Here is a 57,671-nt window from a genome sequence, read left to right as displayed (position 1 = left end):
CGGGGGAAGTGATTCATTCAAGAGCCTTACCAGCAGCTGATTCCTATTACGTAGTTTCTGATCAGGACTTTGAGGAGCTGCCAGCTCCGTCAAGGGAAGAGCATTATCATGCATGGCAGGAAAGAAAACATATTAGCCCCTTCCAGAAAGTTAGCAGCAGTACTTCCTCCTCTTTTGCAGCACTCGCTTTAATATGTGTTGAATCTGTTAAAATCACTTCTCTTTTTCTGATTTGATCTCTTTCATAAAACGAAACCTCTCCTATATACCTATTCCATACAAATTAGGTAGTGATTTAATACTAAAATAATCCAAAAAGGAAAACAAACAACATGTTTATCAACAAAAAATAAGAATAACGATAGTTAAGCAAAGAGGCAATGAAAAGGGGAATTTCCTATCGAGAGAAATGTGGATCGGAAAACCTAGTTAATATCCTATTAAAGAACTTAGGAACGGTCCATTAAGTAATGTTTATTCAAAAACTTCTTTGTCTAAAATAGTTTATTGGATGTTCCATTCTCTTTCCTTCTTAGAATCATTTCTAACAAAACTCGAGGTGGCAAATAGAATGATTCAAATCACTAAAATTCAATTATTTATGCTCGTTATGTTATTTGAAGTGGGAAGCACAACCCTCTTTGCACTAGGAATCGGTGCGAAACAGGATGCTTGGCTGGTGGTTTTACTAGCATTCTTGATCAGCACAGGTCTAATTTGGGCCTATACACAATTCCCAAGAATTTGTCCTGAACAAGATTTTTCCGAAATACTTAATGAAGCAGTAGGAAGAAAATTAGCCATTCCATTGTTGTTCATATATGGGGCCTATTTTTTCGACAGCGCCAGTTACAATTTTTTTGAATTTGGGTCACTGATTAAAATGTCTGCACTGCCGATGACACCTATTCTGGTTATCCTTTACTTTTTTATGCTCGTATCGATTTACATTCTATCGTTAGGTTTTGAAGTTTTAGCAAGAACCGGAGAAATTTTATTGCCAGTTTTTATTATTTTTATGATTACGATTTTTGTTTTTACCATGTTTTCAGGTCAATTTGATATCAATGAGATACTGCCTATTTTAGGCAATGGAATCAAACCGCTTTTAGGGAAAACCTTATTTGACGTTGTGTTTTTCCCTTTTGGTGAGCTTGTCGTTTTTATCATGTTTTGGCATTTTGTAAATAAGCAGGAAGGCATTCGAAAAATTACTTTTATAGCAGTGGCGCTTTCAACATTTTTAATTATCTTTTCACTCATTATCATGCTTTCTATTTTGGGGCCAGATCTTACAGCCAATACGGAAATTCCATTATTACAAACGATCCTATCTATTAATATCGCTAACTTTTTCACGAATTTAGACTTATTAGCCGTTTTAATCATGTTTATCGGCGGCTTTTACAAAATGAGTTTGCATTTTTACGGCGTTGTCCTTGCTATTATCTGGATATTTAAAATTAAAAATATCAGATGGGTGATTCTTGCTATAGGATTGATGTTCCCGATTTGGAATAACCTGAGATTTGAAAATATGGCTTATCACCGCTGGCTCGGATTTGAGGTTCACCCGTATGTAATGGCCATGGTCAACCTTATGACCATATTATTATTAATCGTTATTTTTCTAAAGAAAAAAGTGATGATCTTAAAAAAGAGGAGAAAGAGTGATGCTAATTCTACAAGTAATCAGGAAAGCTGATCTACTAAGTAACATCATATTATTCGGAAGTTCCATATTTATTTTAGTCTTTCTCCTGTTGATTGCTGTCCATTTGTTCACATTAATGTTTAAGCGTTAATTCTTGGCTTGGGATGGTCCCCGCATTAATCCGGTCGTTTTAATTTTAAAATGAACATTGACTGTATAGGGAACTTCAGCAAACCGATCATTCCAATCTTCTTTTATTGCATTCCATACTTTTGGTTCTTCTTTGTTTAAAGCCCTTCCAAATCCAAAAATATCAGCATGGAATTCTTTTTGCGCTTTTTCTATCGCTAATTTGATATCTTTTTCGATTTGCTTATTCATTTTTTCTTCCGTCTTCTGGGTATGTTCAAGTTTTTTTGTATTGTCTTCAAGTGGTTTCATCACTTCCTGTTCGGTGATAATCCCTACACCTTCCACATTTATGATAAAGGAGATTTCTTTTCCTTTCAGCTGTGGCTTAATGGTGGTGTCGGCTTTTTTCACTTCAACCGATTCATATCGGTTTTCATTTACAGGGGAGGGGATGGAGACCGCCCCCGATTGTACGTCACTTTTGCACCATCGATAGCCGATTGTTTGATGTTCATTTAAGTATCCAACTAATTTATCCTTATTAAAAACAGCTCCGCCGGACAATTTTACATGTTTTTTTGAAAATTTGTCTTTCTCAATTTTTAATACCCCAGCCACAGGTTCAATTCCGCTTCCCATCGACTCTTTATAAAAATTAAGCAGATTGATTTGGGCTGCTTTTAACTGAAATTTCGTATCCTCAATCATATCTCTTATTCGGAATGCAGGGATGGATTCGATTCCTCCTCTTTCTATACCCAAAATCTCATTTGCCTGTGTATTCTTTGCAATACACACGTACACATACCCCCGTACTTCTTTCCCGCGCTGAAAAAAGTCAAGTACGGGCAACAGTCCTTCTTTTGCCAAGGTTTCCCCGATCACAATCACTTTGGTATGGGCATAAAATCCTTTACGGTCGAATTCTAGATTGGAGTTCCGTATGGCTTCAAAAATGGTTTTTCCCGTTGTAACCACTTTTTCAACGGGCTTTTCGGAACTGGGCATTTGGGTACTGATTGCCCCTGGTCTTAGCATTTGGGTGGAAACAATAAATTCCCCGGAATCCGGATCTTTATCAATGGCAACTCCCATTACGATTCCCAGCTGCTTTAATTCAGTCCGGTCCCAGCAACCTGTCAATAGCAATAAGCAAAAACAACAGAAAACTGCCTTTTTCATGTCTCACCCTCGCTTTCATCCTTTTTGGGAATACGGGGTTTGTTTCCAAATCCGGATCTTTTCGAGTTCTCCCAAGTGATGGATTGCGGCCGAGAATGAAAAAGCCAAATCGGCAGGCGAATAATCGAATCCTTCCATTCACTCCAAATAATAGGCGCCTGAGGTGTTAAATAGGGGGTGCCAAAAGACCTTAGAGAGCATAAATGGCCCAGAAGTATCATAAAACCCATTAATATTCCATATAAACCGAATGAGCCTCCTAATATTAACAAAAGAATTCTCGATAAAATAACGGCATCATTAAATGCAGGTACCACAAACCCGGCAATCCCCGTAATGGCAATACCGATGACCATGGCCGAGCTTACCAAACCTGCTTGAACGGCGCCTTCTCCGATAACTAACGCACCAACAATGCTAATAGCAGAACCTACAGGCCTGGGCATCCTTACTCCTGCCTCTCTCAGTAGCTGAAAGGTGATTTCCATTAACAATGTTTCAATGAAAATAGGGAAGGGGACACGTTCTTCCCCAGCTGCCATTGTTGCCAGCAAGAGGGAAGGAACCATTTCTTGATGATAGGTGGTAAGGGCGACATAAAAGGGCGTGGCCGCAACCGAAATAAAAAGGGCTAATAACCTTAATAATCGAATGATGGAGGATAAATAAGGCCGGGAGTAATAATCCTCACCGACTTGTAACCCCTCGATAAATAGAAAGGGAACGGTCAAAACAAAGGGTGTCCCATCACACAGTATCGCCACTCTACCTTCGAGTAATTTAGAAGCAACTTTATCAGGTTTCTCGCTATTTCCCACAGAAGGGAAAATCGAAAAGGGGTTGTCCTCGATAAATTGTTCTACATATCCTGATTCCAATATGGAATCCACATTGATACGCTCCAGCCGGGTACGTACCTCTTCCACAACCTTTTCATTGGCGATCCCTTCGATGTAGCCGATACGAATACTTGTTTTGGTCTGTTTGCCAAGCTTAATATTTTCAAACTTTAACTGGTGGTTATTAATTTTTCTGCGAATTAATGCAGTATTGACCTTTAATACTTCATTAAAGCCTTCGCGAGATCCTCTCACACTTGATTCGGTAGCAGGCTCGCTTACATTCCTAGTTTCGAAACCTTGAGTACTCATGGCGAGAGCCGAATCAAATCCATCTATAAAAAGAACCGTCTTTCCGGTCAAGACACTGTCAATAACTTGATCTATCATTTTTAGCTCTTGAATATCTGCCGTGTGAAGAATCCTATTTCTTATCATGGTAAGTAAATTGCTTTCATTAAAGTGTTGAGGTGAAGAGTTGGGCTCCATTAACGGCTTTAATATATTTACATTGATATAATCTTCATTCACTATTCCATCTAAATAACAAATAAAAACCTTATATGGTTTTTGGTTCAGAAACTCAAAGTCTCTATAAAGGATATCATCCGTTTTCCCAAAAGCATCTTTTAATATAGAAAGGTTATCAGCTAATTTTTTATTAATATATTTTTCAGTTATTACCTGTTCATTGGGCTTAGAGGTAGGATTTTGGGGAAGGATTTTCTTTAAAGATTGAAATAAGCTTTGCATAGGTTTTCCTCTTTCAGTTTTTAATGAATTCGTTTTTGTTATTATTTGTAAACAAATAGAAATCATTCTTTTGTCATCTGCGAAAGAAGAAAATCTAATCTCATTTTTTATTCATTAAACATAAAAGTACCCGATAGGGCAGACCTTTTTTAGTGTCTACTCTATCGGGTACAGTTTAGGCAAAATGCCCTGTCTTATTTAGCCACTTTTGCTTTAGCACGAGCAGCATCGAGTTTCTTATTGATGTCTTCGACGTCTTTATCTGAAAGTGGGTAAAGAGCCATCACAATCATAGAAACGATCGCAAGCGCTGCTGGAATCCAGATAGCTGTCATGTTGATACCGGAAAGAGCACTAGCTGTTTGTTTCGCCGCATTTCCATCGAAGCCGAAAGCCGCAAGGAACCAGAGCGGAATGGCACCACCAAGAGTGAAGCCAATCTTGAAGAAGAGACCCATGATCGCATTGATGATAGCAGCGTTACGTTTGCCAGACTTCATTTCACCATAAGAGACAACTTCAGGAACGAGTGCCCACATAAAACCAGTTGCCGAAGTAAGACCCCATTGCTTGATGAAGGTTGAAACATAAGCAAGGAAGAGTGAATCATGCATGCCATCAAACGACCATACCCAAGTAAGGATTTCACCAACAACAAACATACCAAGGAAGAAATGGAAGAATCCCTTTTTACCAAAGACTTTTTTTAATTTTGGCCAGAAGACTGGGAAAGCGATACCAGGGATGGAGGCGATGAGACCTACAGCACCCATCCAGTCTGAGTGGTTGACCGTGTACTGATTAAAGAATCCATTCACTGTGTTCATGAAGAACATGAATGTGAAAGCAAGCATAAAGAAGAAACCAAGAATAACGAGTGGTTTGTTGTTCTTCAATTCAAGGAACAGGTCTAAAGCTTTCACTTCTGCAGATTGTTCAGCAGTTGCGACAACGCGTTCTTTTGTGAGACGGTAGCAGAAGAACAAAGCCAAAGCGCCAAGTATCATGTAAACCATGTAAACCCCAAACCAAGCGTGACTTGCCGATGCATCTGTATAAGTACCCATGTTGATCTTGAGACCAAAGAAACCTGTGTCTTTCATTGAGCGGTCTTTTGGTGCTACCATTTGGACAAACATTGGGAACAGTGTGTAAACCAAGAGGTTAGCAATATTAGCCAGCATCATACGAGTAGTTGTAATTTTAACTACGGATTCAGGGGCACGTGTGAGTGAAGCATTCAGCGAACCGTAAGGAATGTTGACTAAGGAATAAACCAAGTCGAGCAAGAAGTAAGTGATAAAGGCGATTGGCACTGAACCTCGAATCGCTGGAATTGGAACAAAGAGCATCGCTGCTAAGATAACAAGTGGTACACCTGCAATCAGAAGCCAAGGACGATATTTACCGTTCTTGAATGTATGTTTATCAACGAAGGTACCGACCATCGGATCCCAGAATACGTTAACAATTCGGACAAACAAGAAGATGAACCCAGCTGCAGCTGTACCAATGGCATTTACGGTAGTCAGATAGAGAGCCAAGAATCCTCCCACTGTACCAAATACGAGGTTTTGGGCAAAATCCCCAAGACCGTAACCGATCCGTTCAGAAAGGCTGAGCTTATGGTACTCGTTTTGTTGAATGTTTTGTGTGTTTTTGTTCATTTGTTTAACAGTAGATTCCATTAAAGCCATGTCATAAATCTCCTTTTCAGTTAAATTTCAAATCGATTTATCCGCTTACATTATTTGAATATAACGAGCCGCTCGATCTTAAAATTGACAAACAAGTTAGAAGGAATCGCTTTCAGCGATACTAAAAAATGATTAACTCATTAAGCAAACATCATAAAATAGGTAAATGTTTTATAAAGCGAATGATCGCATTAACTACCCAACTAGAAATCTTTCAGCGTAAAGAATTAAAAAATAACCAATTACTTGATTAGTTGGTTTTCATAAATGAACAAAGTAGATTTGTTGCTAAATCATCCTAAACAAAACTTAAAATCGTGTAAACGGTGAATTGTTGCGCTTATTTTGCTTTAAAGCCTTCATTCACCTCTTTAACTAGTAATTTTCCCTTTGAAACCGTCTACACTTTATCACAAAAAATAAACAAAACTACATGAAACTTAGTTTGTTTATCGGATGAACTAACCCGTGAATTAATACTAACACATATTTTTTAATTGAACAATATACAAATTTATATATTTTTACGATATAATTAAAAAAATTAAATAAAAGAATAGGTAGTTAGTTTAAAAGGATAAACAAATATTGAGATGAGGAGAATAAGTGGAATTAGCAGATCAAAACTATATTAAAATGCATAGTCAAAAAATGATTCTGAGTACAATGATAAAACACTACCCAATATCTAGGGTAAAACTATCGGAATTAACGAACCTAAACAAAGCAACGGTATCTTTGCAAACGAATTCATTAATCGAAAAACATCTCGTTTCGGAAATTGGGGCGGGGGCATCGAACGGAGGCCGAAAACCTATATTGCTAGTTTTTAATAAAAATGCTGGCTATGCGGTCGGAGTTGAACTTGCTGCCAATTATATTCAAACGATTTTAATTGATTTAGAGGGGAATATGCTTTTCTCTGACTACTTTGAATTTGTAACCCAGTCAATGGAAGCGCTTAAAATAATTTTGATAGAAAGAATTAGATTGGTGACAAATCATGCACCGGAATCTCCATATGGCATTATTGGTATCGGGGTTGCCGTACATGGATTTTGTAATGAGAATCAAACCGTAGTATATACTCCCAATTCAAATTGGGACAAAGTAGACATAAAAAATTTGCTCGAAGATCAATTTAACTTTCCTGTTTTTATTGATAATGAAGCAAATGCCGGAGCATTTGGAGAGAAACTGTATGGTTCCATCGGGCATTCCGATAACAGCATTTATATAAGCGTGGGAACTGGTATTGGTCTGGGGATCATTTTAAATAACAAGCTTTACCGCGGATCTGATGGATTTTTAGGAGAACTGGGACATATGACCATTGAATTCAATGGGAAAAAATGCGTCTGTGGAAACCAAGGATGTTGGGAACTGTATGCATCTGAAAGTGCATTTTTCAATAATCTTTCCAGAATAAAAAAGGGAAGGGAAATGACCCATGAAAAGGCCAATAAGATGATTCAAGAAAACGATGGAGATATATTGATTGAAATAGAAAAATTTGGTTATTGTTTAGGAATCGGCATAACAAATTTGATCAATACCTTTAACCCTGACTCGATTATCTTGAGAAGTAACTTGATTGAGGCTAATCCAATCATTTTAAAGTCAATAAAGAAGGCGGTTTCAAATCGGATAGCGAGGTATATACCGCTAAAAAATGAGATCTTAATCTCCCAACTCAACCGAAATGCTGCCGTCCTTGGAGCTGCTTCGTTTATGATAGAAAAATTCCTTGTGAATCCCAAGATTTATAATAAATGTTCCGTACCTCGTTAAACAGCAGTCTCTATAAAAAAGACCTTGTTGGCTAATAAGCCTTAAAATGTACCCGATAGAGTAGACACTAAAAAAAAGTCCTCTATCGGGTACTTTTTTGTATACTTAAGAAAAATGGGATTGGGGAAAGCAAGATGAGTAAGAAATTATTTACAGAGAAAGAGGTTAAGATTCTTTCTAATAACCCTTATGTTAAATCAGTTAGTTCAAAGGGAATTACCTATACAGAGGAATTTAGGAATTTTTTCATTGAAGAAAATGAAGGTGGAAAGCTACCTAGAGAGATTTTTGAACAAAGTGGATTCGATATTGATGTTTTAGGAATGGCTAGTGTTAGAGCTGCTGGTAAGAGATGGCGCGCCTCCTATAGAGAAAATGGATTAGCCGGTCTTCGTGATACCAGAGGTGAAAATTCAGGGAGAACTTGTGAAAGGGAGCTAACACTAGAGGAGAAAGTTGCGAGATTAGAAGCTCAAAACAACTTATTAAAGGCAGAAAATGAACTCTTAAAAAAGATACGATTTGCAGAAAGGGGGCTGAAACGGAAACTATAACCTTACCCACTGATCAAAAGTTTATCCTTATCCGTTCAGTTATACAGAAGTATAAGTTAAAGAATATGGTGAGCTATTTATGTGAAGTGGCTGGTGTTTCACAGTCTGGTTATTATAATTATTTCTCTGAAAGGTCGCAAAAAGTAAGAAAAGAAAAAGAAGCAAAAGATGAGATAGTGAAGGAAATCATCCTTAAAGCCTTTCATTTTAAACACCGTAAGAAAGGGGCACGTCAAATAAAAATGACTTTGGCAGGTCAATTTAATGTTAAATACAATTTAAAACGGATTCGAAGAATCATGAAGAAATACGGTATTATTTGCCCTATTAGAAAGGCAAATCCCTATAGACGGATGATGAAAGCCACACAAGAACATAGACTCGTACCCAACCTTTTAAATCGGGAATTCAAGCAGGGGATCCCTTATAAAGTTCTTCTAACAGATATCACTTACTTATTTTACGGTAAAGGTCAGAAAGCTTATTTATCAGCCATAAAAGACGGTTCTACAGGTGAACTATTAGCATATAATCTTTCAGAACGTATGACTATTGATTTAGCCACAGACACCCTGAAAAAACTAAAGAAGAATAAACACTTTAAAAAAGCGAAAGATGCATTGATCCACTCAGACCAGGGAGTACATTATACGCATCCGGAATTTCAAAAAGCTGTAAAAAAACTTAAACTACGCCAATCTATGTCAAGAAGAGGAAACTGTTGGGATAACGCACCTCAGGAATCATTCTTTGGTCATTTAAAAGATGAAGCTTCTATAAAAGAATGTAGAACCTTAGAGGAACTAAAAAGAGAAATTAAGCAATATATGACGTATTACAATCACTATAGATACCAATGGAATTTAAAAAAGATGACCCCTGTTCAATACAGAGAACATCTTCTTAAATCTGCCTAGGCTTTTTTTAAAATTGTCCTTTACAACGGGTACACATTACCTTTTCAAGGTCTTTTTTATGCATTTAATCGACTTTTCTATGCTCAGTTTGCGTAAGGATCGATTGTTTGAATCGTTCCGTCTTCATTGTATTTTAGTTCGGTAAATTTAACACAGCGTTTGTGGTCAACCCCGTCGGACAGGGAGCAGTCATGATAAAATAAATACCATTTATCCTCGAATTGAACAATCGAGTGATGGGTGGTCCAGCCGATGACAGGGGTCAGGATTTTCCCTTTGAAAACATAGGGGCCTAGAGGATTTTCGCTGATTCCATAAACAATGCAATGGGTCGTTCCTGTAGAGTAAGAAAGATAATATTTCCCATTGTATTTATGTACCCATGGGCCCTCAAAAAATCTTCTTTCCTCATCGCCGGCAAGAATTGGCTGGCCATCTTCGTCTACAATCGATATTTCTTGCGTTTTGTCCTTAAAACTAAGCATATCTTCGGTTAATTCTGCTACCCTTGGCCCTAACGCCGGTTCTGATGGACCAGGACCCTCCGCATCAGGAATATATGTGCCTGTTTGCCATTTTTCTAATTGTCCACCCCAAAGTCCGCCAAAATACACATATGCTCTGTTGTCGTCATCCACTAAAACGGCAGGATCAATACTGAAGCTTCCTTGAATGTAATTTTCTTCGGCTTTGAAAGGGCCGGTAGGATTTGAGCCAGTCGCAACACCAAGTCGAAAGATACCGTCTTTATCTCTCGCTGGGAAAAATAAATAATACTGGTTATTTTTAAAAGCAGCATCCGGTGCCCACATCTGTTTACTAGCCCAAGGAACATCTCGAATATGAAGTGCTTCGCCGTTATCTATACATGGTGAATTGAAATTATCGATCGATAAAATATGATAATCTTCCATCGCATATTGATCACCACTACCATCATCAATAGTTTTTCCACTATGTTCAATATCATGGGAAGGATAAATATAAAGTTTCCCTTCATAAACATGTGCAGAAGGATCCGCAGTATAAATATGTTCAACTAAAGGTTCATTTGGTTTTACGATTTTTTCCATGATCTATTCCCCTCTTAATTTCATATTTTAATTGGCCATAAAGATCATGCTGTGCAAACATCACAATCATCTATATTATCATTTCCTGGGATGAAGGTTGGCATGTATACCAAAATGCCGCAAAATTGATATTCTGATTAGCGCCACTGGTCAAATTGACAATCGACCGTTCTTTCGTATACATTGGTTAACAATGATTTGTTTGAAGTAACCGTACTCAAATTATGGGATTAATTAAAGCGTGGGCAGTGGACCTGTACGGATAGATTATCTTGGAATTGCTTGGATCACATACGATTATATTGGATCAAAGAAAAAAGGAGATTTTGACATGAATTATCGTGAATTAGGAACACAGGGATAAAGATTAGCGAGGTCAGCTTTGGAACATGGGCAATCGGGGGTCCATGGGGGAAGACAAGCGATGAAGAAAGTCAGAAATCATAGCAGTACTCGATCGAGCAGGGTGTGAATTTCTTTGATACAGCCGATGTCTATGGCGACGGACATAGCGGAGAGTTATTAGCCAAGGCGACTAAGGGTAAGGAAGATCAGATCTATATTGCAACAAAGTTTTGCCTTCAAGGAGACATCTCTGATTCGGGAAATTACAGCTATGAACAAGTAAGCTCTTATTGCGAAGATAGCTTGCACCGTTTAAATCGGGAAGCCATTGATTTATATCAGATCCATTGTCCAGCTACAGATATAGTAAAGGAAGGCAAAGTATTTGAAGTGCTTGACTGGCTGCAGCGCGAGGGAAAAGTTCGCCATTACGGGGTAAGTGTGGAATCAGTAGAAGAAGGTCTTATTTGTTAAACTATCCAAATGTGAAGAGTCTGCAAATTATTTTTAATATTTTTCGCCAGAAGCCATTAGAACAATTAAACCGAAGGTCTATCAAAAAGGCGTCGGCCTTCTTGTAAGATTACTGCTTGCCAGCGGACTGTTGACAGGAAAATTCACACCTGGTCATGTCTTTGAAGCGGATGACCATCGCCGCTTTAATGAACATGGAGGCATTTAATGTAGGAGAAACGTTTGCCGGATTAGGATTCCAAAAGGGTGTAGAATTAGCTGATCAGTTAAAGTGGATCGCAGAAGGTAGACCGTCTATGGCCAGTGCCGCCCTTCGCTGGATTCTCGACTGTAAAGAAATCACATGTATTATTCCTGGTTTTAAGAATGTAAATCAAGTTCAGCAAAATCTTGCCGTATTGGATACGAAATCGTTCTCCGAAGAAGAAATGCGAAAGCTTCAAAGTTTTTATGACGAAAAAGTAAAAGATTTTATTAGAGGACCTTATTAAAAATACTCTATTACCAAATGAACTGTCTGGCTTAAATCAGACAGTTTTTTGCTTCAATAAAGTTTAAATAAAATAAATTCGAATAAACAAGTCCAAACTATCAATAGTGATGAGAAACTCATTTTAGTTTAGTAGGAACAGTTAATGGCTTATTTTCAATCAATCAATAAAATTCAATATGAAGGTCCAGGTTCGAAAAATCCTTTAGCTTATAAATACTATAATCCGCAGGAAAACAATAACGGGAAAACGATGGAAGAACTGCTTCGTTTCTCGGTTGCTTATTGGCACACGTTTACGGCTGAAGGAGCTGATCCATTCGGGGTAGGAACGGCAATCAGACCATGGGCAAATTTAACGGGGATTGATTTAGCGAAGGCTCGTGCGGAAGCATCGTTTGAATTTTATGAGAAGCTTGATGTTCCGTTCTTTTGCTTCCATGATGTTGATATTGCGCCAGAGGGACATCCCCTTTTTCTTCGGCTTAAAGTCAGGAGGCACAGAATTTTAAAATTTGTCATAAAGACAAATTTCCTTTATTTTAGCCATAAATTTATATAGATAACTTATTCAGCCGCTTTTACTTCAGCACGAGAAGCATCGAGTTTCTTATTGATGTCTTCGACGTCTTTATCTGAAAGTGGGTAAAGAGCCATCACAATCATTGAAACAATCGCAAGCGCTGCTGGAATCCAGATAGCTGTTATATTGATACCGGAAAGAGCAATTGCTGTTGGTTTATCCGCATTTCCATTGAAGCCGTAGGCAGCGAGGAACCAGAGCGGAACCGCACCACCAAGAGTGAAGCCAATCTTGAAGAAGAGACCCATGATCGCGTTGATGATAGCAGCGTTACGCTTGCCAGACTTCATTTCACCATAAGAGACAATTTCAGGAACGAGTGCCCACATGAAACCAGTTGCTGAAGTGAGACCCCATTGTTTGATGAAGGTAGAAACATAAGCAAGCCATAGTGAATCGTGCATGCCTTCTAACGACCATACCCATGTAAGGATTTCACCAACAACAAACATACCAAGGAATAAATGGAAGAATCCCTTTTTACCAAAGATTTTTCTCAATCTTGGCCAGAAGACCGGAAAAGCAATACCAGGAATGGAGGCGATGAGACCTATGGCGCCCATCCAATCTGAGTGATGGACCGTGTATTGGTTAAAAAAGCCATTCACTGTGTTCATGAAGAACATGAAGGTAAAAGCAAGCATGAAAAAGATCCCCAAAATCACTAGTGGTTTATTGTTCCTCAATTCAATGAACAGGTCGAAAGTTCTCACCTTTGCCGATTGTTCAGCAGTAGCGACAACGTGTTCTTTTGTGAGACGGTAGCATAAGAACAAAGCCACAGCGCCGAGTACCATGTAAACCATGTAAACCCAAAACCAAGCGTTACCCGCAGTCGGATCCGTATACGTGCCCATTTTAATCTTAAGACCAAAGAAACCTGTATCTTTCATTGAGCGGTCTTTTGGTGCTGCCATTTGGACAAACATTGGGAACAATGTATAAACCAAGAGGTTAGCAATGTTAGCCAGCATCATACGAGTGGTTGTAATTTTAGCTATGGACTCAGGGTCTCGTGTGAGTGAAGCATTCAGCGAACCGTAAGGAATGTTGACGACGGAATAAACCAAGTCAAGCAGGAAGTAAGTAATAAAGGCTACCGTCACTGAACCACGAATGGCTGGAATTGGAGCAAAGAGCATCGCTGCAAGGATAACAAGCGGAATGCCTGCAATCACAAGCCAAGGTCGATATTTGCCGTTCTTGAATGTATGTCTATCGACGTAGGTACCAACCATCGGATCCCAGAATACGTTGACGATACGGACAAACAAGAAAATGAACCCGGCTGCTGCCGTACCAATGGCATTGACGGTCGTCAGATAGAGAGCCAGGAATCCTCCGACTGTACCAAATACGAGGTTTTGGGCAAAGTCCCCAAGACCGTAACCGATTCGTTCAGAAAGGTTGATCTTACGATACTCGTCTTGTTGAATGTTTTGTGTATTGTTGTTCATTTTTTGAACTGTTGATTCCCTTACATCCATGCCGTAGATCTCCCTTTCGGTGGAAATTTCAATCAATTCATTCACTTATATTATGGACATTTAACAAAAGTCTATTTGAAAAAAATGAGCCTCTCGATCTTTTATAGAAAAAAATTAGTGTTTACCGCTTTTTAAGTGAGGGTTAAAAAATTAGAAATCAATCAAAAAACGCTGAAGTGGTTGCGATTGCAAGCCTAAGTGGGAAAGAAACGAAACCGTGTGTGAATTTAACATTGCTAAGCCGTATAATAGCTATGAGGAGTTGTTGGCGGATCAGGAAATAGATGCAGTGTATATTCCTCTGCCCAATCATTTGCACAAAAAATGGGTGATTGAAGCTGCAAGATCAGGAAAGCATGTACTCTGTGAAAAACGGGTTGTTTAAATGTTGAGGAAGCGCAGGAGCTCATTGATATTCCGTGAAAAAAATGTTGAGTTTTGGAAGCGTTTATGTATCAGTTTCACCCGCAGCACCAACGTGTTCGCGATATTATCACTTCAGGGGAAATAGGAGATGTTAAATTGATGCGTTCATCATTCTCTTTTTACCTTGAAAGCAGAGATGAGAAAATTCGCGTGGACAAAATAAAAGGCGGTGGGAGCATTTATGATGTGGGTGCTACTGCATACACGCGATTCGAAATATATTGGGTACAGAGCCACTTAAAGTAGACATAGTGGGAGAAATGGATTCTAAATTTGAAGTGGACCTTTCAGCCACTGAAGTCTTAAAGCCTGAAAATGGCACAACCGCTATGTTTGATTGCAGTATGGATATGGAATCAAGAAAAATATACGAAATTGTTGGAACAAAAGGCGGAATCATCGTTCCAAGACCTTTCCGTCCAGACGCAAAAGGCGGTGAAGGATTTGTCATTATTCAAAAGGATTCAATCGAAACAATTGAGAGGTTTTATAGAGATATATAATCTTGAAGTAAGGCATTTCTCAAATGCAATCCTAGAGGATGGCCCAATACTATATAATGAAGAAAATAGTCTTCAAAATATGCGTGTCATCGATGAATGTTATGCTTCTTTAAAACAGAAGTTACAATACACTTGTGATTCATCATCACGCTCAACCATAAAAACCTTGATTCTTTTGAAGGAATCAAGGTTTTTATGTTGAATTCAAATGGTGAAAGAAGGTAATACAATGTTGTCGCCACATGGAAAAACGACAGATAGGGTGGAGAGGGCCAGTCTACCCACCTCCAGTATCTGTTGTTTTAGCTCATAAGTTTCGAATTAATGTCGGTCTGCGGGCCACCAAATTTGGAATTGCCCACTGTCGTAGAGCATTCCTAGCATGTATAAAAATCCGTCGTAATAGCGTGCGTGCCCAGATGGAATATCCAAATTCCACAGTTGATTCACGAAATCCATCTTGTTGATATTCGTAGCAGAGATGGCTGAAGATGCATTCATTGATACGAGACCTGGTGAGTGTACCTGTGGTTCATACGAGACCAAATTTGTATTGATTGGTGTACCATCGATATGGTAACGGCTATTATATGTGTTCATTCCTTGACTCTCAAAGAAGTTTTCCAGTGTGTTGGAATATTGAGTCTGCCAAGGTTTTACACCAAACCATGCTGCGTCAATATTTGCATTAGCTATGGCGCGCCAGGCATCCTCGTTAAAGTTACCACCATAACTATCGGCACTCTTGTCCCAAGGAGGTGTAAAAGGTGTTCCATCAAAATTGGAGTAGCATGGTGCCAACCCTGTATTTGGGTTTGCAGCATTTTGCAGCAGTTGTTCACCTGCAGAAGCAGCTTTCTCCCAGAGATCTTTATCTTCCGGATTTACGGAAGCAAAGATCCTATAAAATGCCGGCAAGCTGTAGGATGCGTCTGTGAAATTGATTGCACCTGGAGGGGAGAATGTAGACAAGTAGGTTGTCTTGTCAAACATATTAATTCCACCGGAGTCGGCATTATGCCACATTGCATTCAAAATTTGTTTTGCTTCTTTTTGGTAGTTGTAAATACCTTCGTCATTTCCCCAACGTCCCGCAGCAAAACTTAGTGCCGCAGCAATCCATTGGTCACCATCCGGGGCAACGCCCTGATCGATTATGGTACCATCGGTCTTGGTGTGCCACGCAAAAAAGTCTTTCGTCTTGCCACTCTTAATTTGCATGTTTGTTTTGGCAAAGTTCCATAAGGAGTTAAATTCTTTTTGATGATTAAGTTGTACTGCAATCATCATGGCATAGCCCATTCCCTCGGTACGGACATCATGGTTTCCGATATCCTCTACGTAAGCCATGTCAGGAGTAAGTTGGTAGTAAACCGCTTGACCGTCATAGAGATCGGGATTTGTACCTGGATTGCCATGAAAAAGTTGTTGCCAGGCGGCATTAATTTTTGCGTTAATCTCTTTTTTTGTATATCCTGCTTTTGCAAACATATTTGGATACACACCAGTTAGATAAGCTCCGTGAGGATTGTTTACAACTCCCGGGGATGTGTTGTTTTGTTCTGCTGTTGAATTAGCAGCAAATGCACTTGCAGGGGCAAGTAAAGTAGCTGCTGAAAGAAGCGGAATTCCTAATTTTTTGACGATTTTACGCACATCAAGCACCTCCAATTAATTATTAGTAGCTATTACATACATTTTTTAGTGTGCTTTTATGTAATCTGCCACCCACTCAAAATACAACGCTTACATTTCAAACATAATTTGTTTGACCGACAAACTATGTTATAAGGTTATTTTAATATTTTTCAACTTTTTGTCACTAGGCATTTCGGACTATTTTGATCCGAAGTCATTTCTACTTGTCCCTCGTCCAATATTTTTTCAGATTATCCATTGTCTTTGTCTACTTTACCATTAACCAATAATTGAGCATTTTACAGTATGGGCATTTATAGTCTCCAAACTCAATAATCGAAACGAGTAATGAGCTTTTTTCATTTGTATAATCAATCTGTGCTGAACTGTTTCCAATGTTAGATTCATTTTAAAGCAGGACTTCTCGTATTTTGACTTTATGGAGGGATAAAGAATAAAGCCAATAATCATGACTGCAATTAAACTGACCACCCAGAATATAAGCATTACGGAAGAATAGTTAGCACTTGTTTTTGTGTGCCGATTTTCAAACCGCCTTTTTAAAAATATTATAAGTTAAACTTAATTTATCTGCTAGACAAACAAAGTTTAGGGTGTTAAAATAAATTTTGTAATATTTGAATTAATCCGTAATTTCAGTTTACTTTGAGGAAGAATAAACAATACATATATGTAAGGGTTTACTAAATTTTTAGTATTTACTCTAGCTGCATGTTGACAAGATGCTTAAAACAAATACAATCCGTTAACAGATTAAATGCTCCTGAAAATCAGCCATAACAACTTAGAATAGGTCTTGCTGAGCTATTAACTTAGTTTGTTTTCTATATAAACAAACTGACCAAAATTAGACAACATTGGATGAATCGATTATTGCAGTAAGGAATCTCCCAGGGCAAATGGAGGAACTCCGTTAACTTGGTTGATATAAATTTAATTAGGAGGATGAATGTATGAGTAAGCTCAAAAAAATGCGCAAGCGCAAAAAAACCGTGTCATTGCTGCTCACTGCCGGCCTTGGTTTAAGTTTATTTAGTAGTTTACCAGCCCAAGCATCTAATGTATCAGCAGCGACAAAACCGAATTTGCCTGTTCAGGCATCTAAGGTTCAAGCAAAACTGCCAATTTATCTGGACAAATCTTACTCATTTCAAGAGAGAGCTGCGGACCTAATTTCCCGCATGACGCTGGAAGAGAAGGCATCCCAGATGAATAGTAGCTCAGCACCTGCTATTCCACGACTTGGTGTTAAAGCCTATGGTTGGTGGAATGAGGCACTACATGGTGTAGCCCGTACTCAATACAATCCAACCGGTAACGCTACACTATTGAACAACACAACATCCTATCCTATCGACCTTTCACTTGGTTCTACATGGGATCCCCAGCTAATGTATGACGAAGCTACAAAGATTTCCGATGAGGCCCGTGAAGTGGCGCCTGAGAACACTCAGGAGCTCGATTACTGGTCGCCAACCATCAATCTAGCCCGTGACCCGCGCTGGGGAAGAAATGATGAATCTTACGGAGAAGATCCATTCTTAACAACACAAATCGCTTCTCAGTTTGTTAACGGTATGGAAGGTAAGGATATGAATGGAAAGCTGCTGCCTGAGAGCGACGGATATCTCAAAACGGTAACCACTATTAAGCATTATGTTGGGAACAACAGCGAAGTTAACCGTTTAAACGGTTCATCAAATATTGATGAACGTTCACTCAGAGAGTATTTTTCTGCACCTTTTAAAGGGGTTGTACAGAAGGCAAATGTTAGCTCAGTCATGACATCTTATAATAGCATTAACGGTGTGCCAGGATCAGCCAATGTTCACACAATGGATACGCTCCTTCGTCAAACGTTTGGCTTCTCTGGTTATGAGACTTCTGACTGTGACGCCGTTTATGAAGTTTCAAATCCTACCGGTCATAACTGGACTCCGCCAGGATGGACGCGTCCTGTAAATCAGGTAGAAAGAACAGCTTTTTCGATAGGAGCCGGTGAAGATCTTAACTGTAACGCAGGCTACAGCGATGGATACAGCTTTGGTAACACTATACCAGCTGCTGTTTCACAAAAAATTGTCACTCCGACTGGCACATTTTCAGAAAACGATGTTGATACTGCTTTAATCCGTCTCTTTACTGCTCGTATGCAGCTTGGGGAATTTGATGATCCAAATAGTGTTCCATGGGTTAAAGAAGCACGTAAGAATGTTCCAGAAGGCACATGGACGAATAGTGATAGTAATAACGCCATTACTCAAACTAAAGATCGATTAGATATGGCTCGTAAAGTAGCTGATAACTCTTTAGTTCTGTTGAAAAATAGTGAAACCACACAAAAAGACGGAAGTAAAGGTAAACTTCTTCCTCTTAAGGTTCCAGCTTCCGGCAGCTTCAAAGTTGCTGTAGTAGGTTATTTTGCTAATCCTGACAACATGTATCTTGGCGGGTATTCAAGTAATCAGGGCAGTGCGGGTATCGCCAACTTTGTAAATGCTTATAATGGTATCAAAAATGCTGTAACAGCAATTAACCCTAATGCTGAAGTCACTTACTACAAGGGCTTTACTGATAAAGGGACTCAAGCAAAGGATCTTAATACAGTAGATCCAGCCGCTGTAGAGGCTGCAAAAAATGCTGATGTTGTTATTGTATATACTGGAACTGACAACAGTACTGCAGACGAAGCCGGGGACCGTAAAGACCTCACTCTTCCGGGAGCGCAGGCTTCATTAATCGATCAAGTTGCTAAAGCGAATCCTAATACCATTGCCGTTATGGAAACAATTGGCCAAGTAGAAGTTAATTCATTTGAACACGATGTTCCTGCAATGCTTTGGAGCTCTTATAATGGTGAGCGCAAAGGTGAAGGTCTGGCGGATGTTCTTTTAGGAAAACATAATCCAAGCGGACATTTACCATTCACGTGGTATCAAAGCAGTTCAGAACTTCCTGCGATCACTGATTATACATTAAGACCTACAGGAACTAATCCTGGTCGAACATATATGTATTTTAACGGTCCGATTTCCTATCCATTTGGATATGGCCTAAGTTATTCAAGCTTTAAGTATTCCAATCTTGATATTAGTAAGAAAAATCTTCAAGCTAATGACACATTTGATGTAAGTGTCGATGTTACGAATACCGGCAACACAAAAGGTGATGAGGTTGTTCAGCTTTATGTGAACACACCTGACGCACCGGCAGCATTACAACGTCCAACCAAGCGTCTGGAAGGCTTCCAGAAGGTTTCATTGAATCCTGGACAAACCAAGAAGGTTCACATGACTGTTAATGTTCCTGACCTTGCTTTCTTTGATGAAGCACAGAATAAATTTACAGTAGACCAGGACCGTTATGGCATCCAGATTAGTACATCGAGTGCGGATGCTGATATCAAGCAGCAAGACTTCATAAATGTACATGGCGACTTGAAGCCTGAGCTTAGTGTTGTTTCTGTAAAGCCTATTCAGCAAGGTGACACAGAGGCTGACATTCCGGACCGTGTAATTTATGACAAAGGTATGGTAGTTGTTCCTCAAGTTACTGTATCTATGAATGATCAGAGTTTATATGGATATATTTACAAGGGTAACAGCAAGTCATTACCTGCAGGAATGACATTAAAATATAGCAGTAACCGTCCTGATGTTGTTTCCATTGATAAAAACGGGGTAATAAAAACTGTTAATGGCGGCGTCGCTACCATTACTGCTACTGCAACCTATCATGGCGTCAGCAAGTCCACTCAGTTTGTTGTGTATGTAAAACAAGCAGAGTTAGACGGAATTAATGTTAACGGTCAACCTTTAACTGAGTTTTCCAGTGATAATTACAACTACTCCTTCCAAATGCCAGATGGCAGCAATACGGTTCCGCAAATTACAGCCATCAGCCATGATCCGGATGTGAAAGTAAAAGTAACCCAGGCAACTTCTGTACCGGGTACGGCTACGATTGTTACTGAAGAGGGCGATTATTCACAAACCTATAAGATCGGCTTCGGACGGGCACCGATTTCCACTGATTTTACGACGTCCGGTACACTTGGTAACCAGTGGTCGATCCTACATGAAGATAAAAATAATTACAGCTTGACAACTAACGGATTGCAGATTACTTCACAGCCAGGCAATATTGTGGATGGATCAATTAAAAATCTGTTCCTTCAGCAGGCTGCAGGAGATTGGCAGTATGAGACTAATATCAAACTGTCAGCAACACCTCAAAATACACAAGAGGTTGGGCTAGGAGTATATGATGATCAGAATAATTATATCAAGATAACTTACGGAATATCTGGAGGAAGACCAGCCCTTAGTCTCAGCAGGTCTATCGATGGAGGTCAGATGTTGTTTGCAACAAGAAATTTAACTTCAACAAATATTTATTTACGTCTTGTTAAGGCAGGCAACCAATATACTGTATATTATTCTACTAATGGAACTACATTTACATCGCTGGGTGTCGTACCATTATCACTTGCTAATCCAAAGCTTGGCTTAATTGTTACCGATGGAACATCAAACACTGTTAATCCAATAAATGCAGTATTCTCATATCTTAAAGCCTATTAATAACTAGCATTAGCGACAATTGTTCAGCTATTGGCAGTTTTTCTGCCAATAGCTGATTTTTTATAGTGACGATTGTTGGAAGCACAACAGGGATAAAATAATGATGCTTTATTACTTTATTTGATAGACAAACTAAGTTTACGAAGATATACTTACAAAGTAGTTAGTGATAAATTGAACTAAAAATGAAGTATTGTAAGTGGTAATTAATTTATTATCAATTTATCAAAAAAAGTATTATTTTAAAATGTAAATAAAATTCAATGTTAAGGTGTAGAGAAAAAAATCCATTAGCTTATCAATATTATAAGTTACTAGTAAAAGCAAAATGGAATCCCAGACAGTTGAGGTGTTCTAAAAATGGCTAACCAAAAAAGAAGTTATGACAATTCTTCCACTAAGTTTATATTCTTGACAGTGTGTTTCGTTGCAGCCATTATAATTGGCTTTATCTTTTTAGCTCCTCATAAAAACCAAAATTGGGAAACTGCAAAAGATAAAATTGATAATACCAATCAGCATAACATAGAAAAAAGTTCAGCACGGATTGACTATTCTAATGAGCCCTACATAGGAAAAAGTTCAGCACCCGTTTCGATTATTGAGTTTGGAGATTATAAATGCCCATATTGTAAAATGTTTAATCAAAAGGTAGTCCCGACCATTAAACAAGAAGTAGATAAGGGTGACGCAAAATTATACTTTATAAATGATTCCTTCATTTATATTGATTCCATACGTGCGGCGAAATTTGCCGAGTCTGTTTATGCCGTACTAGGAAATAAGGCATTTTGGAAATTTCATGAGCTTCTCTATCAAAAACAACCTCAAGGCAGCGAATATGAAAAAATGGATATATATAATGAAAAATTTCTTACGGACACTTTAAAAGAAGTTGTCAGTGATGTGGATGTAATAAAGGTTGTTAAATATTTTGATGCGAATAAAGCTGATGCTGCTTGGCAAAGGGACATGGATCTTGTGAATCAACTGAATGTAACCGGTACTCCTACCATATTTGTAAATGGTAAAGTGGCAAAGACACTGGATGATTTGAAAAATATGATAGACAAGGCAGCAAAGAAATGAGCTGAAAAAGATCATGGCGACTGGGCCTAGCCAAATATAATATAGATACTAAGAAGAAAAATACTCTCAATTGTTGATTTATCAACGTTTGGGAGCATTTTTTATTTTTGAGAGCATGCTTAGTATCCACGTTTAGAATAACTGCGTGATGCCTGGATAAACAAAAAAACGGGCTAAACCCGTTAATGTTTTTCTCCATATTGCGTAATGCCAAAGTAGTCGCTAGTCGAATATTTATTGAATTTAACATCCAAATCATGAAAGATCCGATGTACATTAATTAATGGTTTAATATCGTTTGTTTCCTCAGCCTCTGTCAATAAATCTTTTGCATGAGAAAAGTCGGTTCTTAAATCTCCATCATCTGTAGCATTGATAACGCGCTCAAGTTCTTCTATGTACTGATTATAATTTTTATTGAATTCATCAAAACTAAAATTCTTATAATGTTCCCAGCACAATTGATTATTCCAATAATCGTGATTACTAGAGATATAGTTTCCTATATCTGTTTGGGTTATTTTGGATTGTTTAAGGTGTTGAATAGGGAGTTCATTCGATGCCGTTCTGCTATTATTTACATAAAAAGCCGCACAAATTAGAAAAGCTAGAAGGATCAATATGGATGTTATGAGTGGCTTTCGTTTAAAAATAATCCTCACCTCATTAGGTATAAAATAAGAGATATAGAATAGATTAGCACAAATATTCAGAAAAAGGTAGTTATGGAATTAATAGCTAATTAACAAAAAAATATGAGTAAAATCGACAAAATTTGCGATAATCACTTGACTCTAGTAGTGATAATGTGTAATATTTATTGAGTAAGTTCGTTCTTAGTTTTTTCATATATGCGGGTGTAGTTTACTGGTAAAACCTCAGCCTTCCAAGCTGATGTAGTGGGTTCGATTCCCATCACCCGCTCCATACATATTAACTAACGCAGTGTATCGTTACATATAGAGAACGATGCATTGCGTTTTATTTTTGTTTAAAAAAAAGATGCCCTCTTACTGGCATCCAAGAATAAAGCAGGAAGCTTCGCCTCCATGTATTTGGGTAAACATCTTCATTAATGATTCAATAAGTTTGACTGCATCTTCCTCACCTGTTGAAGGCTGCAGATATATAATCTGCAAAGCATTCATTGTATTTAACGTAACAGGTGCTCTTTCCGAATCAACAAACGGACTTCCAAATGGGCCCATTTCATCGGAGGAGAGGATTAAGTTTTCTAAGGAATTGGTCCTCCCGTTTAAACCTGTATATTCCTCGCCCTCTTTGCCTATCCGAATTTCCACATGACCATCCAAGCGGTCAAGATCGTAAATTCCAATTGGTACTTGATATTGCAGAGAAAAAAAGTTATTTATATCAATTGCACTATGTATTGGTGAAAGATAATTTTGCTTTTTAACCCTTCTAAAGAGTGCCTCTGCTGAATGACGGTAACGATTTGGATCCTTTCCTGTCTTTTTAAATATAGTTCTCCATTCTTTAATCCCAGGAATTTCTGTAACCTGCTTGTTCTCGAGTTCAAAAAAGATTGACTCTTGAAAAAGCTGGAGCCTTCCTTTAACCATTTGTGGTGAATCCCCGACCGTTATATCTCGATATTCGATGACCCCAATTTTAAAATCAGGAAATAGCTCGAGTACTTCCCTGGAAAGTTGAATTTCCAACCATTCCACCTCCAAAATTTGATGAAAATAGTTTATCATAGATAGATGTGCAACTAATAATTATAACAATTTATATATATTGATGTTTGATTCGAAAGGAGGTAATTTCAGTTGGATGTTCAGCAACTAAAAAAGGAACTTATTGCTTTTAGTAAGGAAATCGGGATTGATAAAATTGGTTTCACTACTGCTGATCCTTTTATTGAATTAAAAAACCGATTAATCAGACAACAGGAGTTGGGCTATCAATCAGGTTTTGAAGAGCCTGACCTAGATAAGAGGATAACTCCTAAATTATTGCTGGAAGGGGCCCAGTCGATTATTTCCATTGCACTTGCTTATCCTGCCAAAATGTCTACACGTGTTGAGAGCAAAAAAGGAGCAAGGCGAGGAATTTTTAGCAGAGCTTCATGGGGGCTTGATTATCATCATATTCTTCGTGACCGTCTTAAAAAACTGGAAGAATTTATTTTAAAGAAGATTCCAGAGGCAAAGTTAAAATCAATGGTTGATACAGGGGAACTTTCTGACCGAGCCGTAGCTGAACGTGCAGGGATTGGCTGGAGCGGGAAAAACTGTTCCATTATTACGCCTGAATTTGGCTCATACGTTTATTTAGGGGAATTAATTACGAATATCCCATTTGAGCCAGATAAACCAATAGAAGACCAGTGTGGTTCTTGTACTAAGTGCTTAGATTCATGCCCTACAGGTGCATTAATTCAGGGAGGGCAGATTCATGCCAAACGCTGTATTTCTTTTTTAACTCAAACTAAAGAACTAATACCAGATGAATTTAGGGAACAAATAGGGAATCGTGTATATGGCTGTGACTCTTGCCAAACAGCATGCCCGGTCAATAAGGGAATCAATTTTCATTTCCATACAGAGATGGAACCTGATCCGGAAGTAGCTAAACCCTTATTAAAACCCATATTAAAATTAAGCAATCGAGAATTTAAAAATCGATTCGGCTCCCTTTCAGGCGCATGGAGAGGGAAAAAGCCGATTCAACGCAATGCCATTATCGCACTGGCTCATTTTAAGGATGAAAGTGCCATTCCTGAGTTAATTGAAGTATTAGAAAAAGAGCCTAGCCCTGTCACTAGAGGGACAGCTGCCTGGGCACTTGGGAAAATTGGCGGAGAGACAGCCTATGATGCCTTAAAAAAAGCAAAAGATCTTGAGACAGATTCCCAAGTACAAGCAGAAATTGATAAAGGATTATGTTTTTATAATAATTAGAGAGCAAAACGGCTTGTTTTGCTCTTTTTTATTGTTAAACCCTTCTTTTCTTCATATGTATGAAGGGAAAGGGGGAGATTGTTTGCAGCGATTACTTCAAGAATTATTTGAAAAGCGTTTAGAACAATTCTTATCAACTAAACGCGGGTCTAAGCTTTATTTTCCAAAGGCTGAACAAAAACAAGAGGCTTTAGCCAATCGATCAGCAGAAATGGTGAAAGTAAAGGCTGCAGGAAAAATCTTAGAAGAGTCCACAGAGGATGAGTTTCAAACAATTAAATACCAGGCCCACTACCAATATTTAATCAAACAAAATGGAATACTTTATATGGAAGAAGAGTTAGAAGAGAGGTTAGCAAAGTTTTACAAAGAAGCATTGGTTATGGATGAAGAAATTAGACCAAATCTAGAACCTGATCCATATCCAGAAATAGAAACGCAAACTTTGGCCATAGAGGATCAACCTGAACGGCTAAGTTATCAGTATAATCGATTAAAAGCTGTGCAATATGCTGAAAGCTGGTGGAATAGCTATAACCCTGCATATAAAAAGTTTGAGAATGATTGTACCAATTTTATATCCCAATGTTTACGTGCAGGTGGAGCACCGATGCGCGGTTACCCTAATCGGCAAACAGGCTGGTGGCTGCAACGACAAAATTGGAGTTATAGCTGGGTCGTAGCAAACTCCCTTAGGTTATATTTAGGTAATTCCAAAAGCGGTCTTCGAGCAAGAGAAGTTAATAGTCCTGATCAATTAATATTGGGAGATGTCATTTGTTATGATTTTGAAGGGGATGGACGGTTCAATCATAATACGATTGTTACAGGGAAGGATGCATATGGGATGCCTTTAGTTAATGCCCATACGTACAATAGCCGGAAGAGATACTGGGCCTATGAAGATTCATCTGCCTATACTCCAAATATTAAATATAAGTTTTATTCCATCTTCGATGAATGATTCTTCGATTCTTGAATGCATAAGTCAGAGTGGTATAATTGCATGTAGAGTTTTAATATGAGGTGAATTTTTTGGCTATACACGTAGTTTTATATCAACCACAAATACCTTCTAATACAGGAAATATTGCTAGGACTTGTGCAGGAACCAATACACATTTACATCTCATTCGCCCTTTAGGATTTTCAACCGATGATAAGATGTTAAAAAGGGCCGGCTTGGATTATTGGGAACATGTTCATATTACCTATTATGATTCCTTAGAGGATTTTTTTGAAAAAAATGCAGGAGGGGCTTTCTTTTATATAACGAAAGTGGGGCAAAAGAATTTTACCAGTTTCGATTATAGTGATCCGTCTAAAGATTATTATTTTATTTTTGGGAGTGAAACCACAGGTCTTCCAAAGGAAGTGATTCAAAAGAATTTGGACACTGCCTTAAGAATACCTATGACTGAAAATATTCATTCCTTAAATCTCTCCAATACAGCAGCGATTTTTATTTATGAGGCATTACGTCAGCAGGATTATCCAAATCTAAAATAAGTAGGGAGGCCACTACACTAAGGCCTCCTTTTGCTCTAAAAGGAAGGATTGATCATATGAATGATGTTATTTCAACCATATTAAACCACCGATCCATTCGGCACTTTGAGGACAAGCCATTAACGGAAGAGCAAATTCAAACCATTGTCACTTGTGCCCAATCAGCCGCAACTTCTAGTTTTATTCAAGCTTATTCCATTATTGGGGTGAAAGACAAAGAAAAGAAGAAGAAATTGGTCGAACTTACTGGAAACCAAGAATATGTAGAGAAAAATGGCCACTTCTTTGTTTTTTGTGCGGATCTTTACAGGCATACAATTATTGGGGAAAAAGAACAAAAAAATGTAAACCCATCCATTGAAAGTACAGAAAAATTTATGGTGGCGCTGATTGATACTTCTCTAGCCGCACAAAATGCAGTCATTGCTTCCGAATCCCTTGGATTAGGTATATGTTACATAGGTGGAATCCGTAATAATTTGGAAGAAGTGAAAAAGCTCCTAAACATTCCAGATCGGGTGATTCCATTGTTCGGGCTTGCAGTCGGATATCCTGCACATATTACAGATAAAAAACCAAGACTGCCATTTGAGCATGTCTATCATGAAGATCAATATGAGCAGGATATGGAGAAGTATTTTCGTCAGCTAAATGAATATGATCAGTCCATTTCAAAGTATTATGAATCAAGAACAAACGGGCAGAGAAAAGACCGTTGGACTGAACAGATTTCCAATATGTTATTAAAACAAAATAGAATGTATATGAAAGAGTTTATCCAAAAAAATAAACTGGATTTACACTAAAAAATGACTGCCGTTAATCCGGCAGTCATTTTTTAGTGTGTAGGAAATTATAAAATTCTCGCTTGAGGATAACTGTTAATAAAAGGACTGTCGACGTCCAGCTTCAGCGCCTAGCCCCCGAGGTCTTAAGACGATCAGGGAATGAAGGCAAAGAACGCCTTCTTTCCTGATCGTCTTATGCTTGTCGGGGCTGTTCAAGGCGCTTACGCTTTTGTTTTGCGCATGTAGGTCTTATTTATTCGTACCAGGCTTGTCGTTATACCCAGCAGTGAAAATAGCTGCTAAAAACGTAATCATAACTAGAATAATTAAGAAAGTACTCATGTTATGTACTGCCCCCTTTGTCCTGATTTTTAAATAAGATGGTTTAACGCCAAATGAGTGAAAGCCGCTAAACAGACGCATTTCTGACACATACAACTTTATTATAGCCTAAGTTTTGGAAATGAAAAGAACAATATTCCTTTTAATTAAATAAAAAAGATAGACAATATCTCGAATTGGGTACGCATGTTCAAGTCCTTAGGTGCATAGATTATATTAATCGTCTCTGATAACCTACAGGGGGAGGGCCATATGGATATTTTAAAAAAAATCGAGAGGTACCGTGAAGAAGAGGAAAAACTGCGCTGGGAAGGAACATTCGCTGACTATTTATTGTTGTTGAAGGAAAAGCCGTGGGTAGCACAATCTGCACATTCTCGAGTTTATAATATGATTAAGGATGCAGGAATTGAAGAAGTTAAAGGGACGAAGCATTACAATTTCTTTAGTAATCAATTATTTGGATTAGAAGAGTCATTAGAAAGGCTTGTTGAGGAGTACTTCCATCCAGCTGCTAAAAGGCTGGACGTAAGAAAAAGAATCTTACTTTTAATGGGGCCGGTAAGCGGAGGTAAATCTACTCTTGTTACCATGTTAAAAAGAGGGTTAGAAAGCTATTCACTTACGGATAGAGGCTCTGTATTTGCGATTAAAGGCTGTCCGATGCATGAGGATCCTCTGCACTTAATTCCTCATCATTTAAGAGCAGATTTCTATGAGGAATATGGCATTCGCATTGAAGGAAACTTATCACCATTGAACATGATGCGCTTAGAGCAGGAATATGGCGGTAGAATTGAAGATGTTTTAGTAGAAAGAATCTTTTTCTCTGAGGATAAAAGGACTGGTATTGGAACATTTAGTCCGTCAGATCCTAAATCACAGGATATTGCTGATTTAACAGGAAGTATTGATTTCTCCACCATAGCAGAATATGGCTCAGAGTCAGATCCACGGGCTTACCGATTTGATGGGGAACTCAACAAAGCAAACCGCGGGATGATGGAATTCCAGGAGATGCTAAAGTGTGACGAAAAATTCCTCTGGCATTTGTTGTCCTTAACACAAGAAGGTAATTTTAAAGCGGGAAGGTTCGCTCTAATAAGTGCCGACGAGCTGATTGTTGCACACACGAATGAAACGGAATATCGCTCGTTTATTTCAAACAAGAAGAACGAAGCATTGCATTCTAGGATTATTGTGATGCCAATCCCTTACAATTTAAAAGTTTCACAGGAAGAAAGAATCTATGAAAAGATGATTAATGAGAGTGATGTCTCGGATGTACACATTGCACCGCATACATTAAAGGTTGCTGCAATGTTTACCATCTTAACGCGCTTGAAGGAACCGAAAAAAGGCGATATTGATCTGCTGAAAAAAATGCGTCTTTATGATGGGGAAAGTGTTGAAGGATTTAATTTGGCTGATGTGGAAGAACTGAAACGCGAGTATACAGATGAAGGTATGAGCGGTATAGACCCTCGTTATGTCATCAACCGCATTTCATCCACGATTATTCGAAAAGAAGTACCAGCGATTAATGCTCTGGATGTATTACGATCGTTAAAAGACGGACTTGACCAGCATCCTTCGATTACAGCTGAAGTACGTGATCGGTATATGAATTATATCTCGTTAGCGCGGAAAGAGTATGACAATATTGCCAAAAATGAAGTTCAAAAGGCATTTGTATACTCCTATGAAGAATCGGCTAAAACATTAATGGATAACTACCTTGATAACGTTGAGGCGTACTGCAATAAAGCAAAGCTTCGTGATCCGTTAACAGGGGAAGAAATTAATCCTGATGAAAAATTAATGCGTTCTATTGAAGAGCAAATTGGTATCTCTGAAAATGCCAAAAAAGCATTTAGAGAAGAAATATTAATTAGGATTTCTGCTTTTGCCAGAAAAGGCAAGCGGTTTGATTACAATTCCCATGACAGACTAAGAGAAGCGATTCAAAAGAAATTATTTGCGGATCTTAAGGACGTTGTTAAAATTACAACATCCACAAAGACACCGGATGAACAGCAATTGAAGAAGATTAATGATGTGGTTGCCCGCTTAATTGATGAACATGGGTATAATTCGACATCAGCGAATGAATTACTACGTTATGTAGGTAGCTTACTAAACAGATAATTTGGGAGTAAAATAGCACGGACTGGCAGAGGAAGACTGTCAGTCCCTTTTTTTCCAATTGATAGATTACTTCATTTGTGCAGGTAGGATAATATTTCTTTGAAGAGTCCGCTTGTCCAAAGTATAGGCTATTAACCAATTGTCAAAATTTTTTGTAAATTATTTGCTACTTCTGCATAGGATAAAGTAATCCATCATTTCAATTGTTTTTTTCATTCGCGTTATTCTATGTATCTGTTAAAAAAATGTGCAGTATGGAGAAAAAATTTAAATTTAATAAGGAGGGGTTTGTAGTGTCTATCGATAACCATCAATTTGTGATTTCTAGAGAAGATTGGTCCCTCCACCGTAAAGGCCACGATGACCAGCAGCGCCATCAAGAAAAAGTCCAGGAGGCAATCCGTAATAATCTTCCAGAATTAATTACGGAAGAAAGTATTATTATGTCTAATGGTCGCGATGTGGTAAAAATTCCAATTCGTTCTTTGGACGAATATAAGATTCGCTATAATTATGACAAAAACAAACACGTGGGCCAAGGTGAAGGTGACAGTCAAGTCGGTGACGTTGTAGCGCGGGACGGTAACAACGCGCAAAAAGGACCTGGTAAGGGTCAAGGTGCAGGAGATCAAGCAGGGGAAGACTATTTTGAAGCAGAAGTATCCTTAATGGAGCTTGAGGAAGCCTTATTTAAACAACTTGAACTGCCAAACTTAAAGAAAAAAGAGGAGCAAGAGCATCTCGTTGAAAATATTGAGTTCAATGATATCCGAAAAACCGGATTAATGGGGAACATCGATAAAAAGCGGACGATGATGACTGCTTTTAAACGAAATGCGATGAGTGGTAAGCCAGCTTTCCACCCAATTTACAAGGATGATTTAAAGTTTAAAACTTGGAATGAAGTAGTGAAACCTGATTCAAAAGCAGTTGTTATCGCGATGATGGATACAAGTGGTTCAATGGGGATTTGGGAGAAATATATGGCACGGAGCTTTTTCTTCTGGATGACCCGCTTTTTGCGAACAAAATACGAGACAGTCGAAATTGAGTTTATCGCGCATCATACAGAGGCAAAAGTGGTATCAGAAGAAGACTTTTTCTCAAAAGGAGAAAGCGGTGGAACCATTTGTTCATCTGCTTATCGAAAAGCCTTAGAAATTATTGATAGCAAATATAATCCACGGAAGTATAATATTTATCCATTCCACTTCTCTGACGGTGATAATCTTACATCTGATAATGCCCGGTGCGTTAAACTTGTAGAAGAATTAATGAAGGTTTCGAACATGTTCGGCTATGGGGAAGTAAATCAGTATAATCGCCACTCTACATTAATGTCGGCTTATAAAAATATCAAGGATGAACAGTTCCGCTATTATATACTCAAACAAAAAGCTGATGTATTTCATGCAATGAAGAGCTTTTTCCAGCAAGAACAATCAAAATTATACGCGTAAAAAATGACAGGAGGGGCTCCTGTCATTTTTTTTGTTAAAAAACCACGCATCCTCTAAAAGTTGAATGATTGATTAGTTTTTCAATTTTTTCATTGCTTGCCCACTAGGTGGCTTTCTGGTTATTTTCTATAGATATCTATACCAGTTTTTGCATTTGAGTTTAAAAGGTGATATAACCCTTTTATTTTCGACGGTTATTTTGATGAAGAAAAATTTGGATTGTATGTGCAATTTATATTGGTATAGACAACTAGATTTAGGTGATGATAAGATTAAGACATATCTCTGAAAGAGAGTTAGTGACAGTAACTTATAAAGTCAATCATATTTTACTTAAAGCTATAAATATTTATGCAGAATGACCCCTGAACAGTCGGGTGGATTATAGTACGGTAAAAAATATGTTGGTTTTTAGCTAGACAAATAAAAGGGAGGAAGATCCACAATGAAAATGATAGAAGTGCAGAATTATGATGAAATGAGTCAAAAAGCCGCTCAATATATTATTAATAAAGTCCATCAATATCCTACTATTAAATTGGGACTCGCAACAGGCGGAACACCAGTTGGTACTTACAAGAATTTAATTCAAGATCATCAGCAAAACGGGACTTCATATCGAGATGTTACCGCCTTTAATTTAGATGAGTACATTGGTCTATCTGGAAACGATAAGAATAGTTATCGTTATTTTATGAATGAACAATTATTTAATCATATTGATATTGATAAAAATAACACCTTTATCCCTCGCGGGGATTACAAAGACAGTGAAGTAGAATGCCAGCGTTATGAAAGACTTATTGCTGATCATGGAGGTGTTGACTTACAAATACTTGGTATTGGGGGCAATGGTCATATAGGATTTAATGAACCTGGGACTTCTTTTCATGCCAATACACATGTGATTCAATTGGATTCTACAACAAGAGAGGCCAATGCCAGATTTTTTAAGAACATTGAAGATGTACCGACAAAAGCGATAACCATGGGGATTTCTACAATCATGAGAAGTAAAGAAATCTTACTGCTTGTATCGGGTGAGAGTAAAAAAGATGCTCTGGACAAGCTTATAAATGGGGAAATCTCAGAAAGTTTTCCTGCCTCTGTTTTGAAGAATCATCCATGTGTTACAATTATTGCTGATAAGGCAGCAGTTTCAGGATTAAAGCTCCACTCTTAATTCCTGAATTGGGCTCATTTTTTAGAAGGGTGTACAGGGTATGATAAATAAAAATTCTCCCATTCCTATTTATTATCAGTTAGAGGAACTTATTAAAGTATTAATTGAAAAAGGTGAGTTGAAGCCAGGCGATGCCCTACCGCCCGAAAGAGAGTATGCAGAAAAATATCATATTAGCAGAATGACGGTTAGGCAAGCCTTTACCGACCTCGTAAATGAAGGATACTTATATCGACAGCAGGGAAAAGGTACATTTGTTGCAGAGCGTAAAATTGAACAAGGCTTGCAGGGACTAACCAGTTTTACGGAAGATATGATTGCAAGAGGGTTAAAACCGGGCAGCAAACTGGTTAAATTTGAAATGATACCTGCTTCCAGTCAAATCGCAGGGCAGCTAAAAATAGCGGAATATGGACCAGTTTATGAGATTTCCAGAATCCGTTTGGCGGATGATGTACCGATGGCATTAGAAACCAATTATATTTCAGCTAATCTGATTAAAGGGATTACAGAAGATATTGTCAATGAGTCTCTTTATGCCTATATTGAAGGAAAGTTAAATCTTAGGATTGCCAGTGCATCCCAAACCATTGAGTCTTCGGTCGCTAGTCAAAGTGAAGCTAATTATTTGAACATTAAAATGGGAGATCCCGTACTCCTTATTCAGCGGAATACCTTCCTTTTAGATGGAACTCCTTTAGAATTAGTAAGATCTGTGTACCGTGCTGACCGTTATAAATTTATGATACAGATGAAACGATAATCTCAATTTGGGGATGATTATACATTGTACGAGTTATATTTCCAAAAGATAAACGAATTATTAGGATTAATAAATAAAATGGAAAAGGAAACGATTAAGGCTGCAGGTGAAAAAATTGCTCAGAGCATCCAAAATGAAGGAATTGTTCACGTTTTTGGTTGCGGGCACTCTCATATTTTAGGGGAAGAGGTTTTTTACCGTGCAGGCGGACTTGCGCCCATTAACCCCATTCTTATTCCTGATTTAATGCTGCATAAAGGGGCAGTACGATCATCAAATTTGGAAAAAAAGGATGATTATGCAGATCAATTTCTTCCCGATTTAGATATTAGACCAGAAGATGCTATGTTAGTGGTTTCAACGTCAGGTCGAAATCCTGTCCCTATTGATGTTGCCCAATTTGCTAAACAACAAGAGGCTACTGTTATAACGATTTCATCCCATATCTATACAAAAAATATATCTTCAAGGCATAAAAGCGGAAGATATCTGTCTGATTATGCCGATATCGCTATAGATAATCACATACCGACTGGGGATGCGCTATTGGAACTTTCTTCTTCAGTTGTCCCCTTCGGTCCAGGTTCAACGGTTATTGGAACAGCTATTATCAATGGAATAATGGTTGAAGCGATTAATCATATGGTCAAAACCTCTTTTTTACCGCCTATTTTTAAAAGCAGTAATACCGATGGGGCAGTAGAGCATAACAGATATTTAATCGATAAATATAAAAGCAGAATTCCACTACTAGAGAATTAGAAAAAATCGCAACAAAAGCATAGTCACCTGCTTTTTTATACGTAAATTACCATTAATACTTTCCTTAAAAAGATCAAAAATAAACCTGCAAGGCGATTTTTTTAAGGGGGTATTACGATTGATAAAAAAACCGGTTGGCTTTTTAGTAACAGCTGTGCTCACAATGGGGCTTGCTGCATGTAATATCAATGATCGTAATGATATTAATGACCGTAATGATATAAACGATCGAACAGCTGATCGAGTTAGAATGGATACAAATGACAGGGGGAATCGTATTGTAGGCAATGGCCGTGATAATGGAATTGACCACAACGGGCTGCTTACAGAGGATTATTCAAACCGTGACAATAATGACAGTGATGCAGATAGAAACCTTTTTAATAATAAGCAGAAAATTAGAAAAAATAATGATGATACGTTGTCTGCTTATCAAACAAATTTGAATAGCAATCAGTATCCACATACTCAAGCTGTTTTAGTAAGAGATGCCAAATATCAGTATATTACGATTGACCCTAGACAACGAAACTGGTTCCAATTTGGATTTATCCAACCTGGCCAACCTAATACCCAGACACCTTCAGTCCAAGTACCTGTAGGACAGCAAACAACACGCCAAGCACCTAATCAAGCACCTGCACAGCAGGCAACACCAGTACCAAGTCAGCAGCAGACACAAGCGCCAAGTGGTGCAGCGCAAAATAATACCGCTGCTACTGGAACTGTAAGCCAGTATGCTCAACAAGTGATTAATTTAACAAATCAACAAAGAGCGAAAAATGGTCTTCCGGCTTTAAAAGCAGATGCACAGCTAAGCAGTGTGGCTCAGAAGAAGGCAGTAGATATGCAGCAAAATCATTATTTTTCTCATACCAGCCCGACCTATGGGTCTCCATTTGACATGATGAGGGACTTTGGTGTTACCTATAAGGCTGCTGGGGAAAATATTGCTCAAGGACAACGCACACCACAAGAAGTAGTAACAGCATGGATGAACAGCGAAGGTCACCGCCAAAATATTCTAAGTCGTAATTTCACACATATTGGGGTAGGATTCGAACAAACAGGGAAAAACTGGTCTCAAATGTTTATTGGCAAATAGAAAAGCGTAAGCGCCCGGTTAGCGAACGATAGGACTGGAGCCCATCGACTGAGATAAAGGAAAACAGAAATGCGGAAGCGACTTGTTCAGGGGCGACAGGCATAAGACGAGCCGGCGAGAAGGGTGCTCTTTAGCCTTCTTGACGGATTGGCTTATGACCCCGAGCCCCTAGTCGCTGAAGCTAGACAACACGAAGAGCGTTAGCTTTTTCGTGTTGACTTATCGTAGGGAGATGGGTGAAGCCTTCTCGTCGCTGGGCGCTGGAGCTGGATATTTCTCAAAGCCAAAATTGTATTTTTATTTTTGTTAAAACAAAACCGGCAGAATTTAAACTCTGCCGGTTTGTTCCATTTTCTTTATGGAGATGGTTGGGAATTCAAAGTGAAAAGTGGTCCCTTTTCCTACTTCGCTCTCCACCAAAATTGTTCCATTCATCGCCCGAACGAGACTATAAACAACCATCATCCCTAAGCCAGTTCCATTTTTCCCTTTTGTTGAATAAAATGGTTCGCCTAATCGCTCAAGCTGCTGGCTAGTCATCCCAACCCCGGTATCTTTCACCATGATTGTCACTTCGTCCTGGCTGTATTCGGTTGAAACGTGTAAAGTTCCACCATGCGGCATTGATTCAATAGCATTTTTTAGGACGTTCACAAAGCATTGTCTAAACTTTTGTTCATCCCCTTGTATATAACCAATGATGCAAAAATCAGTGACGATTTCAACGGAGTATTGGTTTGCTAAGGGTTGTAAAAGATTAATGATTTGCCGGAGTTCACTTTTGACATTTAAATCTTCAAACTTTTCTATTGCAGGCTTTGCAAACGTCAAGTAATCCTGAATGACCTTTTCGGCTAAAAACAATTCTTCCCTAACGATGGCAAGATATTCTTTTCTTTTTTGTCTTGATAAGTAATCGTCTTGCATTAGCTGGACAAATCCACTTGCAGCGGTAAGAGGATTTCTAATTTCATGGGAAATAGCTGCCCCCATTTGTTCTACTGCCTTTAGTTTTTCGGTTTTAATAAGCTGCTGCTGCATTTCATTCGTTTTTCTTACAAATTCAATACCATAGGATATGATACCAAACCCAAGTGAAGGCATGATTAGGAAGCCGAACCATGCATCAAATTGTTTGACAGATAAGTTATCAAAACTCATTCCCACCACGCTAAGCATACCAAGGGACATCCCTATACCAATTGTAAAAAATATTCGTTTGGTAGGTGGTTGCTTTAAAAACCAAGGGTATAGCCGCCATAAAATCAATGCTAATGGGACATAAAAAGCGAATGTTTGCCAAAGACCAATATCGACACCATATAAGCTTCGTATACCAATCATGGCTACTACAAGCAAGGGACCAATTCCAACATATAAACCGCCAAGAACGATTGGAATCATTCTTAAATCAAATCTTGCATATGAAACAGGTGCGTAGGAGAACTGAATACATAACCAAATGGTTACAATAAACAATGTTATCATTGAGGGCTTAGAAAGGGAGAAATTCTTACTTTTTTCAAGTAAAATTAAACTAATAAATAGTAAAATAATTAACAGAGAGAGATTGATGAAAAGGTGTGTCGTGATCTCCATTTTCTCACCACCATAATGAGCTCATAGGAAAATTTTACATTTATTTTTACCAAGTTACAACAAAATTTGCAAAATATTTTGAAAAAGTGATATATTCCCTGTTAACAGGAAACCTGGAAGGTCTCAAACCGGAATTCTCCCAGGTTTTTCGTAAATTGAAATGGTATTTCTGCCCCTTGATTTTGATTGATATAAAGCAGAATCAGCAGCTTTAATTAAAGTGTCGGGAATACTTTGTTTCACAGGATATATAGAAGCCATTCCGATACTTAAAGTGATAATATCAGCTACATCTGAACTTGCATGTGGAACTTGAAGTGAGCGAACTGTATCTTGGACCTGCAGTGAGATGTTGTATCCATCCTTTGTATCACAAGACGGCAGAATAATGGCAAATTCTTCACCGCCATAGCGGCAAAATGTATAATTCGATTGATATTGATCTAAAGAAAATAGATTATTCACTGCTTGGGCAATCGTCTGTAGACAGGCGTCCCCTTTAAGATGACCGTAGGTGTCATTGTATTTTTTAAAGTAATCAATATCAAACATAATCAGTGTAATGGGTTGGTTAGAATTGTTAGTTTTTTTCCATTCCTTTAGAAGTGTTTCATCAAAATACCTTCGATTGGCAATGCCTGTTAAACCATCCATATAAGATAAGCGATTAAGAAGTTCATTAGCTTCTTGCAGTTTTTGTTCCGTCAATTTTCGGTTAGTAATATTTCTTGAAACAATAATTACTTTTTTCTCATCATCTTCTAGATCAGGTACACTTTTTAAAGTGGACTCAATCCAGATATAGTCACCGAACTTGGTTCTATAACGGTACGTAGATTCAGCTGAACTTTCCTGTAAGGCTTTTTGAAACATATCATTTGTTCGTTCGACATCTTCAGGATGTATAAATTTGCCCATGCCTTTACCTAATAATTCAGGATATTCAAATTGGATTACCTCTTTCACTGCAGGGGATATGTATACATATTCGCCTTGTTCATTGTGTACGGTGATCATGTCACTCGAATACTCTGTGATTAAGCGGAATCTTTCTTCTGTTTCTTTTAACTTAATATGACTGCGTTTTAATTGATTTTGGGTCTCATTCGAATCAACCACAAAAACGAAAAAATAGTAGCCGAACAATCCACCAATAAAAGAAATTAGGTAGTGCATCATTAATACATTTTTTAGAACTGCGAAATCTTCGATCCGAATCATGAAGATGATAGATACAATGATTAATCCACACATGTTCATAATAAAAGCTTTTACTGTACGTTTGACTTTTAATGTTGAGAGAATGCCGCACGTAATTCCAGTTAAGAGTACCCCAATGGAAGGAAGGAAAGCGGTACTGCTAAAACCAAACAAAACAAATCTTCCAATGGCAATAAGTGACGCTGAGATAATTGCTGGAATAAATCCTCCAAAAGCAGCGGCAATAACAATGGCTAAATGCCGTAAATCTGCATATATGTCCGGGCTTACCTCTATAGAAAATGACATTAATACATTACCAAGAATACCGAAACAGATTCCCCAGTAAAGTTTGGAAGAGAGTGGTGAATTGGGATATAATGGCTTATCTTTAAACAGCACGCCCATAATCGAGAAAGATGCAATTAAGAGTGCTGCATTTGAGACGAAATCTTTTAGCATTAAGATTCTCCTGTTGTTAATAGAAATAAATGCTAGTGGTGTCATTATTTCATAATAACATTATACAATACATTACTATATTGTAACAAAAAACAATATAAAGTAAAAAAGCCTCCAAGTAGGGAAGCTTTAAATTATTACCTATACTTGAACTAAGCCTTTAGCAAATGCTTTTGCTGCTGAACGCGCGTTTATTATTCCTTGTTCAAGAATTTCAGGTACTCGTTGCGGGTTTATATCGAAGCCCTCTGCCACAACGGTTTCCATCACGTTAATTCCTAAAAAGCGAAGAGCGATTTTTAAATAACGGTCACCAGACTCCAATTCTTGCATCGGGGTGTTAGTGTATTGCCCCCCTCGAGTTTGAATATGTATCGCTTGTTTATTAGACAATAGTCCTTTAGGACCATTTGGAGTGTGTGCAAATGTCTTGCCTGAAACAAATAAATTATCTATAAAGGCCTTTAAAACTGCAGGTGAATTTAAATTCCACATTGGAGAAACAAACACATAGTAATCATAGGTCATAAACTCATCTGTAAGTGCATGCATTTTTGTGATTTTTTCTCTTTCCGGTTGAGATAGTTGATCAAGGGTATATCCATAACCGGCTAACTTTCCTCTTGCCAAAACTAAGTCAGCATCCATTTGTGGGAATTCAAAGGAAAATAAATCTATTCTGGAAATCCCAACTTCTGGACGTTCCTCTTGAAATGACTCTAAAAATGCTTCGCCGATTTTAAGGCCTTTTGATTTTTCAAGTCCTTTAGGGTTCGCGGTTACATATAGTAATTTTTCCATTCAGTCACAACCTTACAATTTAGTGCATTTATTAACTTTATTATAAAAAAAAGTATTTTGGTTTACTTTGAACAATTGGTGAAAGTGATGAACATTAAGTGAAATTTATAATGATTAAACAGTTACGTCATAAATATAAACCTAATATTTGCCGGAAATACTATAGGCATATAAAATTTACGAAATAATTGAGAAGATAAATTCAAAAGATAATAAAGCCATTGGCTACAAAATTCGATTTTATTTTCAAAAAATAAGCACTTTTTTATTGTCAATAAGGTTAGAATATGGTTATCTATAGAAATAAAGATAGAAAGAGGGATAGTATGTCAAAACAACAAATCGGTGTCATCGGTCTTGCAGTAATGGGAAAAAACTTGGCGTTAAATATTGAAAGCCGCGGATATTCTGTTGCTGTTTTTAACCGCTCATATGATAAAACCGAAGCATTTTTGAAGAATGAAGCTGAAGGAAAAAACTTTGTCGGTGCTCATACTGTAGAGGAATTTGTTAATTCCCTAGAAAAACCGCGCAAAATTTTATTAATGGTTAAGGCTGGAACAGCTACTGATGCAACTATTGATTCTCTAAAACCATATCTTGAAGAGGGAGACATCTTAATTGATGGAGGTAATACTTTCTTCCAAGATACAATTAGACGGAATAAGGAATTAGAAACGGCTGGTTATCATTTTATTGGTACTGGTGTTTCTGGTGGGGAAGAGGGAGCATTAAAAGGTCCTTCTATCATGCCTGGCGGTAAGAAAGAAGCATATGACCTTGTTAAGCCAATCTTAGAAGCCATTTCCGCTAAAGTTCAAGGTGATCCATGTTGTACATATATCGGTCCAAACGGTGCTGGTCATTATGTAAAGATGGTCCATAATGGTATTGAGTATGGAGATATGCAATTAATAACAGAAGCCTATTTTATTTTGAAAAATGTTTTAGGCTTAAATGCAGAAGAACTTCATAGTGTGTTTGCAGAGTGGAATAAAGGGGAGTTAGACAGCTACCTGATTGAAATTACTGCAGATATCTTTACAAAAATCGACGAAGATACTGGTAAGCCATTAGTAGATGTTATCCTTGATACTGCAGGACAAAAAGGTACTGGTAAGTGGACAAGCCAAAATGCTCTAGATCTAGGTGTACCACTTCCAATTATTACTGAATCCGTGTTTGCCCGTTTCATTTCAGCAATGAAAGAAGAGCGTGTAAAAGCAAGCAAAGTATTAGCTGGACCAGAAGTAAAATCATTTGAAGGCAGCAAGGAAGAGCTAATTGAAGCGGTAAGAAAAGCTCTATATATGAGTAAAATTTGTTCTTATGCTCAAGGATTTGCTCAAATGCGTGTTGCTTCTGAAGAATATGATTGGAATCTTCGTTATGGTGATATCGCTATGATCTTCCGTGGCGGCTGTATCATCCGTGCTCAATTCTTACAAAAGATTAAAGATGCATATGATCGTGATTCTGAATTAGCGAACCTATTATTAGACCCTTACTTTAAAGAGATTGTGGAGAACTATCAGTCAGCTCTACGTCAAGTTATTGCTGTAGCGATTGAGCGCGGTATTCCGGTACCATCATTCGCAAGTGCAATTGCTTACTATGACAGCTATCGCACTGAAACATTGCCTGCAAATCTTTTACAAGCACAACGTGACTACTTCGGTGCTCACACATACCAACGTATTGATAAAGAAGGCGTGTTCCACACTAATTGGATGGAATAAGAAAAGCGCAAGCGCCTTGATCAGCCCAGATATAGGGAGATTTATCAATGGTAAGCAAAGCGTAGCCAAGCACAAGACAAGCCGGCTGAAAGGTTGCACTTTAACCTTTTGGACGGCTTGATCTAAATGTGGAGGCGACAGTTCAGGGACTTTAGGCTAAGACGCACCCTGCAAGAAGGCGTTCTTTGCCTTCTTCAGGGGGTAGTCCCAAGGAGCCACAACTGGATAAGCTTGTGACCTCGAGGGGCTAGGCGCTGGAGCTGGACAATTCTCAAAAAAAGAAGCTGTCCTAAAAGTGAAAACACACTTTTAGGGCAGCTTTTTTAAGTCCATTTTATTTCTTTTAAAAGTTGCTGTGTAAATAATTGAATAATAAATTCATTGTAATAATCTCTTCGGACTATTGCTTGATAACTGTTATTTGGATGTATGTAAAAGTAAATATCGGTTAACACTTTATTTTCGTCAAAATACTGCCGCACCTTTTTAAGTTTATTCTTTAACTCGCTATCAAATAATCTAATTTGAAATTCTACATCATTCCCGTTAATCGATTCCTTCAGTTCGAGAAGATTTTGGTCATAAGTATACTCGACTTTCATCTTTATCACCCTTATATTAAGTATCTTAAATAAATATAAATAGTACAAATGATAATGGATAGGATCATTAATGGAAAGGCGATTAATAGGAACTTTCCAAAGGTAATCAGGTGTCCCTCTTTTGCAGCAAGTCCCGCTACTATGACGTTGGCGCTTGCACCAATTAAGGTACCATTTCCTCCAAGACATGCCCCCAAAGATAGGCTCCACCACAAAGGTTCTAAATTATGTATCCCCAGCTCTCCCATATCTTTTATCATAGGAATCATAGTGGCAACAAAAGGTATGTTATCGATAAAGGCGGAGGCAATTGCACTAACCCAAAGTATTAAAATGGAGGTAGATACCACGTTACCGCCTGTTAAATGAACGGAGTAATTAGCTAGTATAGAAATAACTCCAGTTTCAATTAATCCAGAGACAAGAACAAACAAACCAATAAAGAAAAAGATGGTGGTCCATTCTACCTTTAATAAAGATTTATCTAAATGTTCTTCGCCAGTTAATAGAAGTAATAGAAAGGCACCTGCTAATGCGACTGTTGCCGATTCAATATGGAGCAACTGATGTAGGAAAAATCCCAATATTGTTAACGTAAGGGCTGTTAATGATTTGACTAATAGTGTTTTATCGGTTATTTCTTCACTTTCGTCTAAATCCATTAAACTAGCTTTTAATTCGTTAGATGTTCGGAGCTGTTTGCGATATATGAATGCTAAAATAGCGATATTAACAAATAAGATGAAAAAGGAAATGACTGTTAAGTTATTAATAAATGCCATAAACGTTAATTCTTTCACAGCGCTTCCTAGCATGATGTTTGGCGGGTCGCCAATTAAGGTGGATGTTCCACCTATATTGGAAGCGATAATTTCAGTAATCAAAAACGGTATAGGATGAACCCTTAATTGCCTTGTGATGCTAAAGGTGACAGGAACCATTAGTAACACCGTGGTGACATTATCTAATAATGCTGATCCTAGAGCTGTTATAATTCCGAGGGCAAGTAATATTTTTAATGGATCACCTTTTACTTTTTTGGCAGCCCAAATGGCGATGAATTTAAATAATCCTGTTTCTGATGTAATTGTGACAATAATCATCATGCCAGTCAACAAGCCAATTGTATTAAAATCAATGTGACGTAAGGCCCTTTCTTGATCAACAATCCCAAACATAACTATCAATATTCCACCTGCCATTGCAATAATGGTACGGTGAATTTTTTCGGTGACAATAAAGGCATAGGAAACTAAAAATATACCTATGGCAATCAGTGCTTGCGTAGACAAAAATGACCACTTCCTTATGTAATAATTCCCTAAAAATGCAAAAAAGGAGCCTGTTTTGACAGACTCCACCAAAAATCAACATATATAGGATATGTTTTATTCTATAAAACCATGCATGTAATGTAAAGGGGAAATTTGCCATTATAAGCCTAATTTTTTAATAAAATCAACCGTTTCTTCGTGTTCTTCTTTGACTAATTGATACAATCCTTTATCAGTTTTGACAAGTGGCTTTCCATTTTCATCCGTTATAGATTTTGTGTACGATTTCCTCGCTACGATTTGCCACTTTCCGGCACGATGGCTTAACTTAAGATCAATAATTCCAAGTCTACTCCCAAAGGCAGCCGCCATGACAACCGGCTTCTCATTAATTAATCCTGTCTCCAAATTGGTATTCGGAAGACTTTGAAAAACTGGTCCTGGAAATACACTATGGGAGTGACCCGCCAGGATCACATCTATTTCAGGTATTTGGGTTAGATAATACACAGCATTTTCTGTATCAGGTTGATAGGGCTCACTGCTGATGCCTGTATGGGCCAAAGCAATGATAATATCTGCTCCTTTTTCCTTCACGATCGGAACATACTCCTTGGCTGTTTCGACTATAGGTTTTGCAAATACCTTTCCTTCCAGATTTGCCTTATCCCACCTCATGATTTGAGTAGGCATAAAGGCAATAACGCCAATTTTGAGTTCATGCGTTTTACCACTTTGATCAATGACTGTTCTTTTTAAAATTGTATATGGTTTAAAGTAAGGTTTATTTTTCTTAACGGAATAGACATTAGCGTTCAATACAGGCATCTTGGCCCCTTTTAAAGCTGTCTTTAAAAAACCTAAACCGTAATTAAATTCGTGATTTCCTATGGCAATAGCATCGTATTTTAAGTAATTAAATGCACGATACACTGGATGTGTTTTGCCTTTTTTCATTCCTCGGATTCTGGCTAAATACTCACCAAGTGGATTCCCTTTTAGATGGTCACCATCATCAAACAATAAAGTGTTTTTACTTTCTTTACGCGCTTCCTTTATGAGTGTCGCTGTTTTGACCAGTCCGATTCGATTGTCTATTTTGGTTTGATAGTAATCATAATTCATTAAATCTGCGTGAATATCTGTAGTTTCTAGGATGCGCAAATCGACTGATTCTTGGTTGACCGGTCCTGTTTCCGCCGTTAATGAAGTAGAAGAGAAGGAGAAGAGTGAAGTGATAATAGTTAGTAAGAATAACATAGTTTTTTTCACTAAGATTACCTCCAACATTTTTGGTGTAGGTAATCTTAGTATGGTTTTTTCTATTTTAATTATCCTAGAGGATCTGGTTTCGAGTTTGGGGAAAGCTTTGCCTTGTAGTCAGTGGCTTGTGCCTGAATGAGAAGGGCATTCGCACAAGCCTTGGCGAAAAAAAGTCAAGTCCACTTAATTGTGTAATAGTGTCAACAATGATTATCAACTATTAAGAACAACTTAGTATAGTGAACTATAATTTACTTCGGACAGCACTAAGAGATCTCTATCTAGAGCTGTCCGAACATGGCTTACCTTCGGACAACTCCATATGATTTTTGGCTAGAGCTGTCCGAACATGGCTTAACTTCGGACAACTCCGTATGATTTTTGGCTAGAGCTGTCCGAACATGGCTTAACTTTGGACAACTCCGTATGATTTTTGGCTAGAGCTGTCCGAACATGACTAGACTTCGGACAGCTCCGCGTGATTTTTGGCCTGAGCTGTCCAAATTTGGTTAGACTTCGGACAGCTCCACGTGATCTCTACCTTGAGCTGTTCAAACATGGCTAGACTTCGGACAGCTCCGCGTGATTTCTGCCTAGAGCTGTCCGAACATGGCTTAACTTCGAACAACTCCATATGATTTTTGGCTAGAGCTGTCCGAACATGGCTTACCTTCGGACAACTCCATATGATTTTTGGCTAGAGCTGTCCGAACATGGCTTACCTTCGGACAACTCCGTATGATTTTTGGCTAGAGCTGTCCGAACATGGCTTAACTTCGGACAACTCCGTATGATTTTTGGCTAGAGCTGTCTGAACATGGCTTAACTTCGGACAACTCCGTATGATTTTTGGCTAGAGCTGTCCGAACATGGCTAGACTTCGGACAACTCTGCGTGATTTTTGGCCTGAGCTGTCCAAACTTGGTTAGACTTCGGACAGCTCCACGTGATCTTTACCTTGAGCTGTTCAAACATGGCTAGACTTCGGACAGCTCCACGTGATCTCTACCTTGAGCTGTTCAAACATGGCTAGACTTCGGACAGCTCCGCGTGATTTCTGCCTAGAGCTGTCCGAACATGGCTTACCTTCGGACAACTCCATATGAAAAAAGGAGCTTGAGTCCGAAGGAGAGGGGCATTTGGACAAGCCCCAGCGAAAAAAAGGAGCATGTGTCCGAATAAGGAGTGCATTCATCTGTTTCTCATTAACTCTATGCCCTCCCTAATTAGGCTGGCTTTCGGCCATGTTTTTTCACTCTCTTAAAGTGATAGCCAAAGAACCACCAATTCCAATCACCCAGCAGTCTCATTAAGGCTGGAACTAAAACCATTCTTACAATAGTTGCATCAATAAAAATGGCGATCGCTATCCCTACTCCCAGTTGCTTCACCGGCATAACCCCTGTAAAAGCAAATGCTCCAGTTACAACAATCATAATCGCTGCCGCGGAGGTAATAATTTTACTCGTAAAGGTTAATCCCGAAATGGTCGCTAAAGTATTGTCACCTGTAGTAAGATAAAATTCCTGTATCCTTGAAATGAGAAAAACCTCATAGTCCATGGAGAGTCCGAAAACTAGGCTGAAAACAAATACAGGTAAGATTAAGGCAATGTCTACTGGTACTATGCCCAAATGTCCCTTTTGGAAAATCCAAACCACAACACCAAAAGTACAGGCTAGACTCAACATATTCATTAAAATGGCTTTTAGAGGAATTAATAGGGAACGAAATGCAGCCATTAGAATAATTAGAGTCGATAAGAAAATCAGTAATAATCCATAAGGAGCCTTTTGATATATTTCATCAAAAATCTCTTGTTCAAATTTGATAGGACCGCCAATAAAGGCCTGAATACCAAGTTTTTTTTGCGACCAATTTCTTACCCATTTTCTAGCTTTCGAAGAATGCTCCCCCGTTTTTAAATAAACCTCCACAAGCATCTTATTATCCCTAATAAAGTACTCCTTTAATGGAGCAACTGAGCCTTTGTCACCATGCAGGAGAAACTGATAGAGCTGTTCATCATTTTTAATATTTGATGCCGTAAATGGAGAAAAAACAAAATGAACAAGGTCCTCCTTTTCAAGAGTGTGAATAATCTTACTTACTTTATTAAAATTATTCTTTTCAGTAACAGGACCATTTGTTTTCAGAACAAACATTACCTTTTTATCGTCACTTTTTTCATTACTAATAAACTGCTCTTGATATGTTTCTAGTGCTACCCGTGATGGGTACTTGGCAGGCAGAGAGTCCGTACCAGGAATGGATAAAACCATCTGCTTTACAGGAACTAAACCAGCTAAAAGAATAAAGAGTGCCAGGAGGGCCATCACGATTGGATGATTCATCACGAGTTTGGCAAATCTGTACCAAATGCTATCTTTTTGTTTGGAAACACGAATAACACTTAGTTTATTAATATTTTTTCCTAATAGTCCGAGTATGGAAGGAAGAAAGCTTAAAGCTGAGATTCCAGAAATGAGGACGACAAGCATTCCCCCGAGGGCTACATTTTGAAAAATGTCAATTTTAATAAACCAAAGACCTGATAGTCCAATAAAAACACATAGTCCGGAGAAAATAATCGATCGACCAGCTGTTCTAATCGTCATTTCAATTGCCTCTTGAACCGATTTAGATTGTAACTCCTCTTTATATCGGTTAATGAACAATAAGGCAAAATCGATACTTAGAGCGAGCCCAATCATTGGAACAATGTTTAGAATGAAAATCGTTAAATCAACACGAAAACTAAAGAAGTAAACAGTCCCCATTGTGATAAGGATCGAAACGATTCCAATCACAATGGGAAGAGCAGCAGCAACTAGACCTCCAAAAGCAAGAATGAGAACGACCAACGCAATTGGAAGACCAATCATTTCTGCCTTCTCCAAATCTTCTTGGCTTGCTATATCTAAATCCTGAACGATAATGGGTTCCCCGGTCATCGTGACCTTTAAGCCTTGTTTATTTTTAAGGATCTTTTTTAACTTTGATATTTCTTTTCCAAGACTCTCAGCTTTTTTATCAAAAGTAAGTAGTCCATAGGCATATTCATCTTTAAACATCCCTTTTTTGTCAAACGGAGAAGTAATATCTCTAGCCTCGTCAAAGTTCCTTAACTTATGGAATGTATTTTGGATAAACTGTTGAAATTCCGCATTACTAATTGCTCTATCTTTTTGAAAAAAAAGAATAATGGTAGATTTTGGATAACCGAAATCTGCTTCAAGGAGTTTTCTTGTTTGATTATATTCTCCTTTGTATTCAAATCCATTTCCACTTAACACAGTAGGTAATTTAAGCGCAAAAAAGCCAAAAATTACAATCGCTGTTAACCAAATAAATAGTACCCATTTTCGATTTCTATAGATAAAGCTTCCTAATCTCTCCAAGAAATTCCCCTCCTTAGAAGTACGATGGAGTATGGCAAATACATTCATGTTTTTGTATATCTTTCCAAAATAGAACTTGAAAATTCATACTTCCTACACTGAAAAATGTTAGTGTAAAATACTAATTCTACAAATTTGTGAATTCACAGCCTAATTTTGATACAATAAAGTAATTACAAAGTATATAGTTTACCGTTAGTATGTCATAATAACGGTAGTAAAAGCTAAGGAGGAAAGTAGTATGACACAAACAATTATCAATATGATTGATCATACATTATTAAAAGCAGATGCCACCCGTGAAGATATCCTAAAAATTGTCCATGAGGCAAAAGAGTATTTATTTGCATCCGTATGTGTAAACCCAACATGGGTAAAAACGGCAGCTGAGCTCCTTGCAGATACCCCTGAAGTAAAGGTTTGTACCGTAATTGGCTTTCCTTTAGGAGCATCTACTTCAGAAACGAAGGCATTTGAAACTAAAAATGCTATCGAAAACGGAGCAGATGAAGTTGATATGGTTATCAATATTGCTGCTCTTAAAGATCAAGAGGATGAATTAGTTGAAAGAGACATTCGTGCCGTAGTTGAGGCTGCAAAAGATAAAGCACTAGTTAAAGTCATTATTGAGACGTGCTTGCTGACAAATGAAGAAAAGGTTAGAGCATGTGAGCTTGCTGTAAAAGCAGGGGCTGATTTTGTGAAAACCTCGACAGGCTTCTCAACGGGTGGAGCCACCACCGAAGATATCCGTTTAATGCGACAAATAGTAGGACCTAATATAGGTGTAAAGGCTTCTGGTGGGGTTAGAAGCCGTGAAGATGCGGTAGCGATGGTGGAAGCAGGAGCTACCCGGATTGGCGCAAGTTCTGGTGTGTCTATTGCAAAAGGGGAACGCTCAAATAGCACCTATTAATTTTTTACATAATTAAGTGAAAAAAATTCAAAAGAGAAGCTATTTCAATGGAATAACTTCTCTTTTTATTTTGAATTAAACTAGAGAATAGATAAGGATGGATGACGATGTTTAAAAAGATAGGCTTTATTGGGGCAGGGAAGATGGCCCAAGCGATGATAGCCGGAATTGTTAAAGCAAACAATGAATTAAAGGAAAAAATCATGGCAAGTGCTGCTACTGAAAATTCGATAAATGCTGTATCTGAAAAGTTTGGTATTCTAACAACTATACACAACAAGGAAGTTGCAAGATTTGCCGATATTCTCATATTAGCCATTAAGCCTGATTCGCATCCAAAAATTATTGAAGAAATAAAAAGTGAAATAAATCAGAACACCATTATTGTTACAATTGCCGCTGGCATTAAGCTAGCAGATTTAGAACGTTTATTTGGTTTTCAGGTTAAGGCTGTAAGGACGATGCCGAATACACCTTCATTGGTGAAAGCAGGTATGAGTGTACTTTGTGGAAATAAATGTATTCTTGAGGAAGAGCTGATCCTAGTAGAACAATTATTTCAGTCCTTTGGTCAAACAGAGAGGCTTGAAGAGAAACTAATGGATGCGGTGCCAGCTATTAGCGGATCCTCACCGGCATATGTTTATATGTTCATAGAAGCGATGGCGGATGGAGGAGTACGCCAAGGGATTCCAAGAGATAAAGCATATAGGCTGGCCGCACAAGCCGTATTAGGAGCGGCCAAAATGGTTCTGGAAACAGGTGTACATCCTGGAGAACTAAAAGATCAAGTTTGCACTCCTGGCGGGGCAACAATTGAAGCAGTTGCGACACTTGAAAAAGAGCAGTTTCGAGGGGCAGTCTTAACCGCAATGGAGAGCTGTACAATCAAGGTAAAGAGTTTAGGATAAATGATTTCAAGGATTCCATAATGGGGGTCCTTTTTTATATAATTAATTATAATAATTTTCTACATTTTTCGACCTTGTTCGTAGCATAGAAAATCAATTAATAATACACTTTAGATAAACACAAACTTAGTTCATAACAGTTTTTATGATAAACGTTAATAGAGGTGCCGATCGTTAATGGAATTTAGCAAGTATAAAAATATACAAATTCAAAAAATTAAAAGCCTACTATCTGAGTGGAGGACAAGGGAGGAACCCATCAACCATTCAGAAGTGTACCGTTTTCTGCACTCCATCCAAGGTAGTGCAGGGACATTACAGTTAGGAGGTCTTCACCAGCTTTCCGGGCATTTGTTGAGTAAACTAAAATTGATGGAAGATAGGCAATGGGAAAAGGAAGAATTAAGAACGTTTTTAGATGAATTAATCAACTTAACGGATGAATATGAAACCTTTTCTTCAACGGAATATGGGAACAATAAAGATCATCGATTTGAAGAGAATGTACCGCTGATACAAATTATTGATGATGATATTTCAATGATTATTCTTCTCAAGGACGTCCTAGAAGAAAGCGGATGGATGGTAGCGGCAAGTACAGACCCTAAAAAGGCAATCTCACAATATTACGATTTAAACCCGGACTGTGTAATTATTGATATACACTTACCTGGAATCAATGGAATTCAATTACTGGAGAATATTCAACAGCATACGCATCAACACTTTGTCCCTAAGATTATGATGAGTCTCATGAATGATCGAGAAACACGAATGAAGGCCTATAAACTGGGTGCTGATGATTTCATTGAAAAACCGATTGATTTAGAAGAATTAACGGTTCGGATTGCCCATCATTTGAAGAAAAAAGAATTAGTGGATAAATTAGTCCTTATAGATGAGCTAACACAGGTTTATAATCGTAGATTCTTACCACATGTATATAATCGCAACCTCAGAGATATGAAACGGAATAAACAACCTTTCAGTATTGCTATCCTAGATTTAGATCATTTCAAACAAATAAACGATTCTCTTGGCCATATTAATGGAGATAAAATCCTTTCAGCATTTGCCGCATTTTTAAAAAGTCACACACGAAGCACTGATATAATTTTTAGATTTGGTGGTGAGGAATTTGTCATTATCCTTGAAAATACTCACCAGCTTGAAGCAGCAGAGAGTGTTTCAAGATGGCTGACGAAGTTTTCCAAGACCCCATTACAGATAGATAATAAGACCCTTTTTATTACTTTTTCAGCTGGTATTTATACCATAAATCACCAGGAAATAACGCTGGAAACGGCTCTAATGGCCGCGGATCAAGCCTTGTTTACGGCAAAAGCTAATGGCAGGGCTCGAGTAGAAATCGCTAATGATACCATCGTGGATTTGCCAAAAAGGAAATTATTGGTATCCATCATAGATGACGACCCTATTATTCGGACAATGCTGATGCGAATCCTTAATGTAATGAATTTTTCCAATTTTGATTTAAACTTAGCAGAATTCGGAGATGGAGTTCAGTTTTTTAAATCCAATCGATTAGAGGAGAAAGGTGAACATTTTTTAATCATTGACGGAGTAATGCCTGTAATGGACGGCATCGAAATATTACAACAGGTTCAAAAAATAAAACATAGTCATAATATCCATGTTCTCATGCTGACCGGCAGAAAAAGTGAAGCAGATATTGAAAAGGCCTTAGCACTAGGTGCCGATGATTATGTAACAAAACCCTTTAGTATTAAGGAGCTACAAGCTAGAATACAAAGGTTAATAAAAAGGATGAAATAATTTGTTGACACATGAGTTGCTTTTCCTTTCCATACTAACACTATCTTTAGTTGGAATACTTGCCCTTTTGCTAGGGTATTTGACCATCAGAAAAACGATTGAAATTCAAAAAAGCAAAAAAATGGAATATTACCGTGGAATATACAATCCACTTATTTCTTCCATCCTAATTGAGGGGAGTTTTTCAAGAAAGCTGAACCCGGATACTGTTCTTCAGCAAAAGGTAATTGAACAGCTGTTAAGCAGATACACAAAAGTAATTGAAGGTGAAGTTGAAAAAGAACGGTTATCATCATTAGCTTCAATGTATTTATCCGATTATTATCAAAAACAGCTTAAAAGCAAAAAATGGAGCATCCGGATGAATACGCTATATCATATTGAGGATTTCAATATGATCAATCTTACGGAAAGCGTTTATCAATTATTAAATAAGAAACGTCTTTCACATCAAGAACTTGTTCACATACTTAGAATTCTCGCACTATTTCAATTTAGGGAGTTATTTGAGCTACTCACAACCAAATATCATGAACTAACTGAATATGATTACCGCCATATCTTAATACCATTAGAGACGAAGAACTTTGACCAATATGTTCTCCATTTTCATAATGCACGTCTACCGCTTCAAAAGGCTATTATTGATGTGATAGCACGTAAAAGAGAGGTCAGCTATACTACATTTCTTGAAAAGATATTCTCAAACTATTCAGGAGAAATAAGGATTAGGGCTTTAAAAGCTTTGGCGGAAATTGGTTATGTAAAAAAAAGCGAGCCTTATCTAGACCTTCTCTATTCCGAAAAGTGGGAAGAACGAATGGTGGCAGCCAAATTAATCGGTTCACTAAAGGAAAAAAGTGCAATACCTCGATTAATTGAACTGATGCATGACCGAACCTGGTGGGTTCGGTCACAGGCTGCACAAGCAATCATTCAATTTACTAATGGAAAAGAAATTCTAGGGACTATATTGGAATCTTCAAAAGATACATTTGCAAAAGATATGGCCTGGGAATGGCTGCATAAAGGGGTATAGATAGATGCCATTTATTCAATGGGGAGATATTGTTACGGCATTTGCTTGGTTTATTGCTGTTTATATGGTAATTGTTATTATTTTTTATTCAGCAATTCTCATTATTTCTATTTTTCAGCTTCGAAAGGAATATCAGCTTGATCGGATTCAGGCTTATGAAGATTATTTGGATGAGAGTTATACCAAACCGGTTTCGATTATTGTACCTGCTTACAATGAAGAGGCTGGTATTATTCAAAGTGTGCGTTCCTTATTGAGTATCAATTACCCGACCTTTGAAATCATTGTGGTAAATGACGGTTCAAAAGATAATACCGTGGAAAAGATGATTGATTTCTATGATATGAAGGAAATTAAAAAGGCCGTTCGCATTCAAATAAATGCAAAGCCAATCAAAAGGATTTACCAATCGTCGATACTTTCAAATTTATTCCTCATTGATAAAGAAAATGGCGGTAAAGCAGATGCTCTAAATGTCGGATTGAACTTCTCGCATTATCCCTATTTTTGTTCGCTTGATGGGGATTCAGTTCTAGAGGAAGATGCTTTTTTAAAGGTAATGAAACCAATCGTTGATTCGGATGAAGAAGTAATCGCCTCTGGCGGCAGTGTAAGGATTGCTAATGGTTGTGAGATTCATAATGGTCATATTCAAAAAGTTGGTCTTTCAGATCGACCCATTGTGGTCATGCAGATTATTGAATATTTACGTGCCTTTTTAATGGGGAGAATTGGTTTAAGCAAACATAATTTGCTACTCATTATTTCTGGTGCTTTTGGTGTTTTTTCAAAGCATTGGGTTATTGCTGCAGGAGGATATCGAACCGATACCGTTGGAGAAGATATGGAACTAGTTGTCCGCATGCATCGGCTGTTAAAGGAAAAGGGACTTAAGAAAAAGATTGTTTATGTCCCCGATCCAGTTTGTTGGACGGAAGTTCCTGAGGATTTGAAGTTTTTACGAAGACAGAGAAGGCGATGGCATAGGGGACTGTTTGAAAGTTTATGGACCCATCGGAGATTAACGTTTAATCCTAAGTATGGATCCATCGGACTGCTTGCTTTTCCTTATTTTTGGATTGTAGAGTTTTTTGGTCCAATTATCGAATTAACTGGCTATATTTTTATGGTACTGTGTTTGTTTTTAGGAGGAATCTACATCGAATTTTCCATCCTGCTATTTTTACTTTCTTGTTTATATGGCTCGATTTTTTCCATGGCGGCCGTTCTACTAGAAGAGTGGAGCTTAACTAAGTACCCTAAAGTTACAGATATACTCAAGCTCTTTCTCTATTCATTAACAGAAACGATTTGGTATCGCCCCATGACTGTTTTTTGGCGCTGTGAAGGGGTTTGGCAAATAATTAAAGGGGACACAAGCTGGGGAGAAATGAAAAGAAAAGGTGTTTCAAAATGAAGAAATCATTATACTTAGTGGTTTATTCCATCTCACTGCTAGTTGTGGTAACCAGCCCCTTTTGGTTATGGAAATCGCAGCCTGCTAAGAATTTGAATGTTTTAATTGTTGATAAAACAGTACCTAATACGTCCTACCGAGAGCATAAAGGATTGGTCTGGATATTAAATAATGCCAAGTATTTTAAAAATGGAACAACTCCTTATTCAAATGAAAATGATTATAAGGGATTTGAACCAAAGGGAAATCAGAACTACACGGTTGTTCCATTACCAAAAGACTTAGGGAAGTACGATGTTTTTTATTTAACTGATCAATACGGTGTCTATAAACAGGAATTTTATGGACAAAATCCGAAGGGTAACAAATCGGCGAAGATTTATGGTGGATTAAAATTAAGTGAAGTAAATCAAATTAAAAAGGCGTTAACCGCGTCAAAAAAGAAAACATTAATTGCTGAATTTAATACGTTTGCAAGTCCAACTTCCGATCGGGCGAAGGAGGAAATATCCAATTTACTGAATGTGGAATGGTCAGGCTGGATTGGTCGTTATTTTTCCGATTTGAATAGCACTGAGGTACCTGAATGGGTAAAAGAGAATTATCTAAAACAGGGAAAAAAATGGATCTTTAATGGGGAAGGTTTTGTATTTGTTAGTAAGAATAATTATATAGTGGTAATTGGAAAAGATGATATTCAAGATTCTGGTCTCCATTTTAAATTAACCAGTCAGGGAAAGAAACTATTTTCCGAGAATATTAAGGGGACCTACCAATATTGGTTTGATGTCATTGAAGCAAAAAATAAACAAGAAATTTTAGCCAACTATCAGCTTCCTATATCGGATAAGGCCAGTGGAAAATTAAAAGGTTATGAGATACCGACTGAGTTTCCTGCTGTTATTTATCATAAAAATGCACGATATTCTTCCTATTATTTTTCTGGAGACTACGCTGATGAAGAGGATGTTCCAGGTATCTACCAGACAAAAGGGCTTGATAAATGGAAAAAGACCTTCGGGTTTAAACAATCTTTTTATTGGACTGCCTATGTACCGATGATGAAGGATATCCTCAAAAATGGTTTAAAACAGGTTGAGCCCCAAGAGAAGGTAGAACTAGTTGAATCGAATGGAATTAAAACCAATAGTAAAACAAATGATGCTTATATCCAAATCCAAAAGAATGGAAAGTGGCAAAACTTTTTAATTAAAGGTGTGAATATGGGGATTGGAAGACCTGGTTATTTCCCAGGAGAAACAGCAATCACAAAAGAGGAATATTTCCGATGGCTTCAAGAAATTGGTGCAATGAATGCCAACGCTATTCGGATTTATACCCTTCATCCCCCCCAATTTTATGAGGCCTTTTACGAATATAATCAAATAGCTAAAAAGCCGTTATACTTATTTCACGGTACATGGGTTAATGAAGAAAACTTAATTAAAACCCAGGATGCCTTTGCCAAAGTGAATGTTGATGATGCTAAACTAGAAATCCGAAATATGATTAATATTATTCACGGAAATGCTAATCTAGCAAAAAGGCCAGGACATGCATCAGGTGTTTATAAGTATGATATTTCAAAGTATGTAATTGGAACGATTATCGGTACAGAATGGGATCCGTCCATGGTCAATAACACCAATACCAAACATGCTGGGATGGCTCAATTTAAAGGAGACTCTTTTCAAACGGAAAATGCCAACCCGTTTGAGATTTGGCTCGCCCAATTAATGAATTATGCGGCGGAATATGAGGCAAAACAATACCATTGGCAGCACTCGTTGAGCTTTACCAATTGGGTAACAACTGATTTGCTTCAGCATCCTTCTGAACCATTAGAAACAGAAGATTTAGTATCGGTTGATCCTAATCATATTAAGCCGTCTGCCTCCTTTAAGGCTGGTGTTTTTGCATCTTATCATATCTATCCATATTATCCTGATTTTCTTAGCTATGAAAAAAAATACTTAAATTATAAAGATGCGAGTGGAAAGAAAAATAATTATGCCGGTTATCTTCATGATCTTCGTTCCGCACATCAAATGCCCGTATTAGTGGCGGAATTTGGTGTCCCATCTTCAAGAGGATTAACCCATAAAAACCCTTATGGTATGAACCAAGGTTTTCTTACTGAGGAGGAACAAGGGACCATTGATCAACACTTATTTCAATCAATTATTTCTGAAAAGTATGCAGGCGGGCTTGTCTTTTCATGGCAGGATGAATGGTTTAAACGAACATGGAACACGATGGATGTCGATAATCCCAATCGTCGCCCCTATTGGGATAATCAACAAACCAATGAACAGCATTTTGGCTTGCTTGGATTTGAACCCGGGAAGAAGGAAACGGCTATTACTGTCGATGGTTCTGCCCAGGATTGGGAAATTGCCGGTACAAAAATAGCATACAAATCGAATAGTAATCAGAATTTAAAAGAAGTACGGTTCACATCTGACAGCGGGTATTTGTATTTCCTATTAAAATATAATCAACCAATTGATTATAAAAAGGAAGGCACATACCTATTACTCGATACAATTGGCATTCAGGGGCAAACAACTATTCCGATTAATCAACCAACCAAAGTAAAAACAGATTATGGAATTGACTTTCTGATTAAACTTCAGGGTCCTAAAGATTCGCGAATATTGGTTGATAGTTATTACGACACCTTCTATTATCAGTATGGAAAAGTTTTGAAAATGATTCCCGTAGAGCCATATGCGTCTATAAAAAATAGCGGCGTATTTAATCCGATTCGGTTAGCCTTAAATAAGAAGCAAATAATTCCTTCTACGAAAGAGGTAATACCTTTTCAAGATTATGAAACAGGAGTTTTAAAGTTCGGTAATGCGAATCCTTCCAGCCAGAATTTCAACTCTTTAACTGATATAAGTGTGAGTGCGGATAAAAAGGTAGTGGAAGGAAGAATTCCGTGGCAGTTATTAAATGTAAAAGATCCAAGCTTAAAAGAAGTTATGGGTGACGTCTGGAAACAAGGATTGTCAGGGAGTGTGGAAATAAGTGGAATCAAGGCTGCCGTTGTTACGACAGAAAATGGGGCAGTAAATCAAACTATTCCAAAGTCAGTTAATGGAATCCTGAATCAAACGGGGGCGATAACTTATACTTGGAATAAATGGGAGCAGCCTGAGTTTTACGAACGGTTAAAGAAGTCTTACGAAATTATGCAAAGAACGTATGGCTCCACGGATATTAAACTAACGAAATAAATCATTATAAAACCACCGGCGTATATGTTTCCGGTGGTTTTTAATGTACAAGAGGTTTTTTTGACACCGTGATAGTTGTCATCAACCCTACACAAATAATGGTGAGAATTGAATAAAAGAACTTTTCAAGTCCGACCACTTTAATTCCGCTTGTAATAATTAAACCATCAATTAGAAAAATAATAATTCCAATATTAACCGAGGTGAATTTGGTTAACAGCTGTGCTAATAAATCCGTTCCACCTGTACTTGTTTCATAACGAAGCATCAGACCAATACCCACTCCAACTAGTAAGCCACCGATGATGGTACTTGGAAGGATGCCAATTTGAATTTTTCCATTAATAAAGGAAAATAAATCGATACAAAAGGAAGAAATGATTAATCCGTGCAGACTATAAAAAAAATAACGGCGTTCGAAAAACCAGGCTAAAACATATAAAGGGAGACTTAAGAAGATTATACTTAGCCCTGTTGGGAGTCCATAAAAATAATGAATAATTAATCCCAATCCAATAACACCGCCATCGAGCAGATGATAAGGAACTAAAAATCCATTGACACCAAGGCTTAATAGTACTGAACCAATTAGCATTGCGCATATTTTTTCCTTCATGTTACCCTCACCTCGGGGACTTGTCCTATAGATAATATCTATGTGTCTAAAGGAGATTTAGAAGGGTTGAAAGAAAATAAAAAGAGGCTGGGACAAAACCCCTCCTAGAACCTAAAAAGCCTGTGAAATTTTACGAGCAGTAAAATTTCACAGGCTTTGATTTTTTTCAAAACA

At 37.8% G+C, this 57,671-nt stretch carries 40 protein-coding genes, 1 tRNA gene and 4 pseudogenes; 28 read left to right on the top strand and 17 right to left on the bottom strand.

Features of this window, described 5'->3' with window-relative positions; genetic code table 11:
* The first annotated feature begins 8 nt into the window (after positions 1 to 8).
* Positions 9 to 236, top strand: coding sequence for a hypothetical protein (locus tag JOC76_RS21280; protein ID WP_205180798.1), 228 nt, complete (start codon positions 9 to 11; stop codon positions 234 to 236).
* Between the two features lie 335 nt (positions 237 to 571).
* Positions 572 to 1,705, top strand: coding sequence for a GerAB/ArcD/ProY family transporter (locus JOC76_RS21275; RefSeq protein ID WP_205180797.1), 1,134 nt, complete (start codon positions 572 to 574; stop codon positions 1,703 to 1,705).
* Positions 1,706 to 1,801: 96 nt separating this feature from the next.
* Here the strand turns inward: JOC76_RS21275 and JOC76_RS21270 are convergent, their stop codons facing one another.
* From JOC76_RS21270 to JOC76_RS21260, 3 genes are all read right to left on the bottom strand, one after another.
* The gene (locus JOC76_RS21270; RefSeq protein WP_205180796.1) at positions 1,802 to 2,929 is read right to left on the bottom strand and encodes a Ger(x)C family spore germination protein; all 1,128 of its coding nucleotides are present in this window, start codon (positions 2,927 to 2,929) and stop codon (positions 1,802 to 1,804) included.
* A 35-nt stretch (positions 2,930 to 2,964) separates the two neighbouring features.
* Complete coding sequence (locus JOC76_RS21265; RefSeq protein ID WP_205180795.1) at positions 2,965 to 4,560, bottom strand: spore germination protein; 1,596 nt, start codon at positions 4,558 to 4,560, stop codon at positions 2,965 to 2,967.
* Positions 4,561 to 4,754: 194 nt separating this feature from the next.
* Positions 4,755 to 6,257 (bottom strand): MFS transporter, encoded by a 1,503-nt coding sequence (locus JOC76_RS21260; protein WP_205180794.1) that lies wholly within the window; start codon positions 6,255 to 6,257, stop codon positions 4,755 to 4,757.
* Positions 6,258 to 6,863: 606 nt separating this feature from the next.
* On the opposite strand from JOC76_RS21260, the gene JOC76_RS21255 reads away from it, so the two are divergent.
* A complete protein-coding gene (locus JOC76_RS21255) occupies positions 6,864 to 8,048 on the top strand; it encodes an ROK family protein (RefSeq protein ID WP_205180793.1) in 1,185 nt (394 codons plus the stop codon).
* Between the two features lie 134 nt (positions 8,049 to 8,182).
* A protein-coding gene (locus JOC76_RS21250) for an IS3 family transposase (protein ID WP_205180792.1) occupies positions 8,183 to 9,519 on the top strand; the annotation gives its coding sequence in 2 pieces (ribosomal slippage) (positions 8,183 to 8,570 and positions 8,570 to 9,519; 1,338 coding nt in all).
* 83 nt (positions 9,520 to 9,602) lie between these two features.
* Here JOC76_RS21250 and JOC76_RS21245 read toward each other — a convergent pair.
* A complete protein-coding gene (locus JOC76_RS21245) occupies positions 9,603 to 10,592 on the bottom strand; it encodes a glycoside hydrolase family 43 protein (RefSeq protein WP_205180791.1) in 990 nt (329 codons plus the stop codon).
* A gap of 331 nt (positions 10,593 to 10,923) precedes the next feature.
* On the opposite strand from JOC76_RS21245, the pseudogene JOC76_RS21240 reads away from it, so the two are divergent.
* Together JOC76_RS21240 and JOC76_RS21235 are read left to right on the top strand one after the other, a co-directional pair.
* Positions 10,924 to 11,902, top strand: a pseudogene (locus tag JOC76_RS21240) (aldo/keto reductase).
* A gap of 144 nt (positions 11,903 to 12,046) precedes the next feature.
* A pseudogene (locus JOC76_RS21235) lies at positions 12,047 to 12,376 on the top strand (xylose isomerase); the annotation flags it as partial.
* 92 nt (positions 12,377 to 12,468) lie between these two features.
* Here the strand turns inward: JOC76_RS21235 and JOC76_RS21230 are convergent.
* Positions 12,469 to 13,971, bottom strand: a complete 1,503-nt coding sequence (locus JOC76_RS21230; RefSeq protein ID WP_205180790.1) for an MFS transporter — start codon at positions 13,969 to 13,971, stop codon at positions 12,469 to 12,471.
* A 205-nt stretch (positions 13,972 to 14,176) separates the two neighbouring features.
* Here JOC76_RS21230 and JOC76_RS21225 point away from each other — a divergent pair.
* Both JOC76_RS21225 and JOC76_RS30910 read left to right on the top strand, forming a co-directional pair.
* A pseudogene (locus tag JOC76_RS21225) lies at positions 14,177 to 14,356 on the top strand (Gfo/Idh/MocA family protein); the annotation flags it as partial.
* A gap of 65 nt (positions 14,357 to 14,421) precedes the next feature.
* A pseudogene (locus JOC76_RS30910) lies at positions 14,422 to 14,900 on the top strand (Gfo/Idh/MocA family protein).
* Between the two features lie 321 nt (positions 14,901 to 15,221).
* Here the strand turns inward: JOC76_RS30910 and JOC76_RS21215 are convergent.
* Entirely contained in the window at positions 15,222 to 16,556 is a 1,335-nt protein-coding gene (locus tag JOC76_RS21215; protein WP_205180787.1) for a family 8 glycosyl hydrolase, read from the bottom strand.
* 956 nt (positions 16,557 to 17,512) lie between these two features.
* Here JOC76_RS21215 and JOC76_RS21210 point away from each other — a divergent pair.
* The gene (locus JOC76_RS21210) at positions 17,513 to 21,142 is read left to right on the top strand and encodes a glycoside hydrolase family 3 C-terminal domain-containing protein (RefSeq protein WP_205180786.1); all 3,630 of its coding nucleotides are present in this window, start codon (positions 17,513 to 17,515) and stop codon (positions 21,140 to 21,142) included.
* Positions 21,143 to 21,502: 360 nt separating this feature from the next.
* A complete protein-coding gene (locus tag JOC76_RS21205) occupies positions 21,503 to 22,231 on the top strand; it encodes a DsbA family protein (RefSeq protein WP_205180785.1) in 729 nt (242 codons plus the stop codon).
* Between the two features lie 182 nt (positions 22,232 to 22,413).
* Here the strand turns inward: JOC76_RS21205 and JOC76_RS21200 are convergent, their stop codons facing one another.
* Positions 22,414 to 22,851, bottom strand: coding sequence for a hypothetical protein (locus JOC76_RS21200; protein WP_205180784.1), 438 nt, complete (start codon positions 22,849 to 22,851; stop codon positions 22,414 to 22,416).
* A 233-nt stretch (positions 22,852 to 23,084) separates the two neighbouring features.
* Here JOC76_RS21200 and JOC76_RS21195 point away from each other — a divergent pair.
* A tRNA-Gly gene (locus JOC76_RS21195) sits at positions 23,085 to 23,158 on the top strand.
* Positions 23,159 to 23,241: 83 nt separating this feature from the next.
* Here JOC76_RS21195 and JOC76_RS21190 read toward each other — a convergent pair.
* Positions 23,242 to 23,913 carry a B3/B4 domain-containing protein gene (locus JOC76_RS21190; protein WP_205180783.1) on the bottom strand — a complete coding sequence of 224 codons (672 nt, stop codon included), beginning with the start codon at positions 23,911 to 23,913 and terminating at the stop codon, positions 23,242 to 23,244.
* A 111-nt stretch (positions 23,914 to 24,024) separates the two neighbouring features.
* Here JOC76_RS21190 and queG point away from each other — a divergent pair, with 111 nt between their 5' ends.
* The 10 genes from queG (at position 24,025) to JOC76_RS21140 (ending at position 35,218) form a co-directional block, all read left to right on the top strand.
* Positions 24,025 to 25,158 (top strand): tRNA epoxyqueuosine(34) reductase QueG, encoded by a 1,134-nt coding sequence (gene queG, locus JOC76_RS21185; RefSeq protein WP_205180782.1) that lies wholly within the window; start codon positions 24,025 to 24,027, stop codon positions 25,156 to 25,158.
* A gap of 82 nt (positions 25,159 to 25,240) precedes the next feature.
* The gene (locus tag JOC76_RS21180) at positions 25,241 to 26,122 is read left to right on the top strand and encodes an amidase domain-containing protein (protein ID WP_205180781.1); all 882 of its coding nucleotides are present in this window, start codon (positions 25,241 to 25,243) and stop codon (positions 26,120 to 26,122) included.
* Between the two features lie 71 nt (positions 26,123 to 26,193).
* Positions 26,194 to 26,667 (top strand): tRNA (uridine(34)/cytosine(34)/5-carboxymethylaminomethyluridine(34)-2'-O)-methyltransferase TrmL, encoded by a 474-nt coding sequence (gene trmL, locus JOC76_RS21175; RefSeq protein WP_205180780.1) that lies wholly within the window; start codon positions 26,194 to 26,196, stop codon positions 26,665 to 26,667.
* 56 nt (positions 26,668 to 26,723) lie between these two features.
* Positions 26,724 to 27,473: an oxygen-insensitive NADPH nitroreductase gene (nfsA, locus tag JOC76_RS21170; protein WP_205180779.1), complete on the top strand. Its 750-nt coding sequence runs from the start codon at positions 26,724 to 26,726 to the stop codon at positions 27,471 to 27,473.
* Between the two features lie 576 nt (positions 27,474 to 28,049).
* The gene (locus tag JOC76_RS21165; protein ID WP_205180778.1) at positions 28,050 to 29,945 is read left to right on the top strand and encodes a PrkA family serine protein kinase; all 1,896 of its coding nucleotides are present in this window, start codon (positions 28,050 to 28,052) and stop codon (positions 29,943 to 29,945) included.
* A gap of 254 nt (positions 29,946 to 30,199) precedes the next feature.
* Positions 30,200 to 31,405, top strand: a complete 1,206-nt coding sequence (gene yhbH, locus JOC76_RS21160; RefSeq protein ID WP_205180777.1) for a sporulation protein YhbH — start codon at positions 30,200 to 30,202, stop codon at positions 31,403 to 31,405.
* A 445-nt stretch (positions 31,406 to 31,850) separates the two neighbouring features.
* Complete coding sequence (nagB, locus tag JOC76_RS21155; protein WP_205180776.1) at positions 31,851 to 32,588, top strand: glucosamine-6-phosphate deaminase; 738 nt, start codon at positions 31,851 to 31,853, stop codon at positions 32,586 to 32,588.
* A gap of 40 nt (positions 32,589 to 32,628) precedes the next feature.
* Positions 32,629 to 33,351 (top strand): GntR family transcriptional regulator, encoded by a 723-nt coding sequence (locus tag JOC76_RS21150; protein ID WP_205180775.1) that lies wholly within the window; start codon positions 32,629 to 32,631, stop codon positions 33,349 to 33,351.
* Between the two features lie 24 nt (positions 33,352 to 33,375).
* A complete protein-coding gene (locus JOC76_RS21145; protein ID WP_205180774.1) occupies positions 33,376 to 34,113 on the top strand; it encodes an SIS domain-containing protein in 738 nt (245 codons plus the stop codon).
* A 397-nt stretch (positions 34,114 to 34,510) separates the two neighbouring features.
* Complete coding sequence (locus JOC76_RS21140) at positions 34,511 to 35,218, top strand: CAP domain-containing protein (RefSeq protein ID WP_307784751.1); 708 nt, start codon at positions 34,511 to 34,513, stop codon at positions 35,216 to 35,218.
* A gap of 327 nt (positions 35,219 to 35,545) precedes the next feature.
* Here JOC76_RS21140 and JOC76_RS21135 read toward each other — a convergent pair whose 3' ends face one another.
* From JOC76_RS21135 to JOC76_RS21125, 3 genes are all read right to left on the bottom strand, one after another.
* Complete coding sequence (locus JOC76_RS21135; protein WP_205180773.1) at positions 35,546 to 36,817, bottom strand: ATP-binding protein; 1,272 nt, start codon at positions 36,815 to 36,817, stop codon at positions 35,546 to 35,548.
* Positions 36,818 to 36,940: 123 nt separating this feature from the next.
* The gene (locus JOC76_RS21130) at positions 36,941 to 38,479 is read right to left on the bottom strand and encodes a diguanylate cyclase domain-containing protein (protein WP_205180772.1); all 1,539 of its coding nucleotides are present in this window, start codon (positions 38,477 to 38,479) and stop codon (positions 36,941 to 36,943) included.
* A gap of 141 nt (positions 38,480 to 38,620) precedes the next feature.
* Positions 38,621 to 39,280 carry an FMN-dependent NADH-azoreductase gene (locus JOC76_RS21125; protein WP_205180771.1) on the bottom strand — a complete coding sequence of 220 codons (660 nt, stop codon included), beginning with the start codon at positions 39,278 to 39,280 and terminating at the stop codon, positions 38,621 to 38,623.
* Positions 39,281 to 39,606: 326 nt separating this feature from the next.
* Between JOC76_RS21125 and gnd the strand changes: the two genes are divergently transcribed.
* Entirely contained in the window at positions 39,607 to 41,019 is a 1,413-nt protein-coding gene (gene gnd, locus JOC76_RS21120) for an NADP-dependent phosphogluconate dehydrogenase (protein WP_205180770.1), read from the top strand.
* 323 nt (positions 41,020 to 41,342) lie between these two features.
* Here the strand turns inward: gnd and JOC76_RS21115 are convergent, their stop codons facing one another.
* The 5 genes from JOC76_RS21115 to JOC76_RS21095 all read right to left on the bottom strand — a co-directional run bounded on the left by JOC76_RS21115 (position 41,343) and on the right by JOC76_RS21095 (position 47,559).
* Positions 41,343 to 41,621, bottom strand: a complete 279-nt coding sequence (locus JOC76_RS21115; RefSeq protein ID WP_205180769.1) for a hypothetical protein — start codon at positions 41,619 to 41,621, stop codon at positions 41,343 to 41,345.
* Positions 41,622 to 41,632: 11 nt separating this feature from the next.
* Positions 41,633 to 42,913: an ArsB/NhaD family transporter gene (locus tag JOC76_RS21110; protein ID WP_205180768.1), complete on the bottom strand. Its 1,281-nt coding sequence runs from the start codon at positions 42,911 to 42,913 to the stop codon at positions 41,633 to 41,635.
* A gap of 141 nt (positions 42,914 to 43,054) precedes the next feature.
* Positions 43,055 to 44,167: a metallophosphoesterase gene (locus tag JOC76_RS21105; RefSeq protein WP_205180767.1), complete on the bottom strand. Its 1,113-nt coding sequence runs from the start codon at positions 44,165 to 44,167 to the stop codon at positions 43,055 to 43,057.
* Between the two features lie 448 nt (positions 44,168 to 44,615).
* Complete coding sequence (locus tag JOC76_RS21100) at positions 44,616 to 44,792, bottom strand: hypothetical protein (protein ID WP_205180766.1); 177 nt, start codon at positions 44,790 to 44,792, stop codon at positions 44,616 to 44,618.
* 592 nt (positions 44,793 to 45,384) lie between these two features.
* Positions 45,385 to 47,559, bottom strand: a complete 2,175-nt coding sequence (locus JOC76_RS21095; protein WP_205180765.1) for an MMPL family transporter — start codon at positions 47,557 to 47,559, stop codon at positions 45,385 to 45,387.
* Between the two features lie 241 nt (positions 47,560 to 47,800).
* On the opposite strand from JOC76_RS21095, the gene deoC reads away from it, so the two are divergent.
* From deoC to JOC76_RS21065, 6 genes are all read left to right on the top strand, one after another.
* Positions 47,801 to 48,475 carry a deoxyribose-phosphate aldolase gene (gene deoC / locus JOC76_RS21090; protein WP_205180764.1) on the top strand — a complete coding sequence of 225 codons (675 nt, stop codon included), beginning with the start codon at positions 47,801 to 47,803 and terminating at the stop codon, positions 48,473 to 48,475.
* A gap of 107 nt (positions 48,476 to 48,582) precedes the next feature.
* Positions 48,583 to 49,386, top strand: coding sequence for a pyrroline-5-carboxylate reductase (gene proC / locus JOC76_RS21085; RefSeq protein ID WP_205180763.1), 804 nt, complete (start codon positions 48,583 to 48,585; stop codon positions 49,384 to 49,386).
* 177 nt (positions 49,387 to 49,563) lie between these two features.
* Positions 49,564 to 51,183, top strand: coding sequence for a response regulator (locus JOC76_RS21080; RefSeq protein WP_205180762.1), 1,620 nt, complete (start codon positions 49,564 to 49,566; stop codon positions 51,181 to 51,183).
* Between the two features lies 1 nt (position 51,184).
* A complete protein-coding gene (locus JOC76_RS21075; RefSeq protein WP_205180761.1) occupies positions 51,185 to 52,222 on the top strand; it encodes a HEAT repeat domain-containing protein in 1,038 nt (345 codons plus the stop codon).
* 4 nt (positions 52,223 to 52,226) lie between these two features.
* Positions 52,227 to 53,639, top strand: coding sequence for a glycosyltransferase family 2 protein (locus JOC76_RS21070; RefSeq protein WP_205180760.1), 1,413 nt, complete (start codon positions 52,227 to 52,229; stop codon positions 53,637 to 53,639).
* Positions 53,636 to 56,881, top strand: coding sequence for a hypothetical protein (locus tag JOC76_RS21065; protein ID WP_205180759.1), 3,246 nt, complete (start codon positions 53,636 to 53,638; stop codon positions 56,879 to 56,881). The genes JOC76_RS21070 and JOC76_RS21065 overlap by 4 nt, the downstream gene beginning before the upstream one ends.
* A 40-nt stretch (positions 56,882 to 56,921) precedes the next feature.
* Here JOC76_RS21065 and JOC76_RS21060 read toward each other — a convergent pair whose 3' ends face one another.
* Entirely contained in the window at positions 56,922 to 57,497 is a 576-nt protein-coding gene (locus JOC76_RS21060; protein ID WP_205180758.1) for a YitT family protein, read from the bottom strand.
* Positions 57,498 to 57,671: the final 174 nt, after the last annotated feature.

It is taken from the genome of Neobacillus cucumis (assembly GCF_016908975.1).
Classification (GTDB): domain Bacteria; phylum Bacillota; class Bacilli; order Bacillales; family Cytobacillaceae; genus Neobacillus; species Neobacillus cucumis.
The sequence above is the reverse complement of the archived record's forward strand: the minus strand, read 5'-3'. Positions and strand labels throughout refer to the sequence as shown.

Coding starts and splice junctions, on each gene's coding strand:
- JOC76_RS21260 (WP_205180794.1), bottom strand. CDS start 6,257: ATGGCTTTAATGGAATCTACTGTTAAACAAATGAACAAAAACACACAA.
- gnd (WP_205180770.1), top strand. CDS start 39,607: ATGTCAAAACAACAAATCGGTGTCATCGGTCTTGCAGTAATGGGAAAA.
- JOC76_RS21165 (WP_205180778.1), top strand. CDS start 28,050: ATGGATATTTTAAAAAAAATCGAGAGGTACCGTGAAGAAGAGGAAAAA.
- JOC76_RS21100 (WP_205180766.1), bottom strand. CDS start 44,792: ATGGAGTTGTTCGAAGTTAAGCCATGTTCGGACAGCTCTAGGCAGAAA.
- JOC76_RS21080 (WP_205180762.1), top strand. CDS start 49,564: ATGGAATTTAGCAAGTATAAAAATATACAAATTCAAAAAATTAAAAGC.
- deoC (WP_205180764.1), top strand. CDS start 47,801: ATGACACAAACAATTATCAATATGATTGATCATACATTATTAAAAGCA.
- proC (WP_205180763.1), top strand. CDS start 48,583: ATGTTTAAAAAGATAGGCTTTATTGGGGCAGGGAAGATGGCCCAAGCG.
- JOC76_RS21125 (WP_205180771.1), bottom strand. CDS start 39,280: ATGGAAAAATTACTATATGTAACCGCGAACCCTAAAGGACTTGAAAAA.
- JOC76_RS21135 (WP_205180773.1), bottom strand. CDS start 36,817: ATGGAGATCACGACACACCTTTTCATCAATCTCTCTCTGTTAATTATT.
- JOC76_RS21210 (WP_205180786.1), top strand. CDS start 17,513: ATGAGTAAGCTCAAAAAAATGCGCAAGCGCAAAAAAACCGTGTCATTG.
- nfsA (WP_205180779.1), top strand. CDS start 26,724: ATGAATGATGTTATTTCAACCATATTAAACCACCGATCCATTCGGCAC.
- JOC76_RS21060 (WP_205180758.1), bottom strand. CDS start 57,497: ATGAAGGAAAAAATATGCGCAATGCTAATTGGTTCAGTACTATTAAGC.
- JOC76_RS21070 (WP_205180760.1), top strand. CDS start 52,227: ATGCCATTTATTCAATGGGGAGATATTGTTACGGCATTTGCTTGGTTT.
- JOC76_RS21130 (WP_205180772.1), bottom strand. CDS start 38,479: ATGCTAAAAGATTTCGTCTCAAATGCAGCACTCTTAATTGCATCTTTC.
- JOC76_RS21230 (WP_205180790.1), bottom strand. CDS start 13,971: ATGGATGTAAGGGAATCAACAGTTCAAAAAATGAACAACAATACACAA.
- yhbH (WP_205180777.1), top strand. CDS start 30,200: ATGGAGAAAAAATTTAAATTTAATAAGGAGGGGTTTGTAGTGTCTATC.
- JOC76_RS21150 (WP_205180775.1), top strand. CDS start 32,629: ATGATAAATAAAAATTCTCCCATTCCTATTTATTATCAGTTAGAGGAA.
- nagB (WP_205180776.1), top strand. CDS start 31,851: ATGAAAATGATAGAAGTGCAGAATTATGATGAAATGAGTCAAAAAGCC.
- JOC76_RS21275 (WP_205180797.1), top strand. CDS start 572: ATGATTCAAATCACTAAAATTCAATTATTTATGCTCGTTATGTTATTT.
- JOC76_RS21205 (WP_205180785.1), top strand. CDS start 21,503: ATGGCTAACCAAAAAAGAAGTTATGACAATTCTTCCACTAAGTTTATA.
- JOC76_RS21265 (WP_205180795.1), bottom strand. CDS start 4,560: ATGCAAAGCTTATTTCAATCTTTAAAGAAAATCCTTCCCCAAAATCCT.
- JOC76_RS21245 (WP_205180791.1), bottom strand. CDS start 10,592: ATGGAAAAAATCGTAAAACCAAATGAACCTTTAGTTGAACATATTTAT.
- JOC76_RS21065 (WP_205180759.1), top strand. CDS start 53,636: ATGAAGAAATCATTATACTTAGTGGTTTATTCCATCTCACTGCTAGTT.
- JOC76_RS21115 (WP_205180769.1), bottom strand. CDS start 41,621: ATGAAAGTCGAGTATACTTATGACCAAAATCTTCTCGAACTGAAGGAA.